The sequence below is a fragment of the Legionella stuttgartensis genome (assembly GCF_977063405.2).
On sequence record NZ_CDRUHA020000082.1, the window covers coordinates 461371 to 505639 of the forward strand.

Sequence of the window (44269 nt, forward strand, 5' to 3'; positions counted from 1 at the left end):
AATAATTTTTTGTCCCATAGATGCTAAAATGGGTTGAGCCGCATGAAACGCTGGTTCTTCACCACCAACCATAAACGTTAACGTAGCCGCTCCGGCTCCGGCAACGCCACCGGATACGGGGGCATCAACGACTTGGAGATGGTGTTGTTTGGCCAGATGATGTAGTTCTCGCGAACTGTTGACGTCAATGGTGGAGCAATCAATAAATAAAGCGCCTTTTTTTGCGGTTTGAAACAATCCATTGTTGCCATGACAAACATTCAATACTTGTTGTCCATTTTGTAGCATCGTAATCAATACATCCTTTTCTTTAGCAATTTCTTGAGCGTTTGCTGCAATAAGACCACCGGATTGAGAAAAGTGTTGCAAGGCGGTTGGTTGTAAGTCATATCCGGTGACTTGATGTCCCGCTTTAACCAGATTAATCGCCATGGGTAATCCCATATGTCCAAGTCCCACAAATCCTATTTTTGCCATTGAGTTCTCCATGTGCTGACCGTAGCTTGGGTGAAGTGCTGCTGTATGGTCATTAAGCAAATCAAGATGTTTCCCCTCTCCCAATTGGAAGAGGAGGTAGGGTGAGGTTGCTCTAATTAAAGCCCTCATCCGCCCTCTCGGGCACCTTCTCCCCTTGAGGGGAGAAGGATGATTTACTTAATGTCGCCCAGTTTCGCCTTAACCCTGGCTACATTAATTATTCTGTTTTTAATCATGCGTGGGCATGATAAACGCACTTTCTTTGATTTTACTAACCGGCCATTTGCTGGTGACTGTTTTGCGTCGAGTATAGAAATTGACGCTTTCTTGCCCGTGCATGTTGGTGTCACCGAATGAAGAATGTTTCCAGCCGCCAAACGGGTGATTGGCAATAGGAACGGGAATAGGAATGTTAATCCCTACCATGCCAACTTGGACGCGTTGGCTGTATTCGCGTGCACTAAATCCATCGCGGGTGAAAATTGCTGTTCCATTACCGTATTGATTTCTATTCACCAAAGCGAGCGCTTCTTCAAAATCATTGGTACGAACAATCACCAGAACGGGTCCAAAAATTTCATTTTGATAGATGGACATGTTTTCATCAACATGATCAAACAGGCATGGTCCCATGAAGAAGCCTTGTGGATGTTCAGGATGCTTAAAGCCTCGGCCATCAATAATTAATTTGGCTCCCTCACTGATTCCTTTATCGACAGCTGCGAGTACTCGTTCACGATGCGGTCCACTAATCAACGGCCCCATATCTGTGTCCGGTACATCACCCGCATTGATGCGAGTTGCTTTAATTTGTGGCGTCATTTGTTCAATTAAGGCATCAGCGGTGTGATCGCCTACGGTCACAACAACCGATATCGCCATGCATCGCTCACCTGCAGAACCATATGCAGCACCAACAATTGCAGAAGCTGCTTGATCCAAATCGGCATCAGGCATCACGATGCAGTGGTTTTTAGCACCACCAAAGGTATGGGCCCGTTTTCCATGGGCTGCTGCGGTAGTATAAATATGTTGTGCAACAGGTGTGGAGGCGACGGCTGTGAAGGCCGCGATATCCGGATGAGCCAGTAAATGATCGACGGTTGTTTTATCGCCATGCAAGCAATTGGCAACCCCAGCAGGCAAGCCTGCATCATTTAATAATTCCAAAAGACGGACAGGAGCAGAGGGGTCTTGTTCGGAAGGTTTTAAGATGAATGTATTACCGCAGGCAATCGCTGGAATCATCATCCACACCGGAACCATAACAGGGAAATTAAAAGGAGAGACACCCGCACAAACCCCTAAGGGTTGCCGTAAGGTATGGCAGTCAATTCCATTACTTACATCGGCAGAGAAATCTCCTTGGAGTTGATTGACAAGGCCGCAATGTAATTCCACTACTTCTATAGCACGTGCTACAGAACCTTTCGCATCATCTAAAGTCTTACCATGTTCACGCGTGACGATTCGTGCTAGATCCAATTGATTTTTTTCCAATAAGTCTCTGAATTTAAAAAGAATTCTCGCTCTTTTTATTGCAGGAGTTTGAGCCCATTCTGTTCCAGCTTCTTTGGCAGTAGCGATTGTTTTATCACAAAGTGATTTGGATGCGAAATGAACTTGACCGATTACTTCCCCTAACGCAGGGTTATAGATAGGATGGCTCGCTGCATTTGTTTCCTTGATTAATTGTCCACCAATATAATGTTGTACAATGTAGCTCATTAACAAACTCCTTTTTATTATTTTTATCAAATTAAGTGATTATTGTAATTGTTTCGGGGAATTATTTATACAATAATAATGAAGAGATTAGGACTAATATAACCTCTTTTTGAATTAACTAAGGGAGTTTTTTAAACTGGGGTAAGTCGTTAAGGAAATTAATCGATGGGAAAAGGAATTATTTTACGAGTACCTTATGGTACCGAATTATCATCTGAATTACTCCGAGCCTTAGAAAACCGTTTTCCTGGCTATATTCTAGAAACTTACCACAAGAAGCCTGATAATCATCGTAGTTTCGTGCGTCGGGTTAATAGTCTTCATAAAGCGTTCTCCTTTCTTGCTGATGCTTATCCATTAGCCTCACAAAGTAGCTTTTTGCTCAAAAGCACTTTAGAGGATTATGTAAGCGAGTGTGAAGAAGAAGCGGTGCGTGCAAAAGGGTCCATGGATGAGTTGCACAAGGAATTGGAAAAATATACTGCGAAATTAGTTGAACTCATTACCTTGGGGTGGGGTGTTTCAATTAAAGAAGCAATTGAATTACTCAATGAAGCAGAACAATACGAATTGATGCGTCAAGGTCGCTACGATCTGGCAACATTAACGCCTATGAAATTGAAAGACGAAGAATTTATTCTGCAGCTCGACGAATCACTCCCTCCTCACTACGAACAATTTATAAATGAATTAGAACAAATAAAGGCGAGCCAATACCCCAAAACCCCCTCCTGGCTTCATAAGCTTGAAGAGTATCAACATGCCTATTTTTGTAATCTTGATCGCAACATTAGCAGCCATCTTGAAGTCGCCCAAGACTTTAATAGTTTTTTAATTGAGTGGGACTCAATTAAAAAAAGGGCGATTAGTTTAACTGCAAATCTAAAACAAATTGCTGCGGGTTCTCCGCCACTCCCGGCTTGGTTTAATGAATTGAGCCCGCATTTACAAGAAATGATGCGAGTGTTAGCTCCGGATCCGTCAACTCTAGATTATCATTTAAGCAAGTTTAAGAAATTAATCGTTTCAGACAGCTTTAAGAAAGAATGCTCTGCTACGGTGGGGGCCATTTCGAGTCTTCCACAATGGTACTGGGTATTGTCCGAGCATCAACAGTATTTTCTGCAACATGTACTGAAAGGATGTGAACGAGTCGAAGATGCAGTCACTTATTTATCCAGTCGTCATCGAACGCTCCCTCTACCTGCAAACTATGCTGTTCACCGTTTATTTGCAGTGAGTCTTGATGGGAAATTTCGTGAGCTCTCAAAAAAACGATACCGGTCCAGTCATGTTGCAAGTCGAGATGGATTAACATGGCCTGCAGCTGTGCAACAACGCCACATCGATTCGAATCTGACTAAAGTGATGGAGTATGCAGATCCTGATCGCGTTGCAATATTACAAACCTTGATTAGTCCAATTCATGCAGTTGATTATGTGCCGACCTTTATTACCGATTTTTTGCCCACGTTACCTCCAGATTTAGAGCTGTATAAATTAGCACGTGCAGCGGTAGAGCGACGTGCGACGAAACCAGCTATTCTCCAGAATAATCATCCCTACAATTTAGCAAAACGGCTCTATTATACCCAGTCAAATGATAAAGACAGTTTGAATTTATTGGCTGTTGCGGAGAAACTTGTCCCTTGGACTCCAGGACTAAAGACACTCCTGGAGCAATATAAAAGTGTCTTAGAGTCAGCTCCAGGGACTGCAACTATTTTTGATTATGCGGGCAGGGAATTGTTTTTGAGTTCTCTTGAGCAGTTAATTATCATGACCATTGAGGGCCATTCTTATGGATCTTGCGTCAGTGGCAAGGATAGAAAAGCCATAGAGCTTATTCATACTGATGCAATGATTCTATATAAAGAACTCTATGGATGTTGGCCTGTATTTGATGATCAATCGGATAAGAAAAATCGCATTCGTTTTGTTTCCTTAGTAGCTGATCTGTATATGAGTCGTCATCAACATGAGCATGCAGGACAGAATGCACCAGGTTCCGAAGGCATAAAGACTCCTCAGTGGTACTTACCAGAAGATATTGCTACAGAAATTAAAAAAAGGCTGGATAACGAGAAGGCGCTTGAAGAGGATGATCGGATTGCAACAGATAATGAAGTAAAAAATATTTTTATTGGTAGCACCAAAAAAGTAAAAGAATATCTACTCCCAAAAAATACATTGCTCTGTCGTTTGGCTGCGCGCCAATTAGGTAAAGTAAACTGTAATCGACTTTACGATTCATTACATCTATTAATTAATGAGAAAGCTCTATTTATTCCAGCAGCAGACTCGAATGGACGTTGGTCTGTAAAGTTCTTTACTGACTCCGCAACAATTCCTGATGGGATAAAGCAAATTTTTGATTTAATGCTAAGTCCTTCATCTGGAAAAGATAACGTTGTGCGGTTTGAAAAGATATTCCAAATCATATTGGACAGACCTGAATCCGATGAAAGCCGTACAGAGGCAACTAATTCAGTTTATGGACGTGCACGTGAATTTCTTGGTCCAAATGATAAGGCAGACTTTACGCAAATGGTTGAAAAGACATTAGAAGAATGGTTGAGCTTATTTACTAGGTCTAAAGAGTCAAATGTTAAGGAAGTATATATGCATTAAATAGATAATGTAGCTTGAGTGAGGCGTCATTTGAGTGGTCAAGATAATTTTCTGGGTTTGGCCTGGGCTTCACCCAGGCTACAATTTCTAGGAATGTTTTTTAGAGCAAATGTTCAAGTCCATAAATCAAAGTAGATAACCCGGATACTTTTTGACAGGATAAAACGATTCCAGGCATAAAAGAGCGTCGATCAATGCAGTCGTCTGTAATAGTTAGTGTTTCACCTACACTGCCGAAAATGACTTGTTGACGCGCAATAACCCCAGGAAGACGTATAGAATGGATGTTGATATCGTAATGCACTCCGCCCCGAGCACCAGGGATTAACTCTTTTAGATTTAATTTATTTTTGGGATCTTTCCGTGCTGCAGCAATCATTTCAGCCGTTTTTAAAGCTGTTCCTGATGGTGCATCCAGCTTTTGTTGATGATGTGCTTCAATAATTTCTACTTCAGGAAAATATTCAGCCGCTTTGGCTGCAAAAATCATCATCAAAACCGCACTTATAGAAAAATTAGGTACAATAATTCCACCCAAACGACGACTTTCACAAAACGTAGTTAATTCTTTAATTTGGTTGGGTAGAAGTCCTGAAGTTCCAATAACTGGATGGGCTCCATGATTTATAATCGTAAGACTATTTTGATACACACAATCTGCGCGCGTTAGATCAACAACAACTTGCGCCTGAGTGTCTTTAATGGCTTGTGCCAAATCATCGTCTTTGCCAAGTTGTGCGACTAATTCAAATTCTTGGTGATTATTGAGGGTCTCACAGGCTAGCGAGCCCATTTTACCGTTAGCTCCATTTACAATAACGCGAGTTAACATAGTTCTCCTTATGATCTTAGTGTTGCTTTTCTTTTGGGGGAGGATAGTGTGTTCGCAAAGCCCAGGCGGTTGCAAATGGCCATCCAATCACGGTGGCTTGTAACGCCAAGGCGATAAAGGCTCCTCCGGGATTATCATTCATAAGAAATATGATCCATGGAAAGAATAAGGCAATAAATAATATAAATAATTTTTTTATAAAATCTGTCATATTTTGCTCCATAAGTCGTAATCAAAAGGCTTAAGCGAGACACTAAAATCCTATCGCATCTATAGTAAAAATTACGAACTTAAAAGTCCTGTTTTCATTATAGGACTATCATTGCCTATTTTTCTACTTTGATTTCTTGTTTTTACCGTATTGAACATGTTTCAGAGTGCTTGCAAACAATCATCAAACATTGTACATTGTGCGCTCATTCTTAAGGCGAATGATTTCATTTTCCGGATATGACATTCAATATCTAACAAGGGTACACTAATGAGAAAACAGGAGCTGCACCCACGCACTGCCGTTATTAATAAAGCTCAAAAAATCGGTTCAAAAAAAGCACGAACAGATGCATTATTGTGGCTCGCTGCCCATTTTCCCGCAGCATTCGATAATTCATTACGGATCCGTCCATTAAAAGTGGGGATTATGGATGATATTTTGCTGCATGCAGATGAAGCTGAAAAAGCAGGGATTTCCAAAAGTAAATTAAGAGAGGCCGTGGTTTTATTTACGCGTCGACTTGATTATTTGGCATGCCTCAAGCTTCGAGAAATGCGCGTTGACTTGCAAGGTAATGATGTCTCTGCGGTAAGTGAAGAGGAAGCGGAACATGCAGCTGCCAAAATTAAAAAACGTGTTGAAAAAAGTGTAAGAAACGCACGCAAAACTCAAGTAGAAAAGACGACCAGCTCCAACGCTTCGACCCAACACAGTACCGCTTTTCAATCGCAAGTAACGGGTCAATCATCTACGTCTACAGAGGCTTACTTCCCTACTTACCCTGTACGCTCTTCAACCTATAACACCTTAAATGCTCCAGTACAACCAGCGAGGACCACAGCTGTAGTCGTAAAAAATAAAGCGACTAAGCAATATGATCCAGATGCAGTGGCGCGTTTGAAAGAGAAATTGGGATTATCTCGTAGCGAGAAAAAAGAAATCATCGAATAGTTCATTTTACTTCGAATCATGCCTGGGTGCCTTGAAGCGAAACCCAGGTTTTCAGAACCTTACCCGGACTCTCTTTTAATACTCCGTATTAAGTAGCTTAAAGAAAATTAAATAACTGTTTGAATATTCTATAATATTCGATAATATCACCGGAGTTGAAACCGATATTCCATTTTTAATCGTTGTAATGGAGGAGTTGTGTTTAATAAAAAGGAAGAAGAACAAACTGATGCTACACAAAAAGGAAGTTTTTCTGGAGTCCCTGATGACGTAATGTTCCAGATCATGTTTTTTCTTGATTTAAAGTCGTTAAATTATTTATATAATACCAATAAAACCTTCAGATCACTGGTTTCTCGATATCCAAAGCAAATTTACATTAAAATATGTGATGAAGACTATAACGGAACCTTTCCAAAAATACGTACCCAATTTATAGGTTTCCTAGAAAGAAGGCACACTGAAATTCTTCGCCAAAAGCGCTCCGAAGCTGAAAAAGAAATCGTGGAACTTAAAAAGTCTATTAAAGCTCAAAAAGATGAAATCAGTCAAATTTGGGATCTTCCACTTAAAAAATCATGCATTACCAAAGGAGAAAAAGCGGCTGTAGGCTGCGGTTGTTCGATCGGTTTAGCCGTTGGCATTGTAGTTTCTTGTTTTACTCCCTTGCCGTGGATCTTCACTACGTGTTTGGGTATGGGGGTGGGCGGCTCAACACCTTTGGTTGTTTCTCGAACGATCCGTTGTTGTTGTGGAAAATGTGTCGAGTGTAACGAACAAGAACTCGCTACTAAACAAGAAAATTTTCATAAGGATTATCCTGACTCCCCAAGTATGAAAATGTGAAATCAGCCATTGGTGCTAACTCTATCCGCCTTAGCTTTTAGAATTGAGCGGGTGATGGGAATCGAACCCACGCCATCAGCTTGGGAAGCTGAGGTTCTACCATTGAACTACACCCGCAAAATAAAATAAAAGTATATCTTAAAAACAGCATTTAGACCCGAATAATCTCCATACTGTTTGTACCTCCTGCGGTGCCGATCATTCGACCCCTTGTTAATAAGACAAAGCTTTTGGGCTCAAGATGGCCTGATTTTATGAGCTCTTCAAGTACTTGTTGATTCAATGTTTCCGCATCGAATTGATGATAATTCATGAACACGGGAAAAACATTATGAGCCAGGCACAAGCGACCTATGGTTCGCTTATTGGCAGAAACAGCGATAATAGGGACAGTACTTTGTTGTCTGGAAATCCATAAGGCAGTATCCCCTGATTCGGTCAATGTAATAATTGCCTGGATGGGGAAATGATTGGCGGTATGCATTGTTGCCATGGCAATTGCTTGATCCGCACGGTGATAATGATGGGCTTCCGTTTTATCGTTGTGATAGTAAAAACTTGCATGTTTCTCAGTACTTAGGCAGATCTTATTGACCATAGTCAAAACTTTAACGGGAAAATGGCCACTGGCTGTTTCTGCAGACAGCATCACCGCATCGGTCCCATCTAATATCGCATTGGCAACATCAGAGACTTCTGCACGAGTAGGTTGAGGATTATTAATCATCGATTCCATCATTTGCGTTGCAGTAATCACTACTTTGTCTAATCGACGGGCTTCGCCAATAATGTGCTTTTGGATTGCAGGGACTTCAGCGGCGCCTATTTCAACTCCTAGATCGCCCCGGGCAACCATGAGTGCATCCGCTTCTTGAATAATTTCGGTTAAATAGTGCAATGCTTCGGTTCGTTCAATTTTAGCAATCACTGGTATTTTTTTGCCAAATTCAGTCATGAGCGCACGAGCATGACGAATATCCTCAGCATCTTTTACGAAAGACAAACTGATGTAATCTACTTCTGCTTCAATCGCTGTGCGTAAATCACGCTTGTCTTTATCAGTCATGGTTCTGGCTGCTAACCCACCACCTTTTCTGTTTAATCCTTTAAGATCGCTCAAGACACCGCCTTCAACCACACGGCAATGAATTTTGGAGCCAGAAATATTTATTACTTCCAATTCAACTAAACCATCATTAAGCAATAAATGATCTTCTGGAGCCAGTTCACTAGAAAGATTGGGGTATGCAACAGAAACTTCCTTATTATCACCTAATAATTCTGCGGCATTACAATCCAAAGTGAAGTCTTGGCCTTCAATCAAAGTAATCGATTTCTCTTTGAAACGACCAATACGAATTTTAGGCCCTTGTAAATCAGCCATTACTGCCAGTGGACGATTTAATTCTTCAGCAATTTCTCGAACTAAAGCAATGAGTTGTAATGCTGAGGCATCAGCATGTGAAAAATTGATGCGCACCACGTCAACTCCTGCGGTTAACATGGCACGTAGTGTTACCGGATTATTACTTGCCGGGCCTAATGTTGCTACGATTTTAGTTTGTCTTAACATCTTTTGCACGCTCCTGCAAAATGGCAACAGCTGGCAAGGTTTTTCCTTCTAAGCACTCAAGAAATGCCCCCCCTCCAGTGGAAACATAGGAAATTTGCTGGTTCAGATCATAGAGATCGATTGCGGCAAGGGTGTCTCCACCACCAGCAATGGAAAAGGCATCGCTTTCCGCAATAGCAATCGCTAATGCCCGGGTTCCATACGCAAATTGGGCAAATTCAAAAACGCCAACTGGGCCATTCCAAATGATAGTTTTAGCTTCATTAATTAGGTCTACATACTCACTAACTGTCATGGGTCCAATATCAAGAATCATGTCATCAGCGGCAACATTGTGTAACGATTTATTATAAGCAGGGCACTGCTCACTAAACGATTTACCTACTACCACATCAGTTGGTAAGGGTATGCGACACCCTTTTTCTTCAGCAATTTGGAGAATTTCTCGTGCTTCATCCAGCAAAGCCTCTTCATAAAGGGAAACACCAATTTCAAACCCCTGGGCTTTAAGGAATGTATTTGCAATACCGCCTCCAGGGATTAAGCAATCAACAAGGGTGACTAATTGGCGTAACAAACTGAGCTTGGTGGAAACTTTGGCCCCGCCAACAATCGCGACAATAGGTTTCTCAGGTGCCGCAAGTGCTTTCTCTATAGCATTAAGTTCGCGAACCAACAAAGGACCGGCAACGGCAATCGGTGCATATTGAGCGACACCATATGTAGAAGCTTGGGCCCGATGCGCTGTACCAAAAGCATCCATAACAAAGACATCGCAGAGGCTGGCAAGTTTTTTAGCCAGCTGCTCTTCATTATTCTTTTCACCAACATTAAAGCGTACGTTTTCGCAAACGACTAACTCTCCTGGTTTAGCATCCACACCATTGAGGTAATCAGTTACGAAATGAACAGGATAGTTCAGATGTTTTTGCAAGTATTCTGCAATGGGTTTCATAGAAAAGCGTCGTTCAAATTTTCCCTCTTCAGGGCGGCCTAAATGAGATAAAACCATCACTGCCGCACCAGCATCCAAGGCAGCTTTTAAAGTGGGTAATGCCGCTTGCAATCGTTGATCACTGGTAATCATTCCTTCTTTGATTGGAACATTTAGATCTTCACGAATTAGCACCCGTTTTCCAGACAGGTCTATATCGCTCATTTGTATCAGACTCATCAATATCTCCAAACAGGGGTTTAGCAACTCATCATTTGCTGTGCTGTATCAAGCATACGATTAGAAAAGCCCCATTCGTTATCATACCAGGCTACGATTTTCACTAGGTTTCCAAATACTTTAGTTTGCGTGGTATCAAAAATAGACGATGCAGGATTATGATTAAAATCACAGGATACTAAAGGATCATCATTGATTTGTAAGATGCGACTTTTTGCTTGGCGTACGATGTCATTAACTTCTTTTACGCTCGTTTCACGCTTCGCTGTAAAGGTCAAATCGATAACAGAAACGTTAAGGACTGGAACACGCATCGCAAAGCCATCGAGTTTTCCTGCTAACTCAGGTAAGACTAATCCTACAGCTGCGGCTGCACCTGTTTTTGTTGGAATAATAGAATGCGCTGCTGCACGAGCACGGCGTAAATCTTCATGACTTCCATCCAAAAGCATTTGATCGTTTGTGTAAGCATGTACTGTATTCAATAAACCATATTCAATACCTAAGGCATCATTTAAAGGTTTCACAACAGGTGCTAAGCAGTTTGTGGTGCAAGACGCATTAGAAACGATAAGATCAGACGCTTTAAGCGTTTGGTGGTTCACTCCATAAACGATCGTTGCATCCACATTTTTTCCTGGAGCGGAAATTAATACTTTTTTCGCGCCAGCAGTAATATGCTGCATTGCTTTTTCTCGTTCCGTGAAGAAACCAGTACACTCTAAGACTAAATCAATGTTTAACTCTTTCCAAGGCAGATTTAGAGGATTACGTTCTGCAATGATTTTGATTGGATGGCCGTCGATTATTAACATGTCGCCTTCAACGCTTACATCGGATGCGAAGCGGCCATGTGTAGTGTCATAACGGGTCAGATGGGCTGTAGTCTCAATTGCAGATAAATCATTGATAGCAACGATTTCAAAGTCATTTTGTTTTTTGGATTCAAAAATTGCTCTTAAGATACAACGGCCAATGCGGCCATAGCCATTAATAGCGACACGTATTGTCATATTACTTCTCTCCAATTTTAGTAATGAGTTACTACTATCTCAAGTTAAGTGTGCAATCGTAGCCTGGGTGAAGCGAAGCGCAACCCGGGGTAAAACGACCTTACGTTCCGGATTACGGCTTTCGCCTTCACCCAGGCTACAAGTTTTTATTGTTTTTTTATTACTAATTCTTCTAAAGTCTTAATTATTCGCTCTACAGTAATACCCAGGTATTCGTATGCCTGATTTGCTGGAGCTGATACACCGAAACGATCCAGGCCAATTACGGCACCTTGCAAGCCGACGAATTGATACCAATAAGCGGAGCTTGCAGCTTCAATTGCGATACGAGTGTGGACGTTTTGGGGCAATACCTGATTTTTATAATTTTGGTCTTGCTCCAGGAATCGTTCTGCGCAAGGCATAGAAACCACTCTTACCTTAAGTCCCCGTGTTTTCACTTGCTCTGCAGCTGCGATTGCTAACTGCACTTCCGAGCCTGTTGCAATCAAGATGGCATCAGGTGTGCCATCACAATCCATAATGATGTAACCTCCTTTTGTAATTAACTCTGCTGCAGTTGCTCCGTGAGGCAATGCAGGTAAATTTTGTCTTGAAAGCAGTAAGGATGTTGGCCCATTATGATGCTCCAAAGCGAGCTTCCATGCAACGGCTGTTTCCATTAAATCTGCAGGACGCCATACACTCATGCCTGGAGTCATCCGCAACATGGATGCGTGTTCTACGGGTTGATGGGTTGGACCGTCTTCGCCTAAACCAATGGAGTCATGAGTAAAGACATAAATAACGCGTTGTTTCATTAACGCACTTAAACGAATGGCATTGCGCGCGTAATCTGCGAAAACCAGGAATGTGCCGCCGTAAGGAATAAATCCTCCATGGACTGCCATACCATTCATAATTGCCGCCATACCAAATTCCCGTACTCCATAGTACAAGTAATTACCCGAAAAATCTTCGCCGGTAATGGCTTTGCTGCCTGACCAATCCGTATTATTAGAGCCGGTTAAATCGGCTGAACCACCAAGCATTTCGGGCAACATGCTCGCGAAATGTTCGATGCATTGTTGTGAAGATTTACGTGTGGCGATTGCTTTGTCATTGCTACGGCATTTCTCAAAAAATGCCTTGCTTTGACTTTGCCAATCATCGGGGAGATCCCCATTGATGCGGCGTAAAAATTCATAATGTTCTTGAGGATAGTGTTGTTGGTAGTCGTTTAAAAGAGTTAGCCATTGCTGTTCTTCTTTTTCGCCTTGTTCTTTATGACTCCATTGCTGATAAATGGCATCAGGGATAACAAAAGGCTCATGCTTCCATTTAAAAAATTCGCGCACATTGGCTATGTCTTTTGCTCCTAAGGCGGCACCATGGGCTTTTTCACTGCCTGCAACAGAAGAACCAAGTCCGATTATGGTTTTGCAGATAATCAATGTGGGTTGGGTGGTATTCGCTTGGGCCTTAAGAATGGCTTGTTCAATTGCCTCCATATCATGGCCATCTACACCTTCGATGACTTGCCAGTGATAGGCTTTAAAACGTTGTGCGGTGTCATCAGTAAACCAGGACTCTACTTTACCATCAATAGAAATCCCATTGTCATCGTAGAACACAATCAGTTTGCCTAAGCCTAAAGTACCGGCGAGCGAACATGCCTCATGGGAAATACCTTCCATCAGGCAGCCATCACCTGTAAAGGTATAAGTGTAATGATCCACAAGATTAAAATCATCGCGGTTAAAGTGCGTTGCCAGAACGCGCTCTGCTAAAGCCATTCCCACTGCATTTGCTAAGCCTTGCCCTAAAGGACCGGTAGTCGTTTCCACTCCAGGGGTATGACCATGCTCTGGGTGTCCAGGTGTTTTCGAATTTAATTGGCGAAAATCCTTCAAATCGTTGATGGAGAGGTTATAGCCACTCAGATGAAGTAAGGAATATAGCAACATGGAACCATGTCCATTAGATAATACAAATCGATCGCGGTTAAACCAAAGAGGGTTTTGTGGATTGTGCTTTAAAAATTTATTCCATAACACAGTGGCAATATCAGCCATGCCTAAAGGCATTCCTGGATGTCCTGATTGGGCTTGTTCTACTGCGTCTACACTCAACATGCGAATGGCATTAGCTAATTCTTTGGAAAGATTCATGGGTTCTCTTGTGCACTTAACTAGGTGTGATATTGTCGCTCAGAAGACATGAATCAGCAAGAAAATAAGTGCATTTTTGATCATTTTTTTGCAAAAAGAACTAATTTTGTCCTATTTTCGCGTTTTATGAGCAGCCTAAAACCACAAAATTACTTACCAATAGTATAGATCGATTACTCCAATAAAAAGACTTCCTTGGCACTGAAAGAGCATGTATATTTTTATTGGTAAATACTCATTCATAGCAACAATAAATAGTTAAAGTAGTTCATAAATTTTCTTTTTGTGTAATTTTATATATAATCAGACCGATTTTTTTACTTTTAAAGTTATTTATAGACAATAAACAAATGATCAATATAGAATTGTTTATTTGATATCCCGAAATTCAAACTCATTTTAGGACATCATGACCCCATTAATTCGACATCTACAAGAAACCTTTCCGGAATTATCCCTTCCTCATGCTGGGCAAATTCCTATGTACAGGACATTCTCAGAACGTATTAAGCATTTAGGTCCTGATTTTTACCGTAAGGTAGTCCCTCTTCATCTGGTGTTGAATCTAGAATACAGCTTACTGGGGCAACAATTAAGAGCCAAGTTTCTCTCTAAGCAGGTAGTCGATCGAGAAGAGCTCAAAGAGCAACTTATTGCTGCATTAATAATGGCTGAGCTTTTGGAAGAGATTTATAAACACTACTTGATCATACCCCGAGAAGTGACGCGTTTACGTCAGCAACAAAATTTATATCGTGAATTGCTAGAAGTACTAGGGGGGCCTCCTCAACAGCCGAAAAAAGTAGAAGCTAGTACTTCATTTACGCAAGAAATACGCAATAGGACTCTTGATGTTAATTTATATCGGTTGTTATTAACTCGCTCCAAACGGGCGCTGGATTTGTTGGCTGTCCTTAATACAAGCTCGGAATCATATCGACATTTTGTCAGAATAATGGGTAAAGTTCTGGACCCTATTTTGATGCATGTAGCCTGGTTTTTTTGGTTGCCACGATTATTAGTGAATCTTTTTGTGTTGATAAAGCATACGGTGCCAACATGGTGGATGGATGATAAGGAATACGCTTTGGGTTGGTCTGTACGTCTTAGTACCCAAATAAAGCGTCGTTGGTTTGAATTAGGAAATGACACTGCCTGGGTAGGTGCAGGGTTCATTAATTGTTTTATCCTAACCGGTGCTTTGGCTCCATTCGGAGTTTATGTATCACTTGCTGTTTTTGCGTTTGACGTCATCATGGCGATGACAAGGGCTTATATCGAATTGAGTCGTTTAAGCGAACTGCGCTCGCAATATATGGCTATGCTAAGCACTTCAACTGAGAAAGAGCAAGGGCAAATAAAGGAACATATTAAGGCAATAGACACGCAAATGGATTTTGAACGGTATCGACTCGGCTCTCATGTAACCACCACGACACTTATTTTTCTCGCAATGTGTTGCGCTCTTCCTATGTTTGCAGCAAATCCAATTATCCCCCTGATTGCTGCAATTTGCTTGGTTACGATTTGTTTCATTAATTTTGCGATTGCAGAACAGGTCAACAAGAGTCGACCTCAAGATACCATCGACCGTTCAGCCGCCTTGGCAAAATTGGGATTTTTTAACAATAAGGGAGTGCCACCTGTTCCTCTCGATATTCAATATGATGAAAAAGACGATTTAAAGCCCAATGAACAATTGTGTTGTGTCTAATTAATACAACATCATTTTTAATTTGGACTCTCGTACCACTATGACCCTATCCGCTCCTCATGAGACTATCGTTTCCCCTGTGGGCTATCGTTCCCATGAGTACTACCCCCCCGCCCACGTCCCGCGGCTTGTCCGCGGGATCCATAAATCTCCCAATAAATCACGAAACTCTAAAAAAAATTCCCCCCCACGCTCCTAGATGAATGATTTCATTGAAGTATAGAGGCTTTAGTAATTGAATGTTATGCTTTACTTCTTGTATCTATTTTCAAAGGTAAAGCATGTCAGCACCAGTAGGGTTACCCCAATTTAGTCGTATTGATGTTAATCATTTTCGATCTCATCTTGATGCCATATTAAAAAAGCATTTGGAAGAGGTTACGCGTTTGCTCAAAGAAAATCCCCATTATACCTGGGATAATTTAATCTATCCTTTGGATGATATGGCGGATGAGCTGGAGCGTTTTTGGTCGCCCATGTCGCATTTGCATGGGGTTATGGATTCTCCAGAATTACGTAAATGCTATGATGAGTGCTTGCCACTTCTTTCAGCCTATGAATCGGCGATGGGCCATAACCATGAACTGTATGAGGCAATTAAATCAATCGATAAACACGCGTTAAATCCAGTACAACAAAAGTTGATTGCTGATAGTTTGCGTGATTTTGAATTATCAGGAGTCGCCCTAGATAAAGAGCGTAAAAAACGATTTGAAGCAATTCAGACTCGTCTGGATGAATTAACCAATCAATTTGAACATAATATTTTGGACGCCACCCAAGCATTTACTTTGCATATTAAAGATTCATCGCGTTTGGCAGGACTACCCGAGCATGCTTTAAATACTGCGAAAGAAGTCGCGGCGGAGAAGGGTCTTGAAGGACATATGCTGACTCTGGAATATCCTTGTTATCAAGCGGTAATGACCTATGCTGAAGATCGTGCGTTACGTGAGGAAATGTATCAAGCCTACATTACGCGAGCTTCTGATCAAGGTCCTAATGCGAAAACCTATGACAATACACCGCTGATCAATGAAATTTTAGCCTTACGCCACGAAAAAGCCCAACTGTTAGGGTTTAACAATTATGCTGAATTGTCCATTGCGACCAAAATGGCAGATTCTACCAACCAAGTAAGAGATTTTATGAATGACTTGGTCCAGCGTATCCATGCGCAAGCAACAACGGAGTTCAAGCAGCTGGAGCAATTTGCCGCGGAACAATTTAAGCTTAATCCCGTCAAACCTTGGGACGTGGGGTATTTGTCTGAGAAAAGAAGACAAGCTTTATTCACTTTATCACAAGAAGATCTACGTCCTTATTTTCCACAACCAAAGGTTATGCAGGGCTTATTTGATTTAGTTAAAAAGCTTTATGGAATGTCCATAGAAGAAGTAAAGGGTGTTGATATTTGGCATAAGGACGTCCAATGCTATTGTGTGGTCGACGAACATGGAGCGGTGCGTGGTTATGTGTTTACGGATTTATTTGCTCGACCGAACAAACACAGCGGTGCGTGGATGGATTCATTGCAAAGCCGCAGAAGACTGGAAGATGGCAAGGTCCAGTTGCCTATAGCAACCTTGACCTGTAATTTTGCCAAAGCATCAGCCAATAAACCCGCGATGTTATCGCATGAAGAAGTAGTTACCTTATTCCATGAATTTGGCCATTGCCTGCATCACATTTTAACCCAGGTCGATTATCTAGGTGCATCAGGTATTAACGGAGTAGAGTGGGATGCTGTAGAGTTACCCAGTCAATTTTTTGAAAATTGGTGTTGGGAGAAAAGTGGTTTGGATGTTTTGACATCGCATGTGGAAACCGGTGAACCGATTCCCGAGTCACTTTTTGAACGTCTGATTGCTGCAAAAAATTTCCAATCGGCGATGGCGATGTTACGGCAGATGGAATTTTCTATATTTGATTTTCGTATCCATCAAGAGTTTATGCCTAAGCAGGACTCTTTGGTTGAGAATATCCTGGCCGATGTTCGCTCTAAAACCAGTGTTATTCCGGTGGTTCCGTATAATCGTTTTCCACAGAGTTTTAGTCATATATTTGCCGGTGGATATGCTGCAGGGTATTACAGTTACAGTTGGGCAGAAGTTTTATCCAGCGATGCTTTTTCGCGTTTTGAAGAAGAAGGGGTTTTAAATCCTAAAACAGGACGTGATTTCCTGCATTACATATTGGAAGCAGGCAGCTCTAAGAAAGCGGCTGAGGCCTATAAAGAGTTCAGAGGCCGCCCTGCAACGGTTGATGCGTTATTACGTCATAATGGGATTCAAGGCTAAAGCAAACCCTGGGTGAAGGCAAAGCCCTCACCCAGGAAATCTCCTCCTGAATTTTCAAAAGAAAGCTGCTAATCTGTTCACATTTTATGTTATACTTATAGTGTACAAAGGGGGCGACCTGGCTTCGACGTGGGTTGCAAAACCAGAGGTGCATGCCGAGAATGAGAACTCTCGTAAATCAGACTCAACTAAATATAAATGCAAACGATGAAAACTTTGCTGGTGGGGAAGCTATCGCTGCCTAATAAGCGCTTTAGATGAACCATCACTGTGTACTGGCCAATAAACCCAGTATCCCGTTCGACCGAGCCCGCTTATCGGTATCGAATCAACGGTCATAAGAGATAAGCTAGCGTCCTAATCCATCCCGTATTAAGGCGCGAAATTCAGGGAATCGCTGTGTAGTATCCTGCCCGTCGGAGAATGCACAGTTAAATCAAAAGACACGGCTACGCATGTAGAGCTGAAGGCAGAGGATTTGCGGACGCGGGTTCGATTCCCGCCGCCTCCACCATTTAACTTCTTGATTTTTCTACATAAAAATATTATATCCTTAAGCTGCGGCACCATAGCGGCACTATTTTCAACTCGACGCATTAAAGGATTCAAGTGGATTTCATTAAAATTTTTTCTACTGGTGGTATAGTTGGCGCAACATTATCACATTATTGGACTAAAAGAAGAGATAAAGGCACAGACCTTAAAAAATTAGAACGTGAAATATCCGGTTTATTACACCTAATTTCATTTTCACTCCTTATGCAATATTCAGAATTATACAATTTGAAAAAAGACTTACAAAAGCGGCTTGATATCTTGAAATCTCCAACCAGAATGCAAACTAGAGATGGAATTATTACAGTGGTACAGAATTTTTCATTAGATTCATCAATAATAATTAAGTTTGAACATATTGGAAACTTATTGAATCTTGTGACAACGCGTTTTTCTGATTATCAAATTAATCCTTCAATTCTGCAATCTTGTCACATATCCAACAAGAATTATTTAAAAATGATTTCGGTATTGCAACAATATTGTGATATGAAAAAAAGTATTGATTCTAAAGAAAATTTACCTAATGTATTAATAGACTTCTTAAATATCAATATGCCAGAATATTTGAGAATGGTTGAAACTTATATTCAATTTATTTACAAAACTCAAGAGTCACTTACTGAATTATTTACATTAGTTGATAAAAAACCGTTTCAGGTCAGTGGTTCAATTAAATTATGGGATTGAGTCAGATGAATTTAGATGTGTGCCCCAATCATGCACAGGACAATATCCAGCTTGGGAGGAACTATTCGGTATCCATCGACCATAAGTTTTAATGACCATTTCTATATCCACATGTCCTAATTGCTTAGAAACCCACATAATATTTTCTCCTTTGGATAACATCATTGATGCATAAGTATGGCGAGTTTGATAGGTATTGCGATAGCGAACACCTGCCTTTTTTAAAATTGGCATCCATTGGGTACGACGAATTTGTTGTGAGGTTTCCCATGGGTGAAGCGTTCTAGGGTTAAAAAAAACTCTCCCTTTTTGTTGAAATGTGTATTGTTTCTGTTGTTCTAAAGCTTCTATTGCTGGAGGCAATAAAAGGACATCACGTATACCTGCTTCAGTTTTTGGACCTTTAGCTTCTTTAGCAACAATGGTTTCTTCTACATGAATAATATTGTGTTGCCAGTCCACGTCTTCCCATCTCAATCCAATAAGTTCTGATACTCGTAAGCCTGTGAAGAAAGCAAATTGAAATAATAAGCGCACTTGTCCTTCAGCCTCGTTTAATATTAATTTAATTTCATCGACGCTAAAAGGATCGGGTTTGTAATCACTCTTTTTGGTTTCTTTATTAAGTAACCTATTTACAATAATACTGTTAAGAGGATTTTCTTTGATGTATTGATCCACTAAGGCTTGTTCAATAATGGCACGTAGAGGAATTAGGATATTCGCAACGGTATTTTAGTAGTACAATTAAGACTTTTAATCCATTTTCTTAGTAGTGCAGGTTGTAAATCCTTTATCTCCACTTTATCAAACATTGGTAAGAGGTGTCCTTCACAAACACGTTTATAGCCTCGGTATGTACTAGCTTCTTTGGTTGACTTTGCTTCTTCTAAAAATTCTCTAAGCAATTCTCCAACCGTAATTTTAGTTGTATAAGCTTCTTTTCCGTCGTCATTAAGACCAAGTTTGATAATATGCCTATGATTTAATACACGCTCAACCATGCCTAAATATTCGTTAGGAGCCTGATGGTTTTTCATTGTTTTAAACAACAGCTTTTCTATATCTGAACGAGTAAAAACGCTATGTTGTGATGAAATGTGGCTAAGTAATTCTTCAATATGATTTTTAGCCAGTTCTTTTCTTAACCCTTGAATAAGCTCATTTTCTTCAAGTAAATAATGATTATTGGTTGACTTCATTGTTCCATGATGACGCTCAGGTATTAGATGGTTGAAATCAACACATAAATCAATCTGATGCTCTTTAAAAAAATTATTTTGGAATTCTCGCCATTTTTCTCCCCAATAATCTTGTTCAACTACAAATCCTTTGGCAAAAGCAGGATTAAGATCACGTGCTTTGTACTTGGAAAACCCTTCTTTTTCCAATCGACGTGTAGGGATAAGAATGTGAGCATGGGGATTACCATCATCATGATCGTGAATGGCAACGTCTGCTGGCAATCGATTTTCAACAAAATGAACTTGAGCAAAGTTTTTAACAAGATCTATTTGTTGAACTAAGTCCAGTTCTTTAGGTAATGCTAAAACGAAATCTTTGCATACTTGAGCATCAATACGATTCTCGGCAAGTTCAACTTGATTCCATAAAAACTCTCGATCGAGAAATGCTTCATCACAATCTTCAGGCAATATAACTTCTGAATAAACTACATCATGGCGATTTGAAAAATCATGAGTAATACCAGTGCGTGAATCAATTAATTTTTGACCTGCACGATAGCTAATGGCAGCAACAGCACTATGTCCTTTTGAACGACTGTGAATTGAGATACGAGCAAAAGCAATCGCCATGGAATCACCTTAAACTAAAGCGCTCCATCGGTTGCTTAAAAAGAAAAAGACCTACTCCGTAAAGGATTTTTTTAGCAGCGATCTTTAATCTAGCAAACATTCGAACAAATGTATATTGCGCACTTGAGAAAATCTCTGCGTGACTTGTCAGTCCTCGCTCTGCTCGGATTATTATAAAGATATTGATTTCAAAGATCAGAGCCGTTATGCTTTTTGCGTGAAATTAATTTGCGGAGAATATCATGTCAAAGAAGACATTATCGCAAATGGAAGAAGTGCTCACGGACAGAATTGAAAAAGCTAAAGTAAAACTTGATCAGCTTCAAAAAAAGCATAAGATCGAAATTGGCTCTCTTGCCTATAAACATAATCTTCATCACTATGATCTTAATCAACTCGATTTAATCTTTGCCAAGATCGCCAAGGAGTTACATCATGGCTATTAGTGATCAAATCAAAAAGCAAAAACAGTTAATTGCAAGATGTGAAAAATCACTTGTTTTGGAAAAACTAAAAAAACGTAGAGCCGATACTCGGCGTAAAATTGAGCTTGGTGGTTTAGTAATTAAATCAGGGATTGATGGTTTTAATAAATCAGTAATTCTTGGTGCATTGGATTATTCTTTGAGCTTGCTGGAAGAAGATGAAAGTTATAATAGTTTGTTTGAGATTAAAGGAAATAATTTATTCCTGAACAAATAAATTAACACAGAAATTTTGCTATGACTTACTTTAATTGTATGTATAGGAGGAGACTCTAATGTATGGTTTCAGTTGGTTTTATGACAACGTGATAGCAAATAGTCTGCTAGTAAACTGGTTAACCCGCAATAGGAGCAATTTCAGCAACAGCTGCTGGTGTTGTTAAGTAAATGTGGAAATAAAGAATATTGGGACTATAACAAAATAAAGAAGTTTTATTTTTTAAGGCTAATTAATACCATTAAAATTCGGAAATAATATATGGAAAGACACTAGCCAATGGAAAGGCTACATTTGATTATAGAGAAATTTATTGAAGAGTGGTTAAAAATTCTATAGCAATCTCTAAAAAATGGAATAAAAAAAATTCAAGATATGCTTGAAGATGAGGCGATTATTGCCTAATTGTCAAAAGATACATTTTCGCTATCAGAAAATGCAGATACGATAATTTCATTAAAAGAAAAATTGCAAAAGAATAAAACAGATATCATTAGAGAATCTCAAACAAATTATAAATTATGATACACCTAATCTTAAAAAGAAATTTTTTAATCATTTATTTGTCAAATAAATATGCAGATCTAATTGCAATGAAAGATATAAATAAAAAAATAACAAATAAAGGAATGGAAATATTTATGAAATTTAATATTTTCCATCATCCAAGCCAATCGTTTGGCCACATCGCCCAATTTATTTTAAAATAAGTTAATACGTCTATAATTGATTATCACTGTGATCGTAATAGCAATAATTAAAAGAGCACCTATTAATCCGGTCAAAATAATAGACTTAGATTGTAGAATAAATAGTAGGTAAGAAATGAGACCAATTATTGCTAATAAAATTATTAACATCCGCTCATTCACCATTAAATTAAAAGTTGTATATTCAATTATAGCCAGAATTATTTGTCGTGAACTTATTTTGATACTGACTAGATAAATTAAAAGAAGTACATTTCTTAGTATTTTTCATCTTTAGTAAAAACTATTCGATTTGGATAATTTTATTAAAGCATCAACTGCAGAATGCCGATAACCATAGAAAAATGGAAGTAGGTTATGCAAGAAATAAACTTAATGTTATTACAAAAAAAACAAATAATTCATGATATTAAATATCATTCAGATATAATGTATTTGCCTTTACCCGACAGACTAAAACATATAGTTCTTCATCTGTCAAAGTACGCAGGGAAATTGTTATTAAGTAAAAATTTTGAAAAAGAATGTGCTGATATCATGATTTGTTGCTTAGCTCTTGGAAATGTCTTAAAGCACAGACTGAATATTACCCTACTCAAAAGGCCTCAAATTTATTTCAAGGATTATATTCATAATTACATAATCTCAGTAAGTAAAATTGCTAAAGCTGTAGAAGCATTAGATCATATTGAAAATTATCCCTCATTCAAAGTATTAACATGTGAAATTGATTATATCTTAACCCAAACTATTATGTTTACTTGCGGTTTAGATATAAATCCGATAAAGATTATCCATAATCGGTGGGATAGTATTGAAGAAAAGTTCTTTATTCCAAAAGATTAACTATAAAAGGACTCTATAATGTCATTTTTATGTGGAGAAACAATTAAAGAAAGACTTGGCGAATTAATACAAATAGAAGATGGTTCTAGACCAGATGAAAATCAAATTGATTGTAATTCTTATGAGCTTAGGATAGGCCCAGAAGTATATATTACGAATGAATGTAGAAGAAATAAACCGGATCCTTTTAAAATCGATAGTGAATCTTTATTTACTATACCAAGTGGCCAATTTGCGTTACTTCTAACTGAAGAAATTGTATTAATTCCCAAAGATCTTTTTGGTTTTATTTCATTGAAATCAAAATATAAATACTTAGGTCTTATTAACATTTCTGGATTCCACGTTGATCCCGGATGGAAAGGGAGGCTACAGTTCTCAGTTTATAATGCTGGACCACATAATATTACCCTGAAGAGAGGAGACATTGCTTTTTTAATTTGGTTTGCAAAACTGGATAAAGATAAATATGACTCTGTATACTGTAAGGAAATAAAAGAGAAACATATACAGAAAGGTATTACTTCCGATAATGTTAACAATGCATATGGCCAAGTGTATTCTCCTCAGAGCTTAAATAGAAGAATTGATCGATTGACTTTAAATTTAAAGGTAATTGGTCTAGGTGCAGTACTAACTTTTTTTGGAGGATTTTTATTAGGAGTTAGTTCTGATTTTTTATCTGACTACTTAAGCTACCATAAGGGATATAAAGAAGAATTAATTAAAGGAGTGGCGGATGAAATTTTATCAAGACAGTCAGATAAGGATAATATCCAGGAAAATATAAAGACCCTAAAAATTAACACTGAGAATAACAAACAGCATTTAAAATAAGCTTTTAATGTAAATTTAACTTACTTGTTTCAATAAAATTTAAAGCCATAGTCAGATTTAATATTTGTTTTCCTTATTAAAATTAATGATAAATTCTTTAATATCTTTAACTCTCCAAGCAATAGTTCTTGGTCCAAGCTTTACAGGTTGTGGAAAGCGCCCAGATTTAACCCCGGCCCACCATGTTGATTTACTCACAGGAATGAATGCCGGAATAGGGGGATTTGCTTTATTGTCACCGATAATTTGTTTAGCCTTAGAAATCCTATATCTGGAAGTTGCGTCATAATGTGATTAATTGGATAAAATGAAGGCATAATATAACTTAGTTTCATATTTTAAAAGTGTTAGCTTGATTTAAGTTATTCTTTATTCTAAATTCTAGAATGTAGAATAAAGAGTATTTATATGATCAAACCACAAGACATAGTTGTTCTAGCAAAACTTTTAGCTTGCCAAAATAAAAATTGGTCTCAGAACAGTATTGCATTTGAGTTATGTCTTAGTCCTTCTCAAATCAATAGTGCGTTTAAGCGATTAGTTATTGCAGGATTAATTACTCCCTATCATCCACCCAATAAACCACAGCCAATTATTCAGGCTTGTGGAGAGTTTTTTACTCATGGATTGAAGTATATTTTTCCTGCTAAGTTAGGTGAGATTGCTCGGGGGATTCCAACGAGTTATGCTGCCCCAAGTTTAAATAAACAAATTGTCGCGGGAAATGATCCAATACCTGTTTGGCCTTATGGTGAAGGAAGTGAGCGCGGTGTAGCACTTAAACCCTTGTATTCTTCTGTGCCGCAATCAGTTATGCAACACCCAGATCCTTTGTTTTATGATTTATTAACATTAATCGATGCCATTCGTTCAGGGCGTGTACGAGAAAAACAACTTGCTATACAAAAAATATCACAACTACTAGAAGGTTTATAAATTGGTGAAAAATGAATAGAAGTTTTGCGCAACATAATATCGAATCACTTACAATCATTGCTCATCGTCTTGAAGAATTATGTAATGAGGTAACCTTTGTTGGGGGTTGCGTTACAGGGTTGTTGATTACGGATAAGGCAGCTCCGGATGTGCGATTTACTATGGATGTTGATTGCATTATTAATGTAATTACTAAATCAGATTACTATGCGATTGCCGATAAATTAAGACAAAAAGGGTTTAAAGAGTTGACTATTGGTAATCATCCAATATGTCGTTGGGATTGCAGTGGGATCTTAATTGATATTATGCCTATCGATAAAAGTGTACTGGGATTTTCTAACCGGTGGTATAAGGAAGCACAAGAAAATGCAATTGACAAAAATATCACTGATAAATTAAACATAAAAATTGTTTCTGCTCCTTATTTTTTAGCTACAAAGCTTGAGGCATTTAAAGATAGAGGCAATCAGGATTTTTTATTAAGTCATGATCTAGAAGATATTATTGCCCTAATTGATGGAAGACCAGAAATTTCTCAGGATGTTTTAACGTCTGCAGAAAATTTAAAGAAGTATCTTTCGCTAGAATTTACTTCATTAATGAATAATGACCAATTTCTTCAAGCCCTGCCAGGACATCTAAATTACTCTCAGGAATTTGAAAGGCGAAAGCAAATAGTTGAGCAACGGATACACGCAATTATAGATGCCGGAAAATGAAAATTGCCTGGCGTAAACTTATATTCAGCTTCACTTTTTAAAAATGGATGAGTAAGTCCAATTATTTAAAAAGATGAACGAAAAAGAGGGCGGTAGAATTTTAATTATTTACTTGAACAGCAAATTCTAACATATTATTTTTTTGTACATTCAAATCTGATATATACATACTCCATACTACCAACAAAACTTGAGCCTTTGTCATCATTATAATCAGATGCTCCGATTAATTTATCTTTTGATGTATCGCCTAAAATTTTATAGTGTCCATTACATGCATTATACATTTTTTTGAATGCATCATTTCGGCGAGCTTCAATTACTGTTGAAGCTCCTTCTGCTAAGTACCTTATTCTTCCAGTTTTATCTCCGTCTGTCGGGCCATATTTACTAGTAGGAGATACAAGCATATCGGCCGAACAACCAACCATCAATAAGCTGTAAATAACTGCAAGGAAAGTTTGTTTGAGTTTCATTTTTTTATTTCTAAGTTATGGTATAAAAATTTAGGGTGCATTGTATGAGAGCTTTTCATGGTAGTCAACTTTTGCACATATCATTATAAGATGTTCTATTTATGCAGGAAAAACAAAAACTAAACATAAGAGAAATGAAAGTGTTTGTAATAAATAAAAAAGGATTCGTCTATTTTCAGGATGTACCACTACTATAAGTTTTTGCACAACAAAGGAGGTAAGGTCTTTCCTTTATCCTGCAAAAAAAAAGAAAGACCTTACCCCATGTGTGCGAGAAAACAGAGTTTTATCTGAGATGCTGGATTGCGAGCCAACCGACCTAATAAAGAAATATTTGTTCAAAAACTTACTATAATCAGATTTAAGAATTTAGTAAGGGCCAAAATGACTAAACAAAACTTGAAAATATTGCCTGAGAGAAAAAGAAGACAAGTCAGCTGTATAAGCACCTATGAGGAAAAATTTAAAGAGATAGAAGACTTACTAGACTCTTTTAATAATGGCCCACCATTACCTTTATTATCATATGCCCCCATTTTTTTAGTTACTAATATAGAGGTGATTACAAAAGAATTAATAGCAAAATTAGTGGATGGTGGTGATAAGCAATTTTTAACGAATTCTTACAAGTTATTAGAGCCAAAAAATGCTTTAAATATAGAAGGTCTTAAACTCTTACATGGCCAAAATATTACATTCGGAGATATCGTTTCAAGCTTGATTTCTGTAGGCTCTATGGAAAATATTACTACTCATATGAATGTTCTTTTAGGAAAAGAACAATTTAAAGAAATTTTATCCAAAGAATCGGTTACTGATAATATAAAAATAATTAACAATATAAATAATAACTTTAAAGCATTGCATTCATTATTTAAATTAAGACATCAAATTGTCCATGAAAACAGTCAATTATCTATAAATTTTGATAGTATAAAAGTTTACATTGATGAAACAAGACAATTTTTAAAGGCTTTTATTTCTTACATTTCAAAATCAGTTGATCCTCCAAATTATCAACAGGGCATAAATGAGTTTGTTGGTAAAAGAAGTCTTACAGTTGAGGTAAGAATAAAAGAGTTAATTGATGAAATTATCTTAAGTTTGCAAAATAACCAAGATAATACTTTTCAAAAAATAAAAAAGTTAAAAGAAGCTCAGAGTTTATGGAAAAAATTTGTAAACAAAATTGCTGAATTCGAATGTTTTGATGAAGAAGGAGGAAGTATTTATTCCACCCTATTTTCTTCATGTAAAATTTCATTTAATCAATTAATACTTGATGAATTAGAAAGAAGATATTCTGAAGAAAATCTTAATAAATAATTTTATAACAAGGGCGTATCTCTCGATTTTCATTAAATGCACTGGTAAATATTGCAACGGCTATTGGACAACGGGTTCATATAGAATTAGAAGTAGCATAATCTGATTCTATACGGCACCAAAACGGCACCATTTGCTGACAATTAAAGACCATGGAAGACAACTAAGTGGAAATTGAGCTATCAAACGTTAACCCTGTACCTATCTAGTTTTTCGTGGTCTTTGGTCGTCATGGAAAGACATCCTTAAAAGCTTGGTAGCGGGTTCGATTCCCGCCGCCTCCACCATATAATCCCTGATTTATAAATAATTTCTTCTATATTTCCCTTTCAAAGGGTTTGTTCGGGCTTATTCTTCAGTTAAATTATATCTAATAACACTTTGTTTATATAAATTCTATTCCAGAAAATGATGGTTTGTGAACGATATTAGTATAATCGGTAATTTCTCTACTTTTGGCTATAAATCGATCCGAAAACTCTGGTTAAAAATCAAAGTTCGTTTTAATTAGGAGTATTGAGTTTATTTATATTTAGAAAGGTTGAACATTAGGCTTCAAAGTCACTCTTAAATTACATTAATCTTAAGGACTATAATTTGTCTTTAATTGAGACATAAAAATAGCTTCGCCAGCGATAATACTCTTTCCGGATACCCTCTAACAAGCATGAGGCAACTTTTTTCTACCCTTACAAAGATAACTTAGGTTGACGAGTTTATTATATACACATCAAACCCTGACTCCTTGGCTATATAAAGGATACACATGACCAGAAAAATAAGTAATATCCAAACCATTAATCGGGTCCAGTAGGGTATTTTTGAGTATACATAGGATATTCGATCTCTATTATTGTAAGTCACTCTGAAACTTAATTCTGCTAGGAGGATACCAAAAATAACACCAGCTATGGCGTGAAATTTTAATGTTTGAGTTCCAATTATCATAAACGCAAACCAAAGAAGATATAAATAAACCACAGAGCGATGTTTTTTAAAGAGCAAATTTACATATTTAAACATATACCAGCTTATAGAAGTATGAGTTGAAGGAAATGAAGTCCAAGGTACTTCCATTTCATAGGCCAGTCGGACCAATTTATTATTAAATCCTGGAGAATAGGCTTCTTGTGGTATTCCTTTGTATAAGATCATACTCACAGGGAAAAAAATAAAAATAAAATAGGAAACCGTAAGTAATAAAAACAAACCAAAATAGAGACCTCTTATTAAGGCTATATCTTTATAATAATAAATAATGATTAATAGTAACGACATAGGAATAATAATATAGGTTGCGATATAAGCATAAATGGGAAGAGCAAAATAATGAATCATTAAATCCCAAGAGGTAATGATGAATTTAGCATGATTATAGCCATGGCTGTGTGCATAATAACTAATCGGTACTAATAAATTAAAATACACACCGAGAAAAATGCTAGCGAAACTCATCTCTATAATATGCTTTTTTTGTTGTAAAAATGTATTAAACAAGTGCTGCTATCCTTGTCTTGTGATTCGATATACTATATATCATCATAGCTTACTTATTTTTTCTTATACATAGTAAATACACAAAGGAATGGCTTATCCAGCAAGTAAGTATAAAAAATGGCATCGTCAATTTAACTTTTTCTCTAGACTGTATTTATGCTGGAAAGGAAGCCGAAGAGATACCGTTACCCAATGGAACTGATAAGTATAGCGGTATGGAGTTATCATCGCTTTAATAACAGCTACCGAGATGTTGCAGAGCGCTTATTGTATCGTGGCATTGAGGTAAGTTATGAAACGATACGCCAATGATGCATTAAATTTGGTACTCATTTTAAGGACGTGATTAAGAAACAAGCGTCCAGAGCATCGGATAAATGGCATTTGGATGAGCAACAGCTCCGCATCAAAGGTGAAACGTATTACTTATGGCGTGCGGTGGATGAGGAAGGTTATGAGCTGGATGTATTTCTACAAAAATGCCGAAATAAAAAAGCTGCCATCCGTTTTCTGTGTCGTCTATTGAACGCCTATCCCAAACCCCGAGTTATCATAACAGACAAGCTAAGGAGCTACACAAAACCAATTCGCCAGATGTGTAAAGAAGTCGAACATCGCTCGCATAAAGGGCTCAATAACCGAGTGGAAAATGCCCATCAGCCCACGCGTAGAAAAGAAAGTGCCTCATTTGATTCAAATCACCCGCAGGGGCTCAGAACTTCATCGCGCTCATGGGGAAAATAAGGAATTTCTTTTCAATCTCCGTAGGGCGATACACCAGCTCAGCTCAGCTCAGCTACGAAGAATCCAATTTCAAAAAGCCAAAGACATTTGGAATTCTGCTGCCAATGAGATTCTTTGCGCCTAAAATTTGTTGAGCTCTCTTTCTTTCGTTAGCAAAAGTTAAATTGACGATGCCCTGGAGAGTTATATATGCAATAAAAATTGCTTTTAAAGACGGTGTCTACGCTGGCTGATTATTGCTAAACCAAATAATACTCTTTTCCTAAGCTACTTATTTATATCAAATAGGTTTTAATTCAATCACATAGAGAATTAATAAAACCCTAATCTTTTTGTATTACAATAGATCATTCTGGTCTATTGTGTATCAAAAAAATGACTGACGGCGTCCTCAATACTATAAAACAAGGTTTAAATAATATCTGTAATTATTTAAAAACTCCTATCGATGGATATATTTATGTGCCATTTAAAGAGGATGAAATTTCCGAAAATGTGAAGAAAGATATACAAACATTTAGAGATAATAGTGCCAGCAGATTTAAGAATAAAAATTTTATAATTTTATTTCACAACCAATGTGATCTATCTACGATAGCTCCCAATACAAAAATTTATGTATTAGGACATGGAATCGATTGTCATCCCGATAGAAAATTATCATCAGTTTTAAACAATCCCAATTTACCCTATGAGGAATTAAAGTACCTCCCCTTTCATGAGTGGGTCTATGCTGTCTCGGGAGGAAAAAAAGTAATTACAATAGATGATATTTCCAAACGTATGATAGCAGACGGATTAACTAAAACAGATTCCATCATTATTAAATTGTGGTTTTGTGATCCAAGCAATAAAGCCTATATTATTGCAAGACGATTTTTAGAGGGTTTTGCTAACTATTCAAATTCTCTAAGGGTTGATTATTATGAAAACAAAATTTTATATTCACCCGCTATACGAGATGGAGAAATGCGTAAATGGGCTAGAGATGAAAAAACGAATCAAGTAGTCAGAGCAAGCTCAATAAGGGAGTCGTTATTCTCTAAGAATCATCCTCATGAAAAGGAACCAAATATGCAAGCTTGTAGTGATCTAGTGGAAGAAACAAAATGCATTGTTTAAAAGATAAGTCTTGTTTTTAATTCTTTCATCAGTAGGCCTTAAAGCTATAATATGGCAAGCGTAGGGCGGGCAAATTGCCAAAAAATTTTTATTAATAAACAATAGGATGCCCAAAAAACACCTAAATTTTTGTCCTTTCAATAATTTTTTTATCAAAAGCGGATGATATTCTCTAAACTCTTCAATTGAGCATGTCCACCATAGAATAGTTCATAATAACCGCAATACTGCCAATTCAGGAGATTTTGAACTGGTATATTTGGGGACATTTTTTAATTCACTAAAGAATTATTAATTAAAATACAAAGGGTTAACTGATAAATTAAATAGCGCCAATTCACCATAACCTATTGATTTATAGAAAATTTTAATGATTAAATTTATTAAAAAATTTCCCGCTGCTTTATTCTTTTATCTTCACCCCATTACTAATTAAACTTCCAGGATAAAGAACTACCTTTTCCCCTTCTTTAAGCCCGTGAGTTACAATTGCAATATCAGAGTTATGGCGTTTTATTTCTATGATACGCTTAATGGCTCTTCCATTTTCATCGACAAATACTGCCCAATGTCCAAAGTCGCGAAATAATGCACTCATTGGAATAAGTAATTCTTTTTTCGATTCATAAATAAAAATGTTTACGTCAACTCGAAACTCGTCGCCAAGATTTTTCCATTGTTCATAAGGAGAATTAATATCAATAATGACATTTACCCTTTGCTCTTCAACTCCCAGAGCTGAAATTTTAGTATATCCACTTGGCTCTACTGTACGAACTGTCCCTTTTAAATCTATAGCTCCACCCCATCGTTTAATTAAAACTTTTGCTTTGTCTGGAATTTGGGCGGCATCAGTGCTTAGGACATCAGCTACTATCTCCAGTTTGGATATATCAGCAAGCTTCATAATATTGTCACCAACATTGAGAGTGGTTTCACTTTTTTGATTAATGCGTAATATCTTCCCCGAGATCGGAGCAAGAATGTTAATTTGTTCTTGAGAATAATTTTGATTCGATGAGGCAGCTAAGGATGCTTTAATTTTTTCAATATCGTGTTGAGCACTATGGACCTTACGTTCAGCAGCATTAACCATTTTTTGCTTCAGCTTGCACTCCAATTCAGTATGCTCCATTTCACTTGGGCTGACATACCCTTTTGCGACTAGACCTTTTTTTCTATTAAAATCTGAAAGGGCTGTATCTAATGAAGATTTAGCCTGTTCTAGTATGGCTTTGGCTTCTTCATACCTGGCTTCTGCAGCACCTAATTCTTGTTCCAATTCATCTTTGGCGCGAACATCGAGTAGCGATGGTGAAGCAGGAAGAAAGATTGCCAGTATATCATTCTTACGTACGTTATCTCCTTCAGAATAATTAATCCTCAGTAACTTTCCCATCACAGGAGCGGTTATAGTATATATTTTAATTGCTCGTGTTTTTGCATCATCTTCTATGTATTCGGAATAGGTTCCATATTTAACTTCAGCTAGTTGGACTCTAATAGGTTTAGGTAGGATTAACCAAAAAATAATACTAAAACACAAAGCTAAAAAAATAAAAAGCCAGATGTATTTTTTTATATTTTGATAAATTATTGGCACTAATCACCCACTTTTAATACGGTAGTTAAATTGAGTTGTTTTATTCGTTTTCTAATAATAAACAAACTCATCACACTTGAAATCATTACCACAATTATTGATATTGCATAAGTTTTAGGTTCAATTAAAAACGGAATTTTAAACCAATCTGTTTGCATTAATTCTAATATAGACCATGAAATCCAATACCCAAAGATAATACCCATTGGTATCGCTAATAGAACTTCAAAAATAATATTATAAAAGAGTATGTTAGAGACTTCTTGCTCAGTGAAACCCAATACTCTTAAAGTAGATAATTCCCAGGAGCGTTCGGCAAGAATAATGATGGCATTGTTATAAACTACAGCAATGGCGATGACTATTGCGAACCCTGCTAATATCGAGGTGAAAACTAGTACATGTTTTGCAAACGTTTCTTTGAATGTCTGAATAATTGATGTATTAAAGGTTAACGAATTTACTTTAGGTATCTTTTTAATTTCCTTATATAGTTGATTAAGATACCGAGGATCTATGGTAATACCTGCAAGATTTATTAGGTGGTCCTCTTTCAATATTCTATTAATTAAAAAAATATTAGCATAGGCAAACATTCCTACATAATCATTAACAACTCCTTTAACCTCAAGCTTGGTTTTTGCCCTATTCCCTTCAAGCATATTGATATGAATCCAATCTCCTATGGTTACGTGTAATCGTTCAGCCAATCCTTGGCTCAAGACAAGTCCATTCTCAGGTATAGAGATTGGATTCTCATTTTTATCCAGAACTACCTTTAATTTTGCATTGGGCGGTATACCAAATAATGCAGTTTGTTCGGCGTAATTTTGATGATTTAATAAGACAGGAGAAACACGGTAGCCCTCCGCATTGATTACCCCTCTGATATGTTTTAATTCAACGAGCACTTTATCTTGTAATTGCTGGGTGAATGATACAGTTGCATCTTGTTTTTGTGACATTAAAAATTGGGTTTTTATTAAATATTGAACTGCATCTTGCCAAAAGAGGCCTAATATAACGATTGCCATTGCAAAGGCAATTCCTACGGAAGTAATTACAGTACGAAATAAATGTCTAAATGTATGACGATAAAACATTTTGGCGCTTGCCGAAAAATGGGATATTAAACCAAAGCGTTCTAAACGTAGTGTTCTATAGATAGGGGGTGCTGGTGGACGCATTGCTACTGCCGGAGCTAAATTAATGACTTGGTATATTGACCTCAATGCTCCAGAGCCAGCCGCGAAAAAACTGACTAAAACTCCTATAAATGCAGCTTGAATTGAAAATGAATAATAGAAGACAGGAAATCTGAAATATTCAGCATAGAGCAGAGTCATTAACTTACCAAACCAGGCGCCAAGTCCTATCCCTAAGATGGCACCTAAAAGTACAATTATCACAACGAGTTTTGAATAATATAAGACGATTGAGAAATTGGTATAACCTAAAGCTTTTAATAGAGCGATTTGTTCTCGTTGATTTTGAACTAGTCGTCCAGTTACTAAATTTAATAAAAAAGAGGCGACAATCAGGAAAATAGGTGGAATAAAGGAGGCAATAATTTTTTGTTGATTAATTTCATTCGTTACAAATCTATCCGATATTTGTTCTTTCCTGGGATAAGTAATGGATAAGCCATACTCCAAAAATAATTTTTCTAAATTGTTACGGACGAATTTTTCTGAGGCATTTGGCGTTAAAGTTAGACTAATATTATTAAATCCTTCTTGCATTCCGAAAGCGGCACTTAGAGCTTTATGATTCATCCAGAACACGCCAAAATGCTTATTATCCGGGAGAAGATCTTCCCCACGGATTGCATATACATATTCCGGTGATAAGACAATACCTACTATACGAAGGAGTTGTCGATGACCATTTAATAGCGCATAAATTTGATCCCCTGGTTTTACAGAATTTGCTTCGGCGAACCCTTCATTAACCAATACTTCATTAGCCTTGCCAGAATCAAGTAAACGGCCTTTACGTAAAAATAATTGATTTAAGTTGGATGACTTTGAATCGGGTATGGATATAAAACGCCCAATGGCAGGTTCTTGTAACCATGGCAAATCTAAAATGACATCCTCAACAATACGGGTTTCTACTTGAGATACGCCAGGTATTTCTCCAATCCTTTTCTGCATATAAATTGGAGCTCGTTTTAAGGTTGCAAACACATCTGCAAAATGATAATCGGAGTAAAACTTGTGTTGGGCTTGCGACAAAGACTGGTAGGTACTAATTGATGAAATCAAAACACTAATACCACTACAGACAACTAAAGCAATAGTGATAACCTGTCCTTTAAGTTTAAGTAAATCACGAACTAACTTCCTGTTTAAGATCATCACCATGATAAATCAGCGGCTTTCCGTTTATTTTTGTTTTCGATAATCTGGGCAATTCGACCATCTGCGATATGAATGATCCGATCAGCCATTTCCCCTATTACCAAATTATGGGTAATGATGACGACCGTGGTGTTTAATTTTTTATTTGCCAATTCAAGAGTTTCCAATACTATTTTACCCGTTTCACAATCAAGAGCCCCAGTGGGTTCATCACACAAGAGTACATCAGGTTGTTTAGCTATGGCGCGGGCAATAGCAACTCGTTGCTGTTCTCCTCCTGATAGTTGAGAAGGGAAATGTGATATTCGATTTTCCAGCCCCAATAATTTGATTGCATCAACAGGATTCATAGGGGCTTCTGCAATTTCGGTCACTATTGATATATTTTCTAAGGCTGTTAAATTGGATATCAAATTATAGAATTGGAAGACAAAGCCAATATGCTCCCTCCTATAGCGGGTAAGATCATGTTCACTTGAAGAGGTGATAATATGATCTTTATAAATTACCTCTCCAGACGTGGGAACATCCAAACCACCTATAATATTGAGCAAGGTAGATTTTCCGCTTCCTGAGGGACCTAATAAAACGACCAATTCGCCTTGATATAAATCCAGATTAATCTGTTGTAAGGCATGGATTTTAACTTCACCCATTTGGTATGTTTTAGTTAGATTGTGTATTTTAAAAGCAGGTTCTCGCCTCATCAAGGTCCGTTTTGCATGTATTTACACTATGAGTAGCTAAAGTGTAACAACAAAATGCTGATAGGGTAAGGACCCTGACCATTCTAAAAATTGACAGAGTAGATATCAAGTTCAATTACTAATGAGGCGTAATCTTCACTCAATGAAAAACAAAAAGCCATGAAAGAGTGCTATCCTAGCATTAGGTCGCCGAAGGGACTTTGAATACTTAAACACAAGAGTCAAATTAGGCTTCTGATTACTAAAGGGAATTATATGAGTACACGTCTTAATGGGGAGTCCGACAAAGAGCCTGGCATAATTCAAACCGAATCTTGGCATGTCTTGAAAATCGACGAGGTTGTAAAACGCCTGAACGTCGATTTATCTACCGGGCTTACTGCGCAAGAGGCAGCAGCAAGATTGAACTCAGTAGGCATAAATCGGCTAGTAGGCCAACCGCCACGATCGCCATGGCTACTTTTTCTGACTCAGTTTAAGAGTGCCTTGATCCTCATCTTGATCGGGGCCGCTGCATTGGCTGCATTAATTGGGCACGTTAAAGATGCCAGCGTGATCCTTGCGATAGTTGTTATCAATGGTTTCGTTAGTTTCTACCAAGAGTACCGGGCGGAACAGAGCTTATCTGCGCTGCGGAAGATGCTCCCCCACCGGGTCCATGTTCGTCGTGACGGTAAGAAACTCTCTATCGATGCTGAAACCGTTGTGCCTGGAGATGTAGTGTTGGTAGAGGCCGGAGACAGACTCCCTGCAGACGGCAGGTTGATAGTTGCGGCGAATCTCGATGTAGACGAGTCGACTTTGACTGGCGAGTCACTGCCTGTCAGTAAACAGGTGAACGCCAAGTCTGTGCAAGATTTACCGGTGGCCGACCGGCTGAACATGGTCTATATGAACACGATGGTCACACGCGGTCGAGCAGAATTTTTGGTTACTGCCACTGGGATGCAAACTGAGATGGGACAGTTGTCGCAAGAGTTGGCATCAACCCCAGAGATCCCGAGCCCTCTACAAATTCAGTTAAACCAGCTAGGCAGACAATTGGGCTTAGTAGCGCTGACGCTGATCAGTCTTTTGTTCCTGTTTCAATTACTTCGGGGCGAGAATCTCACACATGCGATTATCGATGCCATTGCGCTAGCCGTCGCTGCGATGCCGGAGGGATTACCCGTAGTTGTCACGGTAACACTGGCACTGGGAATGCATCAGATGGCGCGGCACGGAGCGGTCGTCAAGAGGCTGGCGAGCGTGGAAACTTTGGGTTGCACAACGGTCATTTGCTCTGACAAGACTGGTACACTTACACTAAACCAGATGGTCGCGCGCGAATTGTTCTATCTTAACCAGCAATTCAACGTCAGTGGTGAGGGTTACGGTACTGCGGGCGTATTAAGTCCACAGAAAGTTGGTACATCGCTACCCGACATGAAGCCACTTTTGGTGCCCTTAGTCGTTTGCAATGATAGCCATGTCGAGGATGGGCGGGCTATTGGTGATCCGACCGAAGCTGCTTTGTTGACACTAGCTGCAAAAGCGGGGCTTCATTGTGAGGGTGTACTGACGGACTACCCGCGTATTGCCGAGATTCCTTTTGATTCAGCTTATAAGTTCATGGCAACGTTCCACCGTGTAGCAGGAGGGGTTCAAATCTTCGTGAAGGGGGCACCTGACGTTTTGCTTACTCGATGCGACCATTTTATTGGCCTAGACCACGATGGTCTGTTGGACATCAAGCGTAAAGAAGAGATAGAAGGGCAATACCGCATCATGGCGTCTCGCGGGCTCAGGTGCTTGCTAGTAGCATCTCGCTTCTTGGAGACTAAGGGGTTCACGGCATCAAAGAATCTATTGGCCTGTATTCATGATCTCACGTTCTTGGGGCTTATCGGACTGCAGGATCCTCCGCGACCGAAGGTTAAGGAAGCCATCGCACAGTGCAAAGCAGCAGGCATAGCGATTAAAATGATCACCGGCGACCACAGGGATACAGGTTTAGCCATCGCGCGCGAACTCGGTCTGCAGGGTGATGCCATTTCCGGTGTAGAACTCGACAAGTTCGATTTGTCACAACTTGCCGAGTTAATCGACGATATTGCCGTATTTGCGCGAGTGTCGCCGGCTCATAAAGTGAAGATCGTGCAAGCGTTACAAAGTAAGGGACATGTGGTTGGGATGACCGGCGATGGAGTCAATGATGCTCCTGCTCTGAAGACTGCAGACATTGGTGTAGCGATGGGTATCGTGGGCACTGCAGTCGCTAAAGAATCTGCAAGTATGGTACTAACGGACGACAACTTTTCCACAATAGTGGACGCAGTCCAACAAGGCCGTGTTCTCTACGACAACATCCTCAAGTTCATTCGTTTTCAACTCTCAACCACTGTGGGTGCCATCTTGACGGTGTTTTTTGCGCCTATCTTAGGATTACCGGATCCTTTTAATCCAATCCAAATTCTATGGGTTGCGCTGATTATGGATGGCCCACCCGCTGTGTCGTTAGCGCTAGATGCAGGAAGATCAGGGATCATGAATGATATGCCACGTCGTCGATCCGAACCTGTGTTGCCATGGGAACGCTTAAGCCGCGTTATTGTACTCGGTTTAATAATGATGGTGGGTACACTCTCTCTATTGTCCTATGCAGGGAACAGCGGGAATGAGCAGAGTGCGCTGACACTTGCCTTCACGACATTTGTGTTGTTTCAGTTTTTCAATGTTTTCAATGCGCGCGTCGAGCAGGGTTCGTCCTTCGTCAAAGGGTTCTTTAAAAATCGCATGCTGTGGTGGTCGCTCACTGCCGTCATTGTCCTCCAGATCCTGGTAGTGCACTGGTCACCTGCACAGTCTATATTTGGGACAACCGATCTGAGCGCTGCCCAATGGGCGATGGCTATCGGCGTTGCTTCATCTATATTGATGCTGGAGGAAGGACGTAAAGCCATAGCTAGGTTGTTTACAAGAGAGGCTCCATGACCAAGACACTAAATAATATGATCTATAATTATACAAAATAATCTATTGGAATTCTGAAAATGAAAGATTCACTCAAGGATGAGCAAGGGCGTTTATGGAGAAAAATGGGAAAAGGGTCTTTTAATGTCGCCTATAGTAATGAACAAAACACGTTAGTTTTTAAAGTTCCTCTTTTAGATGATAAGAACAAAAACGCAAAATTAGACAAAGGCAAGAGACCTCAAGAGCTATGGAATTTACTGAATAGCAATCTTAAGCCTCCCGCATCATCCTACCAAATAGAGGGTATAGATGGGTGGATTTGTCCTTTTATTCAAGGAAGAGCAGCTACTGATAAAGAGATTAGCGCTAAGTTAATTGATATTTATAATGAGACAGGACGAATTGTAATTGATGCAATGGGTGACAAAAATTTCATAACCATTGAGAAAGGCCCAAATCAAGGACAGACAGTTTGTGTTGATGTGGGTTTAGCTCTTTTATTAAATAAATCTAACGAACTACCAAAAAGCCAGACCAGTCTAGACGCCTGGGATAGCTATAAAGAAAATGTATTAAATAATATATCCAGCTTCTCGTATCGACATTCTTTCCCAAAAACAGTTAGAACAATAAAAGCGTTACTCTTCTTACAAGAATATGACCAAACCTTAAATGCTAATTTCATACGCACAAAATATCAAGACAAACCAGTAGCCTACTTACTCATAGAAATGTCTGACCTTAGGAGAAAAAAACCAATTACCAGTGAAGGACGAGAAAGACTCAGGACTTTAAAAAACATCCTTGATGGTTTAGCAAATAATTTCCGTTTTGAATCTAAAGAGCCCAATTACTTTGTACGAGAATATCATAAAAATAGAAAAGAAGAAGAACGCTCTATTATTGCACAAGAAAAGAAAACTCTTCAGGAAATACCAAGTATGGAGTCAAGATTTAAAGCGATGCCACCCCAAGAGAGCCCCTACTCTTATCGAGAGTCTTCGCTTGGGCATAGTAAATTTTCAATGTTCTCTCAAGAAAAAAAACCATCACCCAGTAAAAATAACACTTTAAATAACCATCATATTACAAGTAATGGAGACTCCCTAGGCGATACAGATGAGGGGCTTGGGGCTAATAATCCTTTTAGGCAATAAGTTAGTGACTAAAGCTTTATACAACCTCATATAAGTGCAGAGCTGCTATACGCATCTGCACTATATATGTAAATTTAAACTTAAATCCGATTAAGGTTGTAGGTCAGAAGATTTATCCTGGTCATTCGGTTTGCCCTTAAATACATCTTTAAAATTCTTAAACTCTCCTATATGTTTATTTTCATCAGGAATATCTCGTTGAATAGGGTCGTAATGTGAAGTAGGTAGTTTATCATGACCAAACATAGTTCCATGTTGTATTAAGTGAGCAGCACCTTTAAATACTTCTGACGTTGGCCCAACATAAGTACGATGAGCTCGAGTGTCATGCATTAAAGCGTCTTCTTTAAGTCCTTCAAGTACCACCTTATCACCATTTGAATATAGATATTTGTTTACAGGAATATTTGTAGTAAGCAATCCTTTTAATACCTCATCGATTAAAGGGGAGATTTCATGATAGTCTGATGCCCCTAAATTAGCATCTCCAACAAATACAATTTTTGAAGGTCTAGTTTCTTGTGCATTCATAAAATCTCGCAAATTTTTAGCTAATAGGTCAAAATCTCCTCTATTTTCTTCTGCAAAATGCCAATTTCCTTTTAATTTCAATTTGTATTCAACTGTAGATAAAGGTGTTTTTAATTTAAAATCTCCAGATTCGTGGGTCAGAGAAATTAGCATCGCTCCATTAACCATGCCATAAGCCATATATAATTTTTCCGTATTATAGGGATAGGATTCAAGTCTACTTTTCATGATCAACTCCTTTTAATCAATTCATATAATTATAGCTAGGTTTGTCGCTATGAAAGACATATTTCAACCGTAAAGTTAATTTTGAACAAAATTTTTTATTTTTTTATAGGATAATCTGAGACTTCAAAGCTATTGGTAAGAAATGATCAATTTGGGCCGTTTACCATCGATGCATCACCTTCTATCATTTGATTAATGTCACAACGTTAATGGGGTCAGGTTAAGTGGTTTTTCGCGGTTTATCATTGGCTAGAAATCACAAAAAAATGCCCAAAATTTTTTGTCTTAGAGTTGAGTATTGGCTATTAATTTATGCTGTTTATCTGGGGAAGGATAAGTTTATTCAAGACAATCCCGATAGAGGTTGTCTTGATAAATGATGAAGCAGTTATTTTCTTACTACTAATCCATATTGTTGAAGTATTAGCATCTTCTATATGTCTTTCATAGGGAAATCCAGCGAAACAATTTACGAGAGCAAAGTATTCGGCATAAGGCCCAAAGGTTGCTTTAATTATAGGTATAGGCTTAGTTAATAAGACTTGGAAAAAATCATCCCCAGTTTGAAGGGAAATTTGTCTTGCCAGCTGTTGAGCTTCGTTATCTGTTTGCGGTTTAAAGTATGTTTTAGCCGTTAATTCTAAGTGACCCATTATGATATGTTCTTATATTTAATATTTTCTTCTTAGATTGTCTGAGACTTCAGGATCCGACTCGGCCTCTTTTATGCTGATTAACTTGTTTTTAAAAGACTTGTTTTCTTTTTTATGAAAAGATTCTGCTTTTGTTTTTACTGCCTCATAGATTTCCTGATGGATTGTATTTTTATTATCAGGTAGGTGGGATTTTTGTGCTGAGAAGTCCAGCGGTGATTTATTTAGACTTTTATCAATTGCCATAGGATCCAAACCCGCTTCTAATAGCATTTTTGTCATCTTTAAGTTTCCACAATCGATCGCTTTAATGAGGTACCCTGAATGCAACTGAGTCTTTGGAATTTTTTCAAGAAATAATTGCACAATATCAGGATGATCATAAACTATGGCTAGATCTAAATAGTCGAGACCACGATTATTTTTTTCAAGAATGTTAAAGCCGATATCTAAAAAATTCTTAATTGCCTCTATATCTCCATTATATATAGCAATATTTAACAAATTTCTGTTGAAATCTGTTGGATTATGCATGTTATTCCATTCGGCGTTTTCTGCTGTGGCATTTGCTTGAAACATTAATTTATCTTCATTGGAAGGAAAGTGAATCCAGGTAGAAAACTCAATTGTGGGTTTTTGCTCCCCCTCTCCACAAAAACCCCGTTCGATATAATCTCCTGACTCTTCTCCACCAGGTTCATCCATATTGGCCATTTTATTCGGATCAAAAAGTGTCCAACAATTTTCTTCATCTTCGCTGGGATCAAATACTAAACAAAGCGCGTGGTTTTCTGAGTTTAAGCGTAGAGGAATAGGATTCTTGCAATCTTTTAATTGCTTTTGAAGTATTGCCAAATAAGAGTATAAATCCTCTGTACCATATGAGCCGGTAAAAACAAGCGGTGAAGGTAATTCACCCCGCAATTTTTTTTGTTGTAATTGGTTGGGCTCTACCAGGATTGCTGCCGCATCCGAAATTTGATGCTTCATTTGACTGTGAAATAACATAGGGTAAACGGAAGGGTGGAAATACAATTCAACTCCATCTAAAAACATATCTATACTTAAACGAGCTCGATCTTCGAGAGGTAAATCAGCCATTAAACTGATGAATTTTTCATTAGCGAGATCATTAATATGTTTATCGAGGGCGACGCCTTCGTTTTTTTCCTCTAGCTCTTCTTTCGCTTGTTGTTTGGCTTTTTGAAACAAAGCTAATCTTTGTGCTTTTATTCGTTCGATTTCTTCAGGGAAATTTTCTATAGGTATCAAAGCTATTTGTTTGAGACGCTCCTGAAATAAAGAGTATTCTTTCGATCCTAATTGCACTGCTTGTCTTGCCATTTCACAAAGACCAAAACACATGCCCCCAGGATTTCCTTTATATCCTAGGCTTTGCATTCTTCCAATTAGCCACTCTTGGCCATTTGGGATTTTAAAAGTTTCATCATTCATGGGTTCTACTTTACAATTTCATTATCGTAAATTATAAACTATTTGATCAATATTTGTTCTGGTCGCATTCCAGCAATAGGTCTCTAGTTGCTGGCAATTAGCTGTTTTCAAGAAGTAAAAAGGCCGGCCCCATCCATCAGCTGAGCTATTGTTGGTTCAGCAGATTGTATATAATCATAGAATTACCGATTGGGTATTTAAACTGAGTCATTTAATAATGAATGGAATAAGCAGTTTTTCTTTTGAAGCGTTAAACGCTACTAATGATGGGATAGCTATTGTTGATATGAAACAAACTCATCAGCCTATAGTGTTTATTAACCCATCCTTTGAACAATTAACCGGTTATAGTGCCGAAGAAGTAATTGGAAAAAACTGCAGATTTCTTCAAGGATCTTTACCTAGCCAGCCTGAAACATTATTAATCCGGCAAGCTCTTAGCGAACAAAAAAATTGTCGCATAATTTTAAGAAATATGAGAAAGAATGGCACAATATTTTTTAATGAGCTTAGTTTAGCGCCAATAAAAGAAAAGAATAAGGATTTATCTTTTTATATTGGGATACAAAGAGACGTGACTCACGAGCTAATGCAATACCAAACAATTACGCAGGCTTTAGAGAAAAATAAAATTGATGCAATGCAGCAAGCTATTTCCAGCTTTGCTGATCAAGTAAGTCAGCCTTTGACTGCTATTTCCATTTACAGTAAGGCATGTAGTCTCATTATGGAAAAAGAAAAAAAAGAATGGAAAGAATTGACCAAAATACATGAGGGGCTTGAAAAAATTGAAGCACAAGCTCTGGTAGTAAAAGAAATAATCCGTACGATAAACACTAGTTTTAATGAATTAAATTTTTTTGTTGAGAAACTAAATCCTAATGACGTCATTATTCAATTAGTAAATATAATTAAGTACACATGCCCTTACAATATCCAATTAGAATTAGACTCTCAATTGCCAGAGATAAACATTAATCGAGAACACCTTGTCCAAATACTACTAAATTTAATTCGCAATAGCATTGAGGTATTCCAACTCCATTCACTCATGGGAGGGCAAATTACAATTAGTACAGCAAAGCGCAATGATTTTATAGAATTAAAAGTTTCTGATAATGGGCCGGGAATGGCCGAGGAATTTCTCTATAAAGAGCCAGGCACATTCTTTACTTCAAAAACATATGGTGTGGGTACAGGTTTTGGAATTTGTAAGAAATTAATCGATATTTATGGAGGGAAAATTTCTTTTAAAAAAAATGATAATGGATTCAAAGTTCTCATACTTTTACCAATTTAAAACCTCTGAGGGTAGGCTCCCTATTTCGTTGATATTCTTAAATACTCCATGAGCAATCAATCACTAGCCAAATATTAATTATAATGTATACTTATTTTTCTTTAGGAAATATTTCGCTTCTGATGGCTAACTTAGCAACTTAAGCTTACTATAGCTTATACTAAGGTTGCCTTTGTCCAAACTTACTAAACCAATTCAACATGTTATCTCACACCTACAAATTTCTTACATGCAATTTTGTTTAGGTGATTATCACATTGAAACACGCCGTACATTATTCTTTTTTCAGGGTATTAATAAACTCACTTCTGTAGGATATTTTTTCATAACTAAGGGATGCCACTATTCACTTACACCCGGAATAGCGCTCAAAGACCCCTAATAAATAATCCAAACAGCCTTTATATTTTCTTTGGTGACTATAAATTAATCATTAAAGACTCCGTTTCAAATAAATAAACAATTTTTTAATTCAAATTTGAAGACTATTTCCAAGGGAAAAAAGAAGTTATGAGAAAATCTTTTATTGCTCGCACAAGAAAATATAAAAATATTCTTATTAAAAAAAATAGAAAAAATGCCAATGCGCATTTAGAAGTCTTATTGGTGTTGACAGGGGTATAAAACCGCGGAAATATGGCGCAGGCTTAAATTGATCAAAGTACGCGCAAAGTACACACTTTGATCTGACATTTACCTTAAAGCTAAAATGGGGGCTCCTCTCTAAAGATATC

The 44269-nt window shown here is 38.0% G+C and carries 38 protein-coding genes, 1 tRNA gene and 1 other RNA gene (1 of these 40 cut by a window edge); 20 read left to right on the forward strand and 20 right to left on the reverse strand.

What is annotated here, in order from left to right; translation table 11 throughout:
* Positions 1-489 carry the 5' portion of a 3-hydroxyisobutyrate dehydrogenase gene (gene mmsB / locus ACWTEW_RS29930; protein WP_454781716.1) on the reverse strand. It extends 420 nt beyond the left edge of the window, so the window shows 489 of its 909 coding nt (coding positions 1-489); its start codon is at positions 487-489; the stop codon falls past the left edge of the window.
* Positions 490-705: 216 nt separating this feature from the next.
* A complete protein-coding gene (locus ACWTEW_RS29935; protein ID WP_454781665.1) occupies positions 706-2205 on the reverse strand; it encodes a CoA-acylating methylmalonate-semialdehyde dehydrogenase in 1500 nt (499 codons plus the stop codon).
* Positions 2206-2370: 165 nt separating this feature from the next.
* Here ACWTEW_RS29935 and ACWTEW_RS29940 point away from each other — a divergent pair, with 165 nt between their 5' ends.
* Positions 2371-4836: an oxidoreductase gene (locus tag ACWTEW_RS29940; protein WP_454781666.1), complete on the forward strand. Its 2466-nt coding sequence runs from the start codon at positions 2371-2373 to the stop codon at positions 4834-4836.
* 100 nt (positions 4837-4936) lie between these two features.
* Here the strand turns inward: ACWTEW_RS29940 and dapB are convergent, their stop codons facing one another.
* Together dapB and ACWTEW_RS29950 are read right to left on the reverse strand one after the other, a co-directional pair.
* The gene (gene dapB, locus ACWTEW_RS29945) at positions 4937-5668 is read right to left on the reverse strand and encodes a 4-hydroxy-tetrahydrodipicolinate reductase (protein ID WP_454781667.1); all 732 of its coding nucleotides are present in this window, start codon (positions 5666-5668) and stop codon (positions 4937-4939) included.
* 16 nt (positions 5669-5684) lie between these two features.
* Entirely contained in the window at positions 5685-5879 is a 195-nt protein-coding gene (locus ACWTEW_RS29950; protein ID WP_454781668.1) for a hypothetical protein, read from the reverse strand.
* Between the two features lie 270 nt (positions 5880-6149).
* On the opposite strand from ACWTEW_RS29950, the gene ACWTEW_RS29955 reads away from it, so the two are divergent.
* Both ACWTEW_RS29955 and ACWTEW_RS29960 read left to right on the forward strand, forming a co-directional pair.
* Positions 6150-6833, forward strand: coding sequence for a ProQ/FinO family protein (locus tag ACWTEW_RS29955; RefSeq protein WP_454781669.1), 684 nt, complete (start codon positions 6150-6152; stop codon positions 6831-6833).
* A gap of 198 nt (positions 6834-7031) precedes the next feature.
* On the forward strand, positions 7032-7679 hold the full coding sequence (locus tag ACWTEW_RS29960; RefSeq protein ID WP_454781670.1) for a hypothetical protein: 648 nt from the start codon (positions 7032-7034) through the stop codon (positions 7677-7679).
* A 46-nt stretch (positions 7680-7725) separates the two neighbouring features.
* Here ACWTEW_RS29960 and ACWTEW_RS29965 read toward each other — a convergent pair.
* The 5 genes from ACWTEW_RS29965 to tkt all read right to left on the reverse strand — a co-directional run bounded on the left by ACWTEW_RS29965 (position 7726) and on the right by tkt (position 13589).
* Positions 7726-7796 (reverse strand) — tRNA-Gly (locus tag ACWTEW_RS29965).
* A 34-nt stretch (positions 7797-7830) separates the two neighbouring features.
* On the reverse strand, positions 7831-9252 hold the full coding sequence (gene pyk / locus ACWTEW_RS29970) for a pyruvate kinase (RefSeq protein WP_454781671.1): 1422 nt from the start codon (positions 9250-9252) through the stop codon (positions 7831-7833).
* Positions 9236-10426: a phosphoglycerate kinase gene (locus ACWTEW_RS29975; RefSeq protein WP_454781672.1), complete on the reverse strand. Its 1191-nt coding sequence runs from the start codon at positions 10424-10426 to the stop codon at positions 9236-9238. The genes pyk and ACWTEW_RS29975 overlap by 17 nt, the downstream gene beginning before the upstream one ends.
* Before the next feature lie 20 nt (positions 10427-10446).
* On the reverse strand, positions 10447-11439 hold the full coding sequence (gap, locus tag ACWTEW_RS29980; RefSeq protein ID WP_454781673.1) for a type I glyceraldehyde-3-phosphate dehydrogenase: 993 nt from the start codon (positions 11437-11439) through the stop codon (positions 10447-10449).
* A 146-nt stretch (positions 11440-11585) separates the two neighbouring features.
* Positions 11586-13589 carry a transketolase gene (gene tkt, locus ACWTEW_RS29985; protein ID WP_454781674.1) on the reverse strand — a complete coding sequence of 668 codons (2004 nt, stop codon included), beginning with the start codon at positions 13587-13589 and terminating at the stop codon, positions 11586-11588.
* A 409-nt stretch (positions 13590-13998) separates the two neighbouring features.
* Here tkt and ACWTEW_RS29990 point away from each other — a divergent pair, with 409 nt between their 5' ends.
* From ACWTEW_RS29990 to ACWTEW_RS30005, 4 genes are all read left to right on the forward strand, one after another.
* Positions 13999-15303: a hypothetical protein gene (locus ACWTEW_RS29990; protein ID WP_454781675.1), complete on the forward strand. Its 1305-nt coding sequence runs from the start codon at positions 13999-14001 to the stop codon at positions 15301-15303.
* Positions 15304-15584: 281 nt separating this feature from the next.
* Entirely contained in the window at positions 15585-17603 is a 2019-nt protein-coding gene (locus ACWTEW_RS29995; RefSeq protein ID WP_454781676.1) for a M3 family metallopeptidase, read from the forward strand.
* A gap of 109 nt (positions 17604-17712) precedes the next feature.
* Positions 17713-18117: a transfer-messenger RNA gene (ssrA, locus tag ACWTEW_RS30000) on the forward strand.
* Between the two features lie 95 nt (positions 18118-18212).
* Complete coding sequence (locus ACWTEW_RS30005; protein WP_454781677.1) at positions 18213-18848, forward strand: hypothetical protein; 636 nt, start codon at positions 18213-18215, stop codon at positions 18846-18848.
* Here the strand turns inward: ACWTEW_RS30005 and ACWTEW_RS30010 are convergent.
* Together ACWTEW_RS30010 and ACWTEW_RS30015 are read right to left on the reverse strand one after the other, a co-directional pair.
* Positions 18837-19529, reverse strand: coding sequence for a site-specific integrase (locus tag ACWTEW_RS30010; protein WP_454781678.1), 693 nt, complete (start codon positions 19527-19529; stop codon positions 18837-18839). The genes ACWTEW_RS30005 and ACWTEW_RS30010 overlap by 12 nt on opposite strands.
* A gap of 32 nt (positions 19530-19561) precedes the next feature.
* On the reverse strand, positions 19562-20665 hold the full coding sequence (locus tag ACWTEW_RS30015; protein WP_454781679.1) for a MobA/MobL family protein: 1104 nt from the start codon (positions 20663-20665) through the stop codon (positions 19562-19564).
* Positions 20666-20907: 242 nt separating this feature from the next.
* Here ACWTEW_RS30015 and ACWTEW_RS30020 point away from each other — a divergent pair, with 242 nt between their 5' ends.
* The 4 genes from ACWTEW_RS30020 (at position 20908) to ACWTEW_RS30035 (ending at position 23760) form a co-directional block, all read left to right on the forward strand.
* Positions 20908-21111, forward strand: coding sequence for a hypothetical protein (locus ACWTEW_RS30020; RefSeq protein ID WP_454781680.1), 204 nt, complete (start codon positions 20908-20910; stop codon positions 21109-21111).
* The gene (locus tag ACWTEW_RS30025) at positions 21101-21367 is read left to right on the forward strand and encodes a conjugal transfer protein TraD (protein WP_454781681.1); all 267 of its coding nucleotides are present in this window, start codon (positions 21101-21103) and stop codon (positions 21365-21367) included. Before ACWTEW_RS30020 ends, ACWTEW_RS30025 begins: the two co-directional genes overlap by 11 nt.
* Before the next feature lie 1067 nt (positions 21368-22434).
* A complete protein-coding gene (locus ACWTEW_RS30030; RefSeq protein WP_454781682.1) occupies positions 22435-22923 on the forward strand; it encodes a hypothetical protein in 489 nt (162 codons plus the stop codon).
* A gap of 18 nt (positions 22924-22941) precedes the next feature.
* Positions 22942-23760 carry a dCTP deaminase domain-containing protein gene (locus tag ACWTEW_RS30035; protein WP_454781683.1) on the forward strand — a complete coding sequence of 273 codons (819 nt, stop codon included), beginning with the start codon at positions 22942-22944 and terminating at the stop codon, positions 23758-23760.
* 57 nt (positions 23761-23817) lie between these two features.
* Here ACWTEW_RS30035 and ACWTEW_RS30040 read toward each other — a convergent pair whose 3' ends face one another.
* A complete protein-coding gene (locus ACWTEW_RS30040) occupies positions 23818-23958 on the reverse strand; it encodes a helix-turn-helix transcriptional regulator (protein WP_454781684.1) in 141 nt (46 codons plus the stop codon).
* Between the two features lie 210 nt (positions 23959-24168).
* Here ACWTEW_RS30040 and ACWTEW_RS30045 point away from each other — a divergent pair, with 210 nt between their 5' ends.
* Positions 24169-24696: a hypothetical protein gene (locus tag ACWTEW_RS30045; protein ID WP_454781685.1), complete on the forward strand. Its 528-nt coding sequence runs from the start codon at positions 24169-24171 to the stop codon at positions 24694-24696.
* Positions 24697-24707: 11 nt separating this feature from the next.
* Positions 24708-25418 carry a hypothetical protein gene (locus tag ACWTEW_RS30050; RefSeq protein WP_454781686.1) on the forward strand — a complete coding sequence of 237 codons (711 nt, stop codon included), beginning with the start codon at positions 24708-24710 and terminating at the stop codon, positions 25416-25418.
* A 134-nt stretch (positions 25419-25552) separates the two neighbouring features.
* Here the strand turns inward: ACWTEW_RS30050 and ACWTEW_RS30055 are convergent, their stop codons facing one another.
* Positions 25553-25894, reverse strand: a complete 342-nt coding sequence (locus ACWTEW_RS30055) for a hypothetical protein (protein ID WP_454781687.1) — start codon at positions 25892-25894, stop codon at positions 25553-25555.
* A gap of 384 nt (positions 25895-26278) precedes the next feature.
* On the opposite strand from ACWTEW_RS30055, the gene ACWTEW_RS30060 reads away from it, so the two are divergent.
* Positions 26279-27220 (forward strand): HEPN domain-containing protein, encoded by a 942-nt coding sequence (locus ACWTEW_RS30060; RefSeq protein ID WP_454781688.1) that lies wholly within the window; start codon positions 26279-26281, stop codon positions 27218-27220.
* Between the two features lie 17 nt (positions 27221-27237).
* Positions 27238-27321 carry a hypothetical protein gene (locus ACWTEW_RS30065; RefSeq protein WP_454781717.1) on the forward strand — a complete coding sequence of 28 codons (84 nt, stop codon included), beginning with the start codon at positions 27238-27240 and terminating at the stop codon, positions 27319-27321.
* Between the two features lie 601 nt (positions 27322-27922).
* On the opposite strand, the gene ACWTEW_RS30070 is transcribed toward ACWTEW_RS30065, so the two are convergent.
* Positions 27923-28717, reverse strand: coding sequence for a phosphatase PAP2 family protein (locus ACWTEW_RS30070; protein ID WP_454781689.1), 795 nt, complete (start codon positions 28715-28717; stop codon positions 27923-27925).
* A gap of 342 nt (positions 28718-29059) precedes the next feature.
* Between ACWTEW_RS30070 and ACWTEW_RS30075 the strand changes: the two genes are divergently transcribed.
* The gene (locus ACWTEW_RS30075) at positions 29060-29461 is read left to right on the forward strand and encodes an IS6 family transposase (protein WP_454781690.1); all 402 of its coding nucleotides are present in this window, start codon (positions 29060-29062) and stop codon (positions 29459-29461) included.
* A gap of 375 nt (positions 29462-29836) precedes the next feature.
* Positions 29837-30583, forward strand: a complete 747-nt coding sequence (locus tag ACWTEW_RS30080; RefSeq protein ID WP_454781691.1) for a hypothetical protein — start codon at positions 29837-29839, stop codon at positions 30581-30583.
* A gap of 403 nt (positions 30584-30986) precedes the next feature.
* On the opposite strand, the gene ACWTEW_RS30085 is transcribed toward ACWTEW_RS30080, so the two are convergent.
* Genes ACWTEW_RS30085 through ACWTEW_RS30095 form a run of 3 tightly spaced genes read right to left on the reverse strand, consistent with a single transcriptional unit; the run spans position 30987 to position 35256 of the window.
* Positions 30987-32186 (reverse strand): efflux RND transporter periplasmic adaptor subunit, encoded by a 1200-nt coding sequence (locus ACWTEW_RS30085; protein WP_454781692.1) that lies wholly within the window; start codon positions 32184-32186, stop codon positions 30987-30989.
* The gene (locus tag ACWTEW_RS30090; protein WP_454781693.1) at positions 32186-34552 is read right to left on the reverse strand and encodes an ABC transporter permease; all 2367 of its coding nucleotides are present in this window, start codon (positions 34550-34552) and stop codon (positions 32186-32188) included. The genes ACWTEW_RS30085 and ACWTEW_RS30090 overlap by 1 nt, the downstream gene beginning before the upstream one ends.
* On the reverse strand, positions 34546-35256 hold the full coding sequence (locus ACWTEW_RS30095; RefSeq protein ID WP_454781694.1) for an ABC transporter ATP-binding protein: 711 nt from the start codon (positions 35254-35256) through the stop codon (positions 34546-34548). Before ACWTEW_RS30095 ends, ACWTEW_RS30090 begins: the two co-directional genes overlap by 7 nt.
* A 255-nt stretch (positions 35257-35511) precedes the next feature.
* Between ACWTEW_RS30095 and ACWTEW_RS30100 the strand changes: the two genes are divergently transcribed.
* Entirely contained in the window at positions 35512-38229 is a 2718-nt protein-coding gene (locus ACWTEW_RS30100; protein WP_454781695.1) for a calcium-translocating P-type ATPase, PMCA-type, read from the forward strand.
* Between the two features lie 59 nt (positions 38230-38288).
* Complete coding sequence (locus ACWTEW_RS30105) at positions 38289-39368, forward strand: hypothetical protein (RefSeq protein ID WP_454781696.1); 1080 nt, start codon at positions 38289-38291, stop codon at positions 39366-39368.
* Between the two features lie 90 nt (positions 39369-39458).
* Here the strand turns inward: ACWTEW_RS30105 and ACWTEW_RS30110 are convergent, their stop codons facing one another.
* The 3 genes from ACWTEW_RS30110 to ACWTEW_RS30120 form a co-directional block, all read right to left on the reverse strand.
* On the reverse strand, positions 39459-40127 hold the full coding sequence (locus ACWTEW_RS30110; RefSeq protein WP_454781697.1) for a hypothetical protein: 669 nt from the start codon (positions 40125-40127) through the stop codon (positions 39459-39461).
* 305 nt (positions 40128-40432) lie between these two features.
* Positions 40433-40780 carry a hypothetical protein gene (locus ACWTEW_RS30115; RefSeq protein WP_454781698.1) on the reverse strand — a complete coding sequence of 116 codons (348 nt, stop codon included), beginning with the start codon at positions 40778-40780 and terminating at the stop codon, positions 40433-40435.
* An 18-nt stretch (positions 40781-40798) separates the two neighbouring features.
* Positions 40799-42235 (reverse strand): ankyrin repeat domain-containing protein, encoded by a 1437-nt coding sequence (locus tag ACWTEW_RS30120; RefSeq protein ID WP_454781699.1) that lies wholly within the window; start codon positions 42233-42235, stop codon positions 40799-40801.
* Positions 42236-42452: 217 nt separating this feature from the next.
* On the opposite strand from ACWTEW_RS30120, the gene ACWTEW_RS30125 reads away from it, so the two are divergent.
* Positions 42453-43535, forward strand: a complete 1083-nt coding sequence (locus tag ACWTEW_RS30125) for a PAS domain-containing protein (protein WP_454781700.1) — start codon at positions 42453-42455, stop codon at positions 43533-43535.
* Positions 43536-44269: the final 734 nt, after the last annotated feature.

Bases quoted from the DNA above. Each gene is read 5' to 3' on its own strand.
- ACWTEW_RS30020 (WP_454781680.1), top strand. From the start codon at position 20,908: ATGTCAAAGAAGACATTATCGCAAATGGAAGAAGTGCTCACGGACAGA.
- ACWTEW_RS29940 (WP_454781666.1), top strand. From the start codon at position 2,371: ATGGGAAAAGGAATTATTTTACGAGTACCTTATGGTACCGAATTATCA.
- ACWTEW_RS30095 (WP_454781694.1), bottom strand. From the start codon at position 35,256: ATGAGGCGAGAACCTGCTTTTAAAATACACAATCTAACTAAAACATAC.
- ACWTEW_RS30125 (WP_454781700.1), top strand. From the start codon at position 42,453: ATGAATGGAATAAGCAGTTTTTCTTTTGAAGCGTTAAACGCTACTAAT.
- ACWTEW_RS30055 (WP_454781687.1), bottom strand. From the start codon at position 25,894: ATGAAACTCAAACAAACTTTCCTTGCAGTTATTTACAGCTTATTGATG.
- ACWTEW_RS30120 (WP_454781699.1), bottom strand. From the start codon at position 42,235: ATGAATGATGAAACTTTTAAAATCCCAAATGGCCAAGAGTGGCTAATT.
- ACWTEW_RS30050 (WP_454781686.1), top strand. From the start codon at position 24,708: ATGAATAGAAGTTTTGCGCAACATAATATCGAATCACTTACAATCATT.
- ACWTEW_RS30090 (WP_454781693.1), bottom strand. From the start codon at position 34,552: ATGGTGATGATCTTAAACAGGAAGTTAGTTCGTGATTTACTTAAACTT.
- ACWTEW_RS30030 (WP_454781682.1), top strand. From the start codon at position 22,435: ATGCAAGAAATAAACTTAATGTTATTACAAAAAAAACAAATAATTCAT.
- ACWTEW_RS30110 (WP_454781697.1), bottom strand. From the start codon at position 40,127: ATGAAAAGTAGACTTGAATCCTATCCCTATAATACGGAAAAATTATAT.
- ACWTEW_RS29975 (WP_454781672.1), bottom strand. From the start codon at position 10,426: ATGAGTCTGATACAAATGAGCGATATAGACCTGTCTGGAAAACGGGTG.
- gap (WP_454781673.1), bottom strand. From the start codon at position 11,439: ATGACAATACGTGTCGCTATTAATGGCTATGGCCGCATTGGCCGTTGT.
- ACWTEW_RS29990 (WP_454781675.1), top strand. From the start codon at position 13,999: ATGACCCCATTAATTCGACATCTACAAGAAACCTTTCCGGAATTATCC.
- ACWTEW_RS30015 (WP_454781679.1), bottom strand. From the start codon at position 20,665: ATGGCGATTGCTTTTGCTCGTATCTCAATTCACAGTCGTTCAAAAGGA.
- ACWTEW_RS30035 (WP_454781683.1), top strand. From the start codon at position 22,942: ATGTCATTTTTATGTGGAGAAACAATTAAAGAAAGACTTGGCGAATTA.
- ACWTEW_RS29950 (WP_454781668.1), bottom strand. From the start codon at position 5,879: ATGACAGATTTTATAAAAAAATTATTTATATTATTTATTGCCTTATTC.
- tkt (WP_454781674.1), bottom strand. From the start codon at position 13,589: ATGAATCTTTCCAAAGAATTAGCTAATGCCATTCGCATGTTGAGTGTA.
- pyk (WP_454781671.1), bottom strand. From the start codon at position 9,252: ATGTTAAGACAAACTAAAATCGTAGCAACATTAGGCCCGGCAAGTAAT.
- ACWTEW_RS29995 (WP_454781676.1), top strand. From the start codon at position 15,585: ATGTCAGCACCAGTAGGGTTACCCCAATTTAGTCGTATTGATGTTAAT.
- ACWTEW_RS30105 (WP_454781696.1), top strand. From the start codon at position 38,289: ATGAAAGATTCACTCAAGGATGAGCAAGGGCGTTTATGGAGAAAAATG.
- ACWTEW_RS30060 (WP_454781688.1), top strand. From the start codon at position 26,279: ATGACTAAACAAAACTTGAAAATATTGCCTGAGAGAAAAAGAAGACAA.
- ACWTEW_RS30100 (WP_454781695.1), top strand. From the start codon at position 35,512: ATGAGTACACGTCTTAATGGGGAGTCCGACAAAGAGCCTGGCATAATT.
- ACWTEW_RS29935 (WP_454781665.1), bottom strand. From the start codon at position 2,205: ATGAGCTACATTGTACAACATTATATTGGTGGACAATTAATCAAGGAA.
- ACWTEW_RS29955 (WP_454781669.1), top strand. From the start codon at position 6,150: ATGAGAAAACAGGAGCTGCACCCACGCACTGCCGTTATTAATAAAGCT.
- ACWTEW_RS30115 (WP_454781698.1), bottom strand. From the start codon at position 40,780: ATGGGTCACTTAGAATTAACGGCTAAAACATACTTTAAACCGCAAACA.
- dapB (WP_454781667.1), bottom strand. From the start codon at position 5,668: ATGTTAACTCGCGTTATTGTAAATGGAGCTAACGGTAAAATGGGCTCG.
- ACWTEW_RS30045 (WP_454781685.1), top strand. From the start codon at position 24,169: ATGATCAAACCACAAGACATAGTTGTTCTAGCAAAACTTTTAGCTTGC.
- ACWTEW_RS30025 (WP_454781681.1), top strand. From the start codon at position 21,101: ATGGCTATTAGTGATCAAATCAAAAAGCAAAAACAGTTAATTGCAAGA.
- ACWTEW_RS30080 (WP_454781691.1), top strand. From the start codon at position 29,837: ATGACTGACGGCGTCCTCAATACTATAAAACAAGGTTTAAATAATATC.